This window comes from Kitasatospora sp. NPDC056800, assembly GCF_042789775.1.
GTDB lineage: Bacteria > Actinomycetota > Actinomycetes > Streptomycetales > Streptomycetaceae > Kitasatospora.
This window is the reverse complement of the sequence record NZ_JBHUAL010000020.1, coordinates 1-43,014: the sequence shown is the minus strand read 5'-3', so window position 1 is coordinate 43,014 and position 43,014 is coordinate 1. Positions and strand designations below refer to the sequence as shown.

39 protein-coding genes and 1 other RNA gene are annotated in these 43,014 nt (G+C 74.7%); 18 read left to right on the top strand and 22 right to left on the bottom strand.

Annotated features, from left to right (window positions below; all coding sequences use genetic code 11):
• Window positions 1-159: 159 nt before the first annotated feature.
• The 5 genes from ACFRQN_RS07120 to ACFRQN_RS07100 all read right to left on the bottom strand — a co-directional run bounded on the left by ACFRQN_RS07120 (window position 160) and on the right by ACFRQN_RS07100 (window position 5,900).
• Complete coding sequence (locus ACFRQN_RS07120) at window positions 160-1,071, bottom strand: hypothetical protein (RefSeq protein WP_074000831.1); 912 nt, start codon at window positions 1,069-1,071, stop codon at window positions 160-162.
• A gap of 195 nt (window positions 1,072-1,266) precedes the next feature.
• Window positions 1,267-2,307, bottom strand: coding sequence for an N-acetylmuramoyl-L-alanine amidase (locus tag ACFRQN_RS07115; protein ID WP_380738837.1), 1,041 nt, complete (start codon window positions 2,305-2,307; stop codon window positions 1,267-1,269).
• A gap of 7 nt (window positions 2,308-2,314) precedes the next feature.
• Window positions 2,315-3,580, bottom strand: a complete 1,266-nt coding sequence (locus ACFRQN_RS07110) for a hypothetical protein (protein ID WP_380738835.1) — start codon at window positions 3,578-3,580, stop codon at window positions 2,315-2,317.
• 134 nt (window positions 3,581-3,714) lie between these two features.
• Window positions 3,715-4,368 (bottom strand): class I SAM-dependent methyltransferase, encoded by a 654-nt coding sequence (locus ACFRQN_RS07105; protein WP_380738833.1) that lies wholly within the window; start codon window positions 4,366-4,368, stop codon window positions 3,715-3,717.
• Window positions 4,369-4,499: 131 nt separating this feature from the next.
• Window positions 4,500-5,900 (bottom strand): M48 family metallopeptidase, encoded by a 1,401-nt coding sequence (locus ACFRQN_RS07100; RefSeq protein WP_380738831.1) that lies wholly within the window; start codon window positions 5,898-5,900, stop codon window positions 4,500-4,502.
• Window positions 5,901-6,061: 161 nt separating this feature from the next.
• On the opposite strand from ACFRQN_RS07100, the gene ACFRQN_RS07095 reads away from it, so the two are divergent.
• Complete coding sequence (locus ACFRQN_RS07095; RefSeq protein ID WP_380738829.1) at window positions 6,062-7,144, top strand: alcohol dehydrogenase catalytic domain-containing protein; 1,083 nt, start codon at window positions 6,062-6,064, stop codon at window positions 7,142-7,144.
• Window positions 7,145-7,293: 149 nt separating this feature from the next.
• Here the strand turns inward: ACFRQN_RS07095 and ACFRQN_RS07090 are convergent, their stop codons facing one another.
• The 3 genes from ACFRQN_RS07090 to ACFRQN_RS07080 form a co-directional block, all read right to left on the bottom strand.
• Window positions 7,294-7,467, bottom strand: a complete 174-nt coding sequence (locus tag ACFRQN_RS07090; RefSeq protein WP_158077660.1) for a hypothetical protein — start codon at window positions 7,465-7,467, stop codon at window positions 7,294-7,296.
• A gap of 616 nt (window positions 7,468-8,083) precedes the next feature.
• Window positions 8,084-10,069: an alpha/beta hydrolase family protein gene (locus ACFRQN_RS07085; protein ID WP_380738827.1), complete on the bottom strand. Its 1,986-nt coding sequence runs from the start codon at window positions 10,067-10,069 to the stop codon at window positions 8,084-8,086.
• Window positions 10,070-10,071: 2 nt separating this feature from the next.
• The gene (locus tag ACFRQN_RS07080; protein WP_380738825.1) at window positions 10,072-10,449 is read right to left on the bottom strand and encodes a hypothetical protein; all 378 of its coding nucleotides are present in this window, start codon (window positions 10,447-10,449) and stop codon (window positions 10,072-10,074) included.
• 646 nt (window positions 10,450-11,095) lie between these two features.
• On the opposite strand from ACFRQN_RS07080, the gene ACFRQN_RS07075 reads away from it, so the two are divergent.
• Genes ACFRQN_RS07075 through ACFRQN_RS07065 form a run of 3 tightly spaced genes read left to right on the top strand, consistent with a single transcriptional unit; the run spans window position 11,096 to window position 13,843 of the window.
• Complete coding sequence (locus ACFRQN_RS07075) at window positions 11,096-11,932, top strand: Nif3-like dinuclear metal center hexameric protein (protein WP_049659175.1); 837 nt, start codon at window positions 11,096-11,098, stop codon at window positions 11,930-11,932.
• Window positions 11,933-11,955: 23 nt separating this feature from the next.
• Entirely contained in the window at window positions 11,956-12,699 is a 744-nt protein-coding gene (locus tag ACFRQN_RS07070) for a zinc ribbon domain-containing protein (protein WP_049659174.1), read from the top strand.
• A 4-nt stretch (window positions 12,700-12,703) separates the two neighbouring features.
• On the top strand, window positions 12,704-13,843 hold the full coding sequence (locus tag ACFRQN_RS07065; protein ID WP_380738823.1) for a bifunctional RNase H/acid phosphatase: 1,140 nt from the start codon (window positions 12,704-12,706) through the stop codon (window positions 13,841-13,843).
• 21 nt (window positions 13,844-13,864) lie between these two features.
• Here the strand turns inward: ACFRQN_RS07065 and yaaA are convergent, their stop codons facing one another.
• Together yaaA and ACFRQN_RS07055 are read right to left on the bottom strand one after the other, a co-directional pair.
• Window positions 13,865-14,650 carry a peroxide stress protein YaaA gene (yaaA, locus tag ACFRQN_RS07060; protein ID WP_049659172.1) on the bottom strand — a complete coding sequence of 262 codons (786 nt, stop codon included), beginning with the start codon at window positions 14,648-14,650 and terminating at the stop codon, window positions 13,865-13,867.
• Between the two features lie 10 nt (window positions 14,651-14,660).
• Entirely contained in the window at window positions 14,661-15,110 is a 450-nt protein-coding gene (locus tag ACFRQN_RS07055; protein WP_079271747.1) for a DUF3995 domain-containing protein, read from the bottom strand.
• A gap of 111 nt (window positions 15,111-15,221) precedes the next feature.
• Between ACFRQN_RS07055 and ACFRQN_RS07050 the strand changes: the two genes are divergently transcribed.
• The 3 genes from ACFRQN_RS07050 (at window position 15,222) to rnpB (ending at window position 18,695) form a co-directional block, all read left to right on the top strand.
• The gene (locus ACFRQN_RS07050) at window positions 15,222-16,673 is read left to right on the top strand and encodes an RNB domain-containing ribonuclease (protein ID WP_117487492.1); all 1,452 of its coding nucleotides are present in this window, start codon (window positions 15,222-15,224) and stop codon (window positions 16,671-16,673) included.
• A gap of 96 nt (window positions 16,674-16,769) precedes the next feature.
• Complete coding sequence (locus ACFRQN_RS07045; RefSeq protein WP_082346113.1) at window positions 16,770-18,284, top strand: MFS transporter; 1,515 nt, start codon at window positions 16,770-16,772, stop codon at window positions 18,282-18,284.
• Window positions 18,285-18,297: 13 nt separating this feature from the next.
• An RNA gene (gene rnpB, locus ACFRQN_RS07040) (RNase P RNA component class A) lies at window positions 18,298-18,695 on the top strand.
• Between the two features lie 21 nt (window positions 18,696-18,716).
• Here rnpB and ACFRQN_RS07035 read toward each other — a convergent pair.
• Both ACFRQN_RS07035 and ACFRQN_RS07030 read right to left on the bottom strand, forming a co-directional pair.
• Window positions 18,717-18,974, bottom strand: coding sequence for a hypothetical protein (locus tag ACFRQN_RS07035; protein ID WP_049658025.1), 258 nt, complete (start codon window positions 18,972-18,974; stop codon window positions 18,717-18,719).
• A 103-nt stretch (window positions 18,975-19,077) separates the two neighbouring features.
• The gene (locus ACFRQN_RS07030; RefSeq protein ID WP_074000845.1) at window positions 19,078-19,476 is read right to left on the bottom strand and encodes an ACT domain-containing protein; all 399 of its coding nucleotides are present in this window, start codon (window positions 19,474-19,476) and stop codon (window positions 19,078-19,080) included.
• A 154-nt stretch (window positions 19,477-19,630) separates the two neighbouring features.
• On the opposite strand from ACFRQN_RS07030, the gene ACFRQN_RS07025 reads away from it, so the two are divergent.
• A complete protein-coding gene (locus ACFRQN_RS07025) occupies window positions 19,631-20,356 on the top strand; it encodes a PadR family transcriptional regulator (RefSeq protein WP_117487491.1) in 726 nt (241 codons plus the stop codon).
• Between the two features lie 75 nt (window positions 20,357-20,431).
• Here ACFRQN_RS07025 and ACFRQN_RS07020 read toward each other — a convergent pair whose 3' ends face one another.
• Entirely contained in the window at window positions 20,432-20,629 is a 198-nt protein-coding gene (locus ACFRQN_RS07020) for a hypothetical protein (protein ID WP_074000847.1), read from the bottom strand.
• A 62-nt stretch (window positions 20,630-20,691) separates the two neighbouring features.
• Window positions 20,692-20,910, bottom strand: a complete 219-nt coding sequence (locus tag ACFRQN_RS07015) for a hypothetical protein (protein WP_053112518.1) — start codon at window positions 20,908-20,910, stop codon at window positions 20,692-20,694.
• A 413-nt stretch (window positions 20,911-21,323) separates the two neighbouring features.
• On the opposite strand from ACFRQN_RS07015, the gene ACFRQN_RS07010 reads away from it, so the two are divergent.
• Window positions 21,324-22,019, top strand: a complete 696-nt coding sequence (locus tag ACFRQN_RS07010) for a bifunctional DNA primase/polymerase (RefSeq protein ID WP_049659894.1) — start codon at window positions 21,324-21,326, stop codon at window positions 22,017-22,019.
• A 42-nt stretch (window positions 22,020-22,061) separates the two neighbouring features.
• On the opposite strand, the gene map is transcribed toward ACFRQN_RS07010, so the two are convergent.
• Window positions 22,062-22,907, bottom strand: a complete 846-nt coding sequence (map, locus tag ACFRQN_RS07005; protein ID WP_049659897.1) for a type I methionyl aminopeptidase — start codon at window positions 22,905-22,907, stop codon at window positions 22,062-22,064.
• A gap of 154 nt (window positions 22,908-23,061) precedes the next feature.
• Between map and ACFRQN_RS07000 the strand changes: the two genes are divergently transcribed.
• Window positions 23,062-23,289: a hypothetical protein gene (locus tag ACFRQN_RS07000; protein ID WP_380738818.1), complete on the top strand. Its 228-nt coding sequence runs from the start codon at window positions 23,062-23,064 to the stop codon at window positions 23,287-23,289.
• A 29-nt stretch (window positions 23,290-23,318) separates the two neighbouring features.
• Here ACFRQN_RS07000 and ACFRQN_RS06995 read toward each other — a convergent pair whose 3' ends face one another.
• The gene (locus ACFRQN_RS06995; RefSeq protein WP_380738816.1) at window positions 23,319-24,656 is read right to left on the bottom strand and encodes an MFS transporter; all 1,338 of its coding nucleotides are present in this window, start codon (window positions 24,654-24,656) and stop codon (window positions 23,319-23,321) included.
• A gap of 86 nt (window positions 24,657-24,742) precedes the next feature.
• Window positions 24,743-25,435: a hypothetical protein gene (locus ACFRQN_RS06990; RefSeq protein WP_380738814.1), complete on the bottom strand. Its 693-nt coding sequence runs from the start codon at window positions 25,433-25,435 to the stop codon at window positions 24,743-24,745.
• A 47-nt stretch (window positions 25,436-25,482) separates the two neighbouring features.
• Between ACFRQN_RS06990 and npdG the strand changes: the two genes are divergently transcribed.
• Window positions 25,483-26,175 carry an NADPH-dependent F420 reductase gene (gene npdG / locus ACFRQN_RS06985; protein WP_049660247.1) on the top strand — a complete coding sequence of 231 codons (693 nt, stop codon included), beginning with the start codon at window positions 25,483-25,485 and terminating at the stop codon, window positions 26,173-26,175.
• 118 nt (window positions 26,176-26,293) lie between these two features.
• Window positions 26,294-26,482: a hypothetical protein gene (locus ACFRQN_RS06980; protein WP_380738812.1), complete on the top strand. Its 189-nt coding sequence runs from the start codon at window positions 26,294-26,296 to the stop codon at window positions 26,480-26,482.
• Between the two features lie 19 nt (window positions 26,483-26,501).
• Here the strand turns inward: ACFRQN_RS06980 and ACFRQN_RS06975 are convergent, their stop codons facing one another.
• Window positions 26,502-27,317 (bottom strand): site-2 protease family protein, encoded by an 816-nt coding sequence (locus ACFRQN_RS06975; RefSeq protein WP_049660242.1) that lies wholly within the window; start codon window positions 27,315-27,317, stop codon window positions 26,502-26,504.
• 184 nt (window positions 27,318-27,501) lie between these two features.
• Here ACFRQN_RS06975 and ACFRQN_RS06970 point away from each other — a divergent pair, with 184 nt between their 5' ends.
• A complete protein-coding gene (locus tag ACFRQN_RS06970) occupies window positions 27,502-30,846 on the top strand; it encodes an ATP-binding protein (protein WP_380738810.1) in 3,345 nt (1,114 codons plus the stop codon).
• Between the two features lie 200 nt (window positions 30,847-31,046).
• Here the strand turns inward: ACFRQN_RS06970 and ACFRQN_RS06965 are convergent, their stop codons facing one another.
• From ACFRQN_RS06965 to panB, 3 genes are all read right to left on the bottom strand, one after another.
• Complete coding sequence (locus ACFRQN_RS06965; RefSeq protein WP_380738808.1) at window positions 31,047-31,880, bottom strand: ABC transporter permease; 834 nt, start codon at window positions 31,878-31,880, stop codon at window positions 31,047-31,049.
• Complete coding sequence (locus ACFRQN_RS06960) at window positions 31,877-32,899, bottom strand: ATP-binding cassette domain-containing protein (protein ID WP_380738806.1); 1,023 nt, start codon at window positions 32,897-32,899, stop codon at window positions 31,877-31,879. The genes ACFRQN_RS06965 and ACFRQN_RS06960 overlap by 4 nt, the downstream gene beginning before the upstream one ends.
• A 153-nt stretch (window positions 32,900-33,052) precedes the next feature.
• Window positions 33,053-33,922, bottom strand: a complete 870-nt coding sequence (gene panB, locus ACFRQN_RS06955) for a 3-methyl-2-oxobutanoate hydroxymethyltransferase (RefSeq protein ID WP_049652786.1) — start codon at window positions 33,920-33,922, stop codon at window positions 33,053-33,055.
• 322 nt (window positions 33,923-34,244) lie between these two features.
• On the opposite strand from panB, the gene ACFRQN_RS06950 reads away from it, so the two are divergent.
• The 3 genes from ACFRQN_RS06950 to ACFRQN_RS06940 all read left to right on the top strand — a co-directional run bounded on the left by ACFRQN_RS06950 (window position 34,245) and on the right by ACFRQN_RS06940 (window position 37,991).
• A complete protein-coding gene (locus ACFRQN_RS06950) occupies window positions 34,245-35,852 on the top strand; it encodes an MFS transporter (RefSeq protein ID WP_074000855.1) in 1,608 nt (535 codons plus the stop codon).
• Window positions 35,853-36,012: 160 nt separating this feature from the next.
• On the top strand, window positions 36,013-36,642 hold the full coding sequence (locus ACFRQN_RS06945; protein ID WP_074000856.1) for a TetR/AcrR family transcriptional regulator: 630 nt from the start codon (window positions 36,013-36,015) through the stop codon (window positions 36,640-36,642).
• A 293-nt stretch (window positions 36,643-36,935) separates the two neighbouring features.
• Window positions 36,936-37,991, top strand: coding sequence for an endonuclease/exonuclease/phosphatase family protein (locus ACFRQN_RS06940; protein WP_075983689.1), 1,056 nt, complete (start codon window positions 36,936-36,938; stop codon window positions 37,989-37,991).
• A 33-nt stretch (window positions 37,992-38,024) separates the two neighbouring features.
• Here the strand turns inward: ACFRQN_RS06940 and ACFRQN_RS06935 are convergent, their stop codons facing one another.
• A complete protein-coding gene (locus ACFRQN_RS06935) occupies window positions 38,025-39,779 on the bottom strand; it encodes an NAD+ synthase (protein ID WP_380738804.1) in 1,755 nt (584 codons plus the stop codon).
• A 174-nt stretch (window positions 39,780-39,953) separates the two neighbouring features.
• Between ACFRQN_RS06935 and glnA the strand changes: the two genes are divergently transcribed.
• Both glnA and ACFRQN_RS06925 read left to right on the top strand, forming a co-directional pair.
• A complete protein-coding gene (gene glnA / locus ACFRQN_RS06930; RefSeq protein ID WP_049652796.1) occupies window positions 39,954-41,315 on the top strand; it encodes a type I glutamate--ammonia ligase in 1,362 nt (453 codons plus the stop codon).
• A 182-nt stretch (window positions 41,316-41,497) separates the two neighbouring features.
• On the top strand, window positions 41,498-42,958 hold the full coding sequence (locus ACFRQN_RS06925) for a hypothetical protein (RefSeq protein WP_380738802.1): 1,461 nt from the start codon (window positions 41,498-41,500) through the stop codon (window positions 42,956-42,958).
• The last annotated feature ends 56 nt before the right edge of the window (window positions 42,959-43,014 follow it).

Here is a 43,014-nt window from a genome sequence, read left to right as displayed (position 1 = left end):
GCGCGCCGGGTTGTCGCCCCCCCCGCCGCCCCGGCCCACGGGCGGGGGGGGGCGGCCCCCCGCGGGCGCCCACCGGGCGCGACCCGGCGGCGGGGGCGGCCCGGCCCACCCGGCCCCCCCCCTTCGCGGTGTGCGTCCGCGGGCGTCAGCCGTGCTGTCTCAGCCGCGCTGGATGCCCGTGGTGTCGGCCAGCACGCCCTGGCTGCCGTCCGGCAGCTGCGCGACCAGCGCGGCGCCGCGCTGCTCGACGGCCAGGTACCAGGTGCCCGGCACGACCTCGCCGACCGGGGCACCGGCCGGGTTGTCCTTCGGGGCCAGCTGGCGCGGGGCCGGGACGGCGAACCAGAACGGCTGGAAGTCCGCCGCCGGGGCGGGCGCCTGCTGCGCGGCCGGGACCGGCTGCGGGGCCGGGGCGCCGGCGTCGTGCGGCTGGGCGGCCTGGACCGGCTGGCCGGGCTGCGGCTGGCCGGCACCCGGGTAGCCGTAGCCGCCCTGGCCGCCGAACGCCGGGTCGTGGCCCTGGGCCGGGTAGCCGTACTGGCCGGGCTGGCCGGGGGCACCCGGCTGACCGGGCTGGCCCGGGTAGCCGTACTGGCCGGGGACGGCCGCCGGGCGGTCGGCGGCCAGCGGGGCCTTCAGTGCGGGCACCAGGGGGCCCGCGGCGGCCGCGCCAGCCAGCGCGAGCAGCGCGATGAAGCCGAGCCAGGCGCCGAAGCCGTGGCTGACGACGGAGCTGGAGGTGCCGCCGCCGAGCGCCCAGACCGAGGTCCACAGCGCCGCGACGGAGAGGGCGATGCCCCACTGGTCCAGCCGCAGGCCGAGCACCTGGCGGTTGGCCGCGGCCGCACCCTGGAAGCGCTGCACCAGGATCAGCACCGCGGCGGCGATGCCGAGGAGGTAGATCGACGGCAGGATGGGGAACAGGTCCGTGCTCCACGCGTTCTGCGACGGCGGGCAGTACCGGCTGTTGCCGCAGTCCACGGTCCAGTAAGGCAGGAAGGAGGCGATGAAGAGCAGGACGGCCGCGCCTGCGACGGCGGCGTCTCCCCTGGTGAGAGCGCGCAGATTCACTAACGTTCCCCTCGTTGACGTGTCGTGGACGGTGGTTCGCGCGGTCGGGCCGACCGGCCGAAACTCCCGAACGGACCAGAAGCCTAGGCCCAACCGTCCTGCCGGTGCACGGCGGGACCGGGAATGGGGTGAAGTCGTTGCAAACCGTGCGGTCCGGGCGGAGCGTCGTCCTCCGCCGGTCGCGGCCCAACTCCCTTACCGCTCTTCGGTCTTCTCTTGGGTCGTCAGGAAAGCGGTCAGCGCGTCGGCGATCCCCCGGGCCGCCTGCTGGCGCCACTGAGGGTCCGTCATCCGCTTCGCGTCCGTCGAGTTGCGCATGTTACCGCACTCGATGAACACCTTGGGGACCGTCGAGAGGTTGAGGCCGCCCAGGTCGGAGCGGGTGTCCAGGCCGTCCTTGGCGATGTAGTCCGCGTACGGCTCGCCGGTCGCGGCGTGGAACCGGTCGCGCAGCAGGAGGCCGAGCCGGCGCGAGGGGGCGACGATCGCCGCGTTGTCCGCCTTCCCCGCCACCACCCGGGCGGGCATGATCACGTGGAACCCGCTGCCGCTCGCCGGGCCGCCGTCCCCGTGCACCGAGACCGCGACGTCGGCGTGGGCGTCGGCGCCCGCGCGGGCCCGCTCGTCGACGCACGGGCCCCAGGGCCGGTCGCCGTCCTGCACCAGGACCACCGTGGCGCCCCGGGCGGCCAGCAGGGCGCGGGCCCGGCGGGAGACGTCCAGGGTGTACTCGGCCTCGGTGTAGCCGGCGTTGGTCTCGGTGCCGGTGGTGTCGCACTCCTTGCGGGCGTTGCCGATGTCCACCTGGCGGTTGATCTCGGCGGTGTGGGTGGAGTTCCCGGGGTTGTGGCCGGGGTCGAGCAGGACGGTGCGGCCGGTCAGGACCGCGGCGTCGGCGGGCGCGGGCGGGGCGTCGGCGGCCGGGGCGGTGGACGGCGGCGGTGCGACCGGCGGGGTGAGGGGCGCGGCGGTGCCGTCGGCCGGGGCGCCGGGGTCGGCGGTGCCCGGCTGGTCCGTGGCCGTCGGGGCGGGCGGCGCCGAAGCCGGGTCGGCAGTCGGGGACGATGCGGCGGGGGCCGACGCGGCCGGGGCCGCCGTGGCGCCCGCCGGGCCGGAGTGGTCGAGGGCCCGCCAGCCGAACCAGCCCGCCGTGCAGAGCGGAACGGCCACGGCCGCGGCGGTGGTGGCGCGCAGCAGGGCGGAGCGGCGGGGCGGTCGGGGGGCGGTGCCGGTCACTGGTCGGTCAGATCCTGTCCTGGGTGCGCGGAGTCAGGCCGTAGCTCTTCGCGATCGCGTTCCACTTCGTCATGAAGTCCGTCTTCGCCTGCGTCGCCTGCGGGTTGAGCTCGTCCGCGTGCTTCTTGTCGGCGGTGGCCGGGGCCCGGCCGGTGCAGCCCTGGGCGGCGACGGCGCGCGCCCAGCTCGCGTACGCCTTGTCTATGTCGGCGGACAACTGCCAGGCGGACTTCAGGGAGTTCACCGCGTCCGCGCCGCCCGGCACGTCCGTGACGCTCAGTTGGGAGAGCTTGGCCAGCAGGGCGGTCCGCTGGCTCGCGCCGTTGTCGAAGTCCTGCGCGGCGCTCTCGATGTCGGCCTTCGGCGGGCAGCTGGTCACCTTGGCGACGGCGCTGCCGATCGGGGCCTTGGCGCTCTCGCCCTCGCTGAGCAGGCCGTCCAGCGCCTGGGCCTGCGCCTTGGCGCCCGGACCGGGAGCGGTCGAGCTCGGCGACGGCGTACCGGCGGGCGAGCCGGACGCGCTCGCGGCGGCGCTCGGCGCACCGTCCGCACCCGTGGGCGCGGGCGGCGGGTTCTCCGCGCCGGTCGCCGGGGCCGAGGCCGGGGCGGGCGCGGCCTGGCCGTCCTTGTCGCCGCCGCCCCGCAGGGCGAACAGCAGGCCGCCGCCGACCGCCAGCACCAGGAGCAGCGCGAAGCCGATCAGCAGCGGGGCCCTGCGGTTGGTCGGCCGGTCCTCGTCGTCCCCGTGGGCGGTCCCGGTCGGGTAGTCGGGCTGGGCGCCGTAGGGGAGCGGGCTGCCGTACGGGGGCTGCGCGCCGTACGGGGACTGCGGCGGGGCGGCGGGCGGCTGCAGGAGGTAGTCGTAGCCGGGCGTCTGCCGCGTCTCCTGCTGCGGGGCGTGGGACGGCGGACCCGCGTGGGAGGGGAACGGCGAGGACGCCGGCGGGGCGGCCGGGGGCGGCGGGGCGGCGCCGGGGAACAGCCGGGCGGTCGGCGGGTCGTAGCCGGGCGAGGCGGCCAGGTACGGGCGGGCGCCCAGCGGCGGGCCCTGGTCGCCGACGGCGCCGGGCGAGGGCGGCGGGGCCATCGGACCGGGCTGGGCGGCGGACTGCGGGGCCGTGGACTGCGGGGCCGCGGGAGGCTGGGGGGTGGCGGGCGCCTCGGGGACGGGCTGCGCGTCGGCCGGGCGCTGCGGGCCGCGCACCCAGCCGCCGGCGCCGCCGCGCGCGGTCGGGTCCCAGACCGCCGGAGCGCTGTTCTGCTGGTCCGTCATGTCGCTGCTGGCCCCCACCGTCCGCCGATGCTCTGCCTGGTGCTGCGCGGCCACCGTACCGTTCGAACCCCTGCCCGGCAGCCCCGGCACGACGTTAGAGCATCGGCGCGGGGCCCGGGAACGAACGGCGTCTCCTACCGGGCGGCGCGGCGCAGGACGCGCAGGGAGCCGGTCACCGAGACCTCCTCGAAGCCCTCGGCCAGCGCCCGCAGGTACACCCGGTACGGGGCCTGGCCGCCGTCCGCCGGGTCGGGGAACACGTCGTGCACCACCAGCAGGCCCTCCGGCGCCAGGTGCGGTACCCAGCCCTCGTAGTCGCCGGTCGCGTGCTCGTCGGTGTGCCCGCCGTCGATGAACACCAGGCCCAGCGGGCGCCCCCACAGCGCGGCGATCCGCGGCGAGCGGCCGACCAGCGCCACCACGTGTTCCTCCAGCCCGGCGGCGTGCAGGGCGCGGCGGAACCGCGGCAGGGTGTCCATCAGCCCGACCTCGGGGTCGACCAGGGTCGGGTCGTGGTACTCCCAGCCGGGCTGCTGCTCCTCCGAGCCGCGGTGGTGGTCGACGGTCAGCGCGACCGTCCCCGCCTCCCGGGCCGCCGCCGCGAGCAGGATCGCCGAGCGGCCGCAGTAGGTGCCGATCTCCAGCACCGGCAGCCCGGTGGTCCGGGCCGCCTCCACCACCGCCGCGTACAGCGCGAGCCCCTCGTCCACCGGCATGAACCCGGTGGCCTCCTCGAACGCCGCCAGCACCTCGGGTGCCGGCTCGGCGCTCAGCAGCAGGTCGGACATGCGGTGCTCCTCGGGGGGTCGGGACGCGGGCGGACGTGCACGGACCCTACTCGACGGTAGCGGTAGCGGCGCCGCCGGGGCGGCCGGCGCCGACCGGTGCCGACTGGTGCCGTGCGTCGCTCGGGCGGCGGTCAGCCCGCGAGCAGGTCGGCGGCGATCCGGGCGCGGTGCGGGGCCAGCTCGGCGGCGATCGCCCCGACCTCGGCGGGGGTGGCGGTGACGGCGGCCGGCCGGGCCTCAGCACGCTCGACCAGGGCGATCCGCAGGTGGGTCGGAGGGTGGGTGGAGTCCACGGCGGCGTGGTCACGGGCGCTGAGCCGCAGCAGGCGCTCGTGCTCGGTGGCGGGGACGGAGCCGAGGTGCTCGCGCAGCCGCTCCCAGAGCAGTTCCGGGGCGGGCGGCTTCGGCCGCTCGGACTGTTCGGGCCGCTCCGGGCCCCGGCCCCGGCCGCGGCGGACCGTCCGGGGGCGCCGGCGCTCCTCGGCGCGGATCCGGCCCACGGCGGTGCACACCGGGCCGAACAGCAGGAGCGTCGCGAGCATCCCGCCGGCCGCCTCGCTGCCGCCGACCCGGACGGCGAGGGCGTCCGCGCGGTACTCGGCCTGCTGCCCGGCGCGGGAGGTGAGCCGGTCGAACAGGTAGAGGCCCTGGAGCAGCAGCCAGGCGACGGCCCGCAGGACGACCGCGCCGACCAGCGCGCCGATCCGGATCAGCAGCGAGAGCTCGTCGCCGTGCGCGCGGCCCGGCCGGTCGGGCCGGACCATGCCGTACCAGGCCGCGAGCGCCGAGACCGCGCTGTGCAGCCAGAGCGAGCGGCGGTGGTCGCCGTTGACGTGGTGGCCGAACTCGTGGCCGAGCAGGGCGATCCGCTGCCGGTCGTCCAGCACCTCCCAGAACGGCAGGCCCAGTTCGAGGACGGGACGGCGGCGCAGCCCGACCAGCCCGTAGGAGGCGTTGAACTCGTCGGTGACCCGGATGACGGCCACCGGCGCGGCACCCAGCTCGGCGGCCACCCGGTCCGCCAGCCCGTACAGGGCCGGGGCCGAGGCGCGGTCGAGGACGTTCTGGTCGCGCGGCACCCGGCCGAGCCGGGGCCGCAGCGCGACCGCGACCACCAGCGCCACCACGCCCGCGCAGCGCTGCACCGTGCTCCCGGTGACGAGCAGCCAGACCGCCAGGCAGAGCAGGCCGACGGTGACCAGGTGGACCAGGCCGGCGGCGGCGGAGGCCAGCAGCCAGTCGCGGCGGGCGGTCGGGGAGTCGCCGCCGGCGGCCTGCTCCTCGAACAGCCGGTCGGTGCGGTCGGCCGCCGCCCGCTCGCGCCGGGTGGGCGCGGGAGCGCCGTCCTGACCGGGGGACAGGTTCCAGTCGCAGGCCGGGCACCAGGCGGTGAAGCGCGGGTCGGCGGTCAGCGCGGCGGCGCAGCGGGGGCAGGGCGCGCCGTGGGCGGGCTGCTCGGGGGAGGCCGGTGAGGGCGCAGGCGGGGACGTCGGTGAGGACGTCGGTGAGGACGTCGGAAGGGGTGTCGACACGGTGGTGATCATGGCGTGTCGCAGTGGTGGAAGGACAGTGAATTCGTACAGTTCCGCCGGCCGGTTGTTGTGGAACGCGTTCTAGTCGCGTCGCGCCGCCCGTGCCAGAATCGGCCCGACCGCCGATCCGAGGAACACCAGGCACCCCGGGAGCAGCACCCATGCGCGCAGCCGTCCTGCACAAGACCGGCCAGGAGACCCTCGACGTCCGCGAGGACGTGACGGCCGTGGGCTTCGGGCCGGGCACCGTACGGGTCCGGATGCGCGCCGCCAGCCTCTGCCACTCGGACCTCTCCGCGATGAGCGGCGTCCTGCCGCAGCCCGCGCCGTTCGTCCCCGGGCACGAGGGCGCCGGGGACGTGCTGGAGGTCGGCGAGGGCGTCACCGGCCTCGCCGCCGGCGACCGCGTGGTGCTCTGCTGGATGGCCCCCTGCGGCCGCTGCGACCACTGCCGCCGGGACCGCGGCCACCTCTGCATCGCCAGCCTGCGCGGCCTCGGCGCCCCGGGCTTCCGGATCGCCGAGGGCGGGCTGAGCGCCTCCGGCTTCTACGGCACCGGGGCCTTCGCCGAGGAGGTCGTGGTCGCGGCGAACGCCGTCATCAAGGTGCCCGACGACCTCCCGTACGAGGCCGCCGCGCTGATCGGCTGCGGCGTGACCACGGGCATCGGCGCCGCGGTGAACACCGCCCGGGTCGAGCCCGGCGCCTCCGTCGCGGTGATCGGCGCGGGCGGGGTCGGCGTGGCCACCGTGCAGGGCGCCCGGGTCTGCGGCGCCGGCCGGATCACCGTCGTCGACCCGGTGGCCTCGCGCCGCGAGCGCGCCCTGGCGTTCGGCGCCACCGAGGCGATCGCGCCCGAGGAGCTGAAGGCGGCGGCCAAGAAGCTGCCCGGCGGCGGCTTCGACTACGTCTTCGAGGCGGTCGGCCGCGCGGCCACCGTCCGGGCCGGCTACGAGGCCGCCCGGCGCGGCGGCGCGGTGGTCGTCATCGGCGCGGGCGCGCAGGACGACCTCGCGCAGTTCACCATGGGCGAGCTGTTCTTCAACGAGAAGCGCCTGCTGCCCTCGCTCTACGGCGGGGCGACGGTGGCGCGCACCATCGGGCTGGTCGTGGACCTCTGGCGGGCCGGGCGGATCGACCTCGACGGCATGGTCACCCACCGGGTGGGGCTCGCGGACGTCAACGAGGCGATCGCGCAGATGCGGAGCGGCGAGGCGCTGAGGACGGTCGTGGCGCTGGGCTGAGGGCGGGCCGCGGCCGGGGCGCTGCTCGGGGCTTCGCACGGAGACTTCGGGCGGAGGCTTCGCACGGAGTCGGGAAAGCCGAGGGCCCGCCGGGGGAGTCCGTGCCCTCCCGGCGGGCCCTCGTACGCGGTGCCCTGGTGGTGGTGCGGTCAGCCCAGCGCCCCGGCCGCGCGGTGGCGGCCGTGCGGGTCGGACTCCGGGCTGTCGTCGGCGGCGGAGCCACCGCGGTGGCGGCCGTGCGACGCGGTGTCCTTGGCCGTCTTCTCGTCGGCGTCGGTCCCGGTAACCGCGGGTCCGGTGGTGTCGGTGAGGGTGTCGGACATGAGAATCGTCTTTTCCGTGCGGAGGGTGCAGGTCATCGGCGCCCGGCCGGCGCCGGTGGCGCACGGTCTGGTCCCCGATCGGGCGCCCGGTACGCGCCCGTAGCCGGTGATAGCGGCCCGTGCCCCGGTCACCGTAACGGCCGGGACGGACGAGATCCTATCGAGATCATGACGCGAGTCCCGCGCTGGTCCCGGGCCCGGAAGCGGGCCTGCGGCCGACCGGCTCGCGGCGGCGCGGGGACGGCGCCCGGAGACCGCCGCGCCGGGCCGGCGGCCCGCGCCCGCCGTCCGGCGGCGGCAGCCGGGTCCGCCCGCGGTGCGGAACTGATGCGGCGCGCAACGATCATCGGCGATCATCAGTGTCCCCGCGTGTGCGGCGGAGGCCCGTTCGACCCGCTCCTCGGCGTCGGCGTCCGGACGGCGGGCCGCCCGGTCCGGCAGCACGGCCGGGGCGGGGGCGGGCAGGTCCGTGCCAAGGCCGACAAGTGGCGCCCACCTGCGGAGAGTTCACTCGGATCGCCTAGCGCGGCGTGGAGGCCGCCCGGGGCTGGCGTCTGGGCCTGGCGCCTGGGCTCGGGGCCCGAGCTTGGTGTCCGGGACGGCACCGGGCGGCGGGTCAGCCCGGGCGGCCGGTCCGCAGAAACGTGGCCAGCAGCTCGTGCAGGACGGCGGCGCCCTCATCGGCGAGCACCTCGTGCCCGGAGCCGGCCGCCTCGACGTACCGGAAGTCCTCGCCCTCGACCCGGCCGATCCGCAGCAACTCGTGCCGCAGCGAGCGGGACTGGCTCACCGGTACGACCTCGTCCCGGTTGCCGTGCACGACCAGCAGCGGCGCGCTCAGCCGGTGCGCCAGTTGCAGCACGTCGCGCGGTCCGCGGGCGTCGGCGACCTGCTCGCCGCCGCCCAGCCGGGTGGTCAACGCCCCTACGGGGGGCGCCGCTTCGGCCAGCAGCCGGGCGCCGGACAGGAACGGCGCGACCACCGCGCAGCGGGCGACCTGCTCGGCCGGCGCGTGCGAGGCCGCCAGCAGCGCCAGGAAGGCGCCGTAGCTGACCCCGAAGAGGGCCGGCGGCTCCAGGCCGAGGGCGGCGCGCTGGCCCGCGATGCCGTCCAGCAGGTACAGGACGTCGTCCAGATCGGGACCGCCCCAGGCGCCCCGGATGGCCAGCGCGTGCGCCACGCCGTAGCCGGTGGAGCCGCGCTGGTTCGGCGCGACCACCGCCAGGCCCTCGGCGGCCATCCGCTGCAGTGTCGGGTCGAACTCCAGCCGCCAGGCGTCCGCCGGGCCGCCGTGCAGCGCCAGCACCAGGTGCGGGCTGCTCAGCCAGGCGTCCCCGCCGTACACCACGGCCTCCAACGGGCCTGCCGGCCCCGCGAGTTCGAGGCTCTGCGCGGGATGCCAGCGGCCGCCGTCCCCGGGTGGGGTGCTGCCGTCGAGCCGCCAGCCGGGCGGCTCGGTCCGCACCGGGCGCACCCCGCCGGGCTGCCAGGGCAGGATGGTGTCCCGCCACGGCCCTGGCAACCCCGATGCCAGCGGCGCGAGTTGGAGCGGGAGCGGCGTCGGGCCGGAGACGGGCGGGAGCGGTCCGTGCGTCAGCAGCGTGTCGACGTCGAGGGTGGCCAGCGCCGTCGGGTGGTCGGGCGAGGAGTACGGCACGCGCAGCCCCGCCTCGCCCCAGTGGCCGACCGCGCCGAGCCGCCCGGGCGGGACCGGCAGCGGGTCCAGCCGCCCGGCCGAGGGCCGCCACAGCGCGAGCGCCGAGCCCGCGCCGTGGTCGATCTGCACCGCGACCCGGGGGCCGCCCGCCGCGACCCGCAGGGCGACCGGCCGCAGGAACATGCCCGCGACGTGCAGGCACTCGGGGAAGCGCAGCGGCTCCCCGGCGCCGAGGACGCCCCAGCCGAGCCGGTCGGTGCCGGGCGCGTCGCTGCGCACCATCGCGAACCGGCTGTCCGGGTCGAACAGCACCAGGCGGTCGTTGCTCTGCGGGCCGATCTCCAGCAGGGGGGAGGTGCGGCCGGCGCGCAGGTCGAGCACCACGCTGCGGACCAGGCCCGCGTTCACCCGGTCCAGCGCGAGCAGCGTGCCGGTACGGTCCAGCCAGGTGCCGCCGCCGTGCAACCCCGGGATCTCGGCGACCTGTTCGGGCTCGCTGCCGTCCGTGCGCACCAGCCAGGCGGTGGTCGCCGGGCGGGTGTCGCTGCCGAGCGCGACCGCCACCGGCGTCCGCGGGTCGGCGCCGGCCTGGGCGGGGAGCGGCAGGACCCGCAGGCCGGTCATCCGCAGCGAGCCCAACTGCTGTTCCAGGGCGCCGTTCCCGCCGTACGAGAGGCGGACCAGGTCGTGCCGCTCGCCGTCGTGCCGGCAGGTCAGCACCGAGCCGTCCGGCAGTGCGACCAGCTGTGAGCGCAGGCTCTCCGCGCGGTTGCCGGGCAGCGGCAGCGCGGTCGGCGCGGCCGGTCCGCCGTCCTGCGGCAGCCGCCAACTCTCCACGTACCAGCCGCTGTCGGCGGAGGAGGCGAGGCAGGCGGCGTGGCTGCCGTCGGCGGCGAAGGTGAAGCTCAGCCGGCGCAGCGTCTGGGTCATGGTTCGGGTGGCCACGTTCATGCTCCGCTCACCCCGGTGGTGCTGGACGGGCCCGCCGGGTCGGAGGGGCCTGTGGTGCCGGACGGGCCCGCGTTGCCGGACGGGTCCACGGCGCCGGGGCGGGCCGGGCCGCCGGCCTGCCCCGGCCGGGCGGCGACCCGGCCGCGGCACGACGGAGGCCCGGCGATTCGTTCCTGCACCAGGACGGCGGAGTCCTCCTGGCCGATCGGACCGACGGCGGGCGGCACCGGCCCTCGCCCGGCGGGCCGGGCCGTGTGCCGGAAGTCGCCGACGGTGACCTCCCGGTCACCGCCGCCTCCCCGGCCTCCGGCACCGGCCAGTGCCGCCCGCTCCGCCTCCGGCCACGAACCGGCCGCACCCGGTCCGCGGTCCACCGATCCCCTGTCCCCGGCCGTACGCAGCGATGTGCCCGCCCCCATTCGCCACCACATCCCTTCGTCGCGGCCGCCGCCCCCGGTGCCCACTGCTCGCGGCACCCGGGCGGCGGCCCGGCCTGATCGGTTCTTCCGGAAGGGGCGGCGGTACCGCCCCGGTACGGGAGTGCTCACCCGGATCCCGTCCGGCCCGGCACGGCACCGCCCGACTCCTGGTCGTGGCCGCCGCCGGGGCAACTCCTGTTCGCAGAAGTGAAGTTACTTTCGAGCCAACCGAAGCCTCAACGCAGAGCCGGTCACTTCACTCGTAAGGGTGCAAAGGCCTGGTTTCGAACCCGTACGGGAACCCTGCTGTGAGTAACGGACGACCGGCGCGCGGCCGCGTACGGAGCGCGCGGGGCCCGCCGGGCGCCTCTCGTCGCAGATTGACGTGCACCCGTACGCCCCCAGCTCCCCTGTCCGAACGGCCACGAGGCACCGGCCGACGCGGCCGCGACGCGTCGAGGACGGACCGAGGACGGACCGACGACGGACCGGCGGCGGCCCGGCGCCGCAGGCGCGACGCGACCCGGCCGAGACCGTTCCCCCGGCGCCCGGCCGTACGGCCGAGGCCCGACCGCCCCCGCGCGCACGGTAGTCTCGACAGGTGCCGAAACTGTCCGACGTCATCACCGCGCTCGAAGAGGTCTACCCCCCGCAGTGGGCGGAGTCCTGGGACGCCGTCGGCCTGGTCTGCGGAGACCCTCAGACCGAGGTCAACCGCGTGCTCTTCGCCGTCGACCCCGTCCAGGCGGTCGTCGACGAGGCCGTGGAGTGGGGCGCCGACCTCGTGGTCACCCACCACCCCCTCTACCTGCGCGGCACCACCAGCGTCGCCGCGACCACCTTCAAGGGCCGGGTGGTGCACACGCTGATCACCAACGGCATCGCCCTGCACGTCGCCCACACCAACGCCGACCACGCCGACCCCGGCGTCTCGGACGCGCTCGCCGAGGCGGTGGGCCTGCGGGTGACCGGCCCGCTGGTGCCGGACCCGACCGACCCGCTGGGCCGCCGCGGCACCGGCCGGATCGGCCTGCTGGAGCCCCCGCTGACCCTCTCCGCCTTCGCCGCGCAGGTGGCGGCGGGCCTGCCCGCCACCGCCGCCGGCGTCCGCGTCTCCGGCGACCCGGACCGGCTGGTCAGCCGGGTCGCGGTGTGCGGCGGCTCGGGCGACAGCTTCCTGGCCGACGTCCGGTCGGCCGGCGTGGACGCCTACCTGACCGCCGACCTGCGTCACCACCCGGCCTCCGAGGCCGCGGAGGCGTCGCCCGTCGCGCTGCTCGACGCCGCCCACTGGGCCACCGAGTGGCCCTGGCTCACCCTGGCCGAGCGGGCCCTGCTGGCCGCCGCCGACAAGCGCGGCTGGGCCGTGGAGACCAAGGTCTCCCACCGGGTCACCGACCCGTGGACCGCGCACGCCCCCATGTCCTTCACCGCCTGACCCGATTCACAGGAGCTCTCCGCTTGAACGCCGCGCCCGCCGACCAGAACCGCCTGCTCGACCTCCAGGCCATCGACTCGAAGCTCGACCAGCTGGCCCACCGGCGCCGGAGCCTGCCCGAGCACGCCGAGATCGAGAAGGTCACCGCCGACCACACCGCGCTCAAGGACCTCGTCGTCGCCGCCGAGGCCCAGAAGGGCGACACCGCCCGCGAGCTGACCAAGGCCGAGCAGGACGTCGAGCAGGTCCGCTCCCGTGCCGCCCGCAACCAGCAGCGCCTGGACTCCGGCGCGATCACCTCGCCGAAGGACCTGGAGAACCTCCAGCACGAGATCGGCTCGCTCGCCAAGCGCCAGGGCGACCTGGAGGACGTCGTGCTGGAGATCATGGAGCGCCAGGAGAGCGCCAAGAGCCGGGTCGAGGAGCTGTCCGCCCGCCTGGAGCACTCCACCGTCGTCCTCACCGAGGCCGAGGGCCGCCGCGACGCCGCCTTCGCCGAGATCGACGGGGAGGCCGAGAAGGTCAAGCGCGACCGCGAGACCGTCGCCGCCGTCATCCCGGCCGACCTGCTGAAGGTCTACACCAAGCTGCGCGAGACCCAGGGCGGCGTCGGCGCGGCCCGCCTCTACCAGCGCCGCTGCGAGGGCTGCCGCACCGAGTTCTCGATCACCGAGCTGAACGCCATCAAGGCCGAGCCGGCCGACAAGGTCGTCCGCTGCGAGAACTGCTCGCGGATCCTGGTCCGCACCTCCGACTCGGGCGTCTGATCCGGTGGCGGCGCGCTTCATCGTCGAGGCCGACGGCGGGTCCCGGGGCAACCCGGGGCCGGCCGGCTACGGCGCGGTGGTCCGTGACGGGGACACCGGGCAGATCATCGCCGAAGCCGCCGAGTTCATCGGCCACGCCACCAACAACGTGGCCGAGTACAAGGGCCTGATCGCCGGGCTCAGGGCGGCCCGCGACCTGGACCCGGACGCCTCGGTGGACGTCCGGATGGACTCCAAGCTGGTCGTCGAGCAGATGTCCGGGCGCTGGAAGATCAAGCACCCCGACATGCAGCCGCTCGCCGCCGAGGCGCGCACCGTCCTCCCGCGCGCCCGGGTCACGTACACCTGGATCCCGCGCGAGCGGAACAAGGACGCCGACCGGCTGGCCAACGAGGCGATGGACGCGGGCCGCGACGGCCGCCAGTGGGAGCCGAAGCCCAAGGCCGCGGTCGCGGCCGTCGACGAGCCGCCGCTGGAGACCGCCGCCCCCAAGGCCGGCTGGGCCGCCCCCGCCGACCTCGGCACCCCCACCACCTTCGTCCTGCTGCGCCACGGCGAGACCCCGCTCACCCCGGAGAAGCGTTTCTCCGGCAGCGGCGGCAGCGACCCGGAGCTCTCCGACAAGGGCCGCTGGCAGGCCGAGCGGGCCGCCGAGGCACTGGCCGCGCGCGGCAGCGTCCAGGCGGTCGTCGCCTCCCCGATGCTCCGCACCCGGCAGACCGCCGAGACCGTCGCCGCCCGGCTCGGCCTGGAGGTCCGGTACGAGGACGGGCTGCGCGAGGTCGACTTCGGCGCCTGGGAGGGCCTGACCTTCGCCGAGGTGCGGGAGCTCTACCCCGACGACCTGACCGCCTGGCTCGGCTCCGCCAAGGCCAAGCCGACCGGCAGCGGCGAGAGCTTCACCACGCTCACCCACCGGGCCGGCGTCGCCCGGGACAAGATCCTCGCCCGGTACGCGGGGAAGACCGTGCTGGTGGTCTCGCACGTCAGCCCGATCAAGACCCTGGTCCGGCTGGCGCTCGGCGCCCCGCCGGACTCGATGTACCGGATGGAGCTGTCCGCCGCCTCGATCTGCGCCGTCCAGTACTACGCGGACGGCAACGCCTCGGTGCGGCTGCTCAACGACACCTCGCACCTGCGCTAGGGCCCGTCGTCACCGGGGTGCTCAGTGCACCTCGGTGACCACCACGTCCAGCTGCCACGGCTTGCGCGCTGTGCCCTCCGCCGCCAGCTCGACGTGGTGGCCCAGCTCCAGCAGCGCGTCCATCAGCTCGCCGGGGGTCTTCGGCTCCGCCCCGGCCGCCAGCAGGTCCCGGACGATCCGCCCCTTGGTCGCCTTGTTGAAGTGGCTGACCACGCTGCGCTTGCCGTTCCGCTCCTGGAGCACCCGGACGGTCGCGGTCCGGGCGGCCACCTCGCCGGCCGGCTTCCAGGCCGCCGCGTACGCGGAACTGCGCAGGTCCAGCACCAGCCCGTCCGCGACCTCGGGGAGCACGGGGGCCATCGCGCTCCGCCAGTACGCCCCGAGCGCCCCCAGCTGCGGGAGCTTGACGCCCATCGAGCAGCGGTAGGACGGAATCCGGTCGGAGATCCGCACGGCGCCCCAGAGACCGGAGAAGACCAGCAGCGAACGCTCGGCCCGGTCGTACGCGGCCGCGTCCAGGGTGGCCAGGCCGAGGTTGTCGAACAGCACCCCGGTGTACACCTCGCCCGCCGGACGGGCACCCGCCGTCGGCAGCCCGGCGTTCTTGGCGACCTCGCCGCGCAGACCGGGGGAGAGGCCGAGCACCTCGGAGGCGGCGTCCTCGTCACCCCGGCACAGGCCCACCAGCGCGTCCAGCACCGCGCCGCGCGCCGCCGTCAGCCCCGGCAGCGACAGCCGCTCCAGCGCCACCGGCCCGCCGTCCCCGGACCCGGCCTTGCCCTCCGAGGGCGGCAACAGCACCAGCACAGCGGACTCCTCAACAATCTGTGGCGGACGAACCCCGCAACCCTACTGCGGCCGCCCCGGCCCCCAGCGCCACACAGAGCGGCGAGTAGTACCGCACGTTCAGCCGCCGGAACCGCTCCGAACGCTCACTCACCCGGCCGAACACCACCGGCCCGGCCACCCCGCGCGCCAGCAGCACCCCCGCCACCACCCGCACCCCGGCCCGCCGCAGCCGCCGCGGCCCCACCTGCGGCAGCACCCCGGCCTCCGCCCCCACCAGGTACGCCCCCGCCCCCAGCGCCCCCGCCACCGCCAGGCACGCGCCCACCGGCGGCACCCCCTCGCCCTGCCCCACCACGACGTCCGCGAACTCCTCCGCCGACCCCAGCGGCCACGGCGTCACCGCCCACACCGCGTGCAGCGCCCCCGTCGCCCCCAGCACCGCAGCCACCACACCCCCGGCCACCTTCACCGCACCCATCGCCCAAACCCCCTTCGTGCACGGCCACTTGCCCCCACCGTACGAGTGCTTACGCCGCCGCCGGGCAGAGCCTGGCCCGGAACCGCCCGGCCCCGCTCTACCCTGGCGTGCATGCCTCGCCGAAAACTGCGCGTCAAGGCCGCCGACTCCGCCCGGATCAACACCGAGCTGACCGAGCTCCGCACCCGCCTGGAGGTCCACACCGAGTGGCCGCGGGCCGTGCTCGCCGAGGCGGAGGAGGCGGCCGAGCGCCCCCGGCTGCCGGAGTACGACGCCACCGACCTGCCGCTGTTCACGGTCGACCCGCCCGGCTCCCGCGACCTCGACCAGGCCGTGCACCTCGCCCACCGGCCCGGCGGCGGCTACCGGGTGCACTACGCGATCGCCGACGTCGCCGCGTTCGTCCACCCCGGCGGCGCGATCGACACCGAGGCCCGCCGCCGGGTCGAGACCCTCTACTTCCCCGACCACCGCGTCCCGCTGCACCCCACCCGGATCTCCGAGGACGCCGCCAGCCTGCTGCCCGGCGAGCCCCGCCCGGCCCTGCTCTGGCAGCTGGACCTGGACGCCGACGGCGCCGTCGTCCTCGCCGACCTGCGCCGCGCCCTGGTCCGCTCGCACCGCCGGCTGGACTACGCCGCGGTCGAGCGCGCGGTGGACCTCGGCGGCGCCGACGAGCAGCTCGCCCTGTTCGCGACCGTCGGACGGCTGCGCGAGGAGCAGGAGCGCGCCCGCGGCGGGATCAGCCTGCCGGTGCCCGAACAGGAGGTCGAGGAGACCCTGCACGGCTACGTCCTCGGCTACCGCGCCCCCGGCCCCGCCGACGGCTGGAACGCCCAGATCTCCCTGCTCACCGGCATGGCCGCGGCCGACCTGATGCTCGACGCCGGCGTCGGCCTGCTGCGCACCCTGCCCGCCGCGCCCGCCACCGGGTACGAGCGGCTGCGCCGGATCGCCGCCGCCCTCGACGTGGACTGGCCGCAGGCCGTCCCGTACCCCGAACTGATCCGTTCCCTCGACCCGGACGTCCCGCTCAACGCCGCCTTCCTCAACGCCTGTACGGGCCTGCTGCGCGGCGCCGGCTACCACGCCTTCGACGAGTCCCGCGGCCTGCCCGCCCCCGCCGAGCCGGAGCACGCCGCGCTCGCCGCCCCGTACGCGCACTGCACCGCGCCGCTGCGCCGCCTCGGCGACCGCTTCGCCCAGGAGGTGTGCGCGGCGGTGGCGGCGGGCGAGGACGTGCCGGAGTGGGTGCGCGAGGCGCTGCCGGCCGTCCCGGCGCTGATGGCGGGCGGGGACCGCCGCGCCGCGGAGGTCGAACGGGCCTGCGTGGACCTGGTGGAGGCGGAGCTGCTCGCGGGCCGGGAGGGCGAGGACTTCGCCGCCGTGGTCATCGACGTGGACGAGCGGCGGCCCGGCTCCGGCACCGTCCAGCTGCGCGACCCGGCCGTCCGGGCCCGCTGCGACACGGCCGCGGACGGGCTGCCGCTCGGCCGGGTGATCGACGTCCGGCTGACGACGGCCGACCCGGCCACCCGGACCGTCCGCTTCACGGCGGTCTAGCGGGCCGCGTCCCCGTGCCACCTGGATTACGCCACCCGCCACCCGGACGCGCGGCTCACCCGCCCAGGCCCGCCCCGCGGTGGGAGGATCGGTCCCGTGCCCGCCCCCCAGCCCCGCGCCGCCGCAGCCGCGCCCGCCCCCGGGCCCGCGCTCGGGCGCCGCCGCCGTCTGCTCGTCCTGGCGATCTGCTGCCTGAGCCTGTTCATCGTCGGCCTCGACAACACCGTGGTGAACATCGCCCTGCCGGTGATCCAGCGGGACCTGGACGCCCCGGCGTCCGGGCTGCAGTGGATCATCGACGCCTACACCCTGGTGCTGGCCTCGCTGCTGATGCTGTTCGGCTCGGTGGCCGACCGCTTCGGCCGCCGCCGGGTGTTCCAGACCGGCCTGGTCTGCTTCGCGCTCGGCTCGCTGCTGTGCAGCCAGGCGCCGAGCCTGGGCTGGCTGGTGGCGTTCCGGGCGCTCCAGGCGGTGGGCGGCTCGATGCTCAACCCGGTGGCGATGTCGATCATCACCAACACCTTCACCGACCCGAAGGAGCGGGCCCGGGCGATCGGCGTCTGGGGCGGCGTGGTCGGCATCTCGATGGCGCTCGGCCCGCTGCTCGGCGGCTTCCTGGTGGACGGCGCGGGCTGGCCGTCGATCTTCCTGATCAACGTCCCGGTGGCGCTCGCCGCCATCGCGCTGACCGCCCGCTACGTCCCGGAGTCCCGCGCCCCCCGGCCGCGCCGGCTGGACCCGGTGGGGCAGCTGCTGATGATCGTGCTGCTCGGCTGCGGCACCGCCGCGATCATCGAGGGCCCGGCCAACGGCTGGACCTCCCCGCTGATCCTCACCCTGGCCGCGACCGCGCTGGCCGCGCTGGTCGCCTTCCCGCTCTGGGAGCGGCGGGTGGCCGAGCCGCTGGTGGACCCCCGGTTCTTCGCCAGCGTGCCGTTCACCGGCGCCGCCGTCACCGCGGTCTGCGCGTTCGCCGCGCTCGGCGGCTTCCTCTTCCTCAGCACCCTCTACCTCCAGGACGTCCGGCACTACAGCCCGGTCGAGGCCGGCCTGTGGACGCTGCCGATGGCCGGGATGATGCTGGTCTGCGCGCCGCTGTCCGGACGGATCGTCGCCGGCCGGGGCCCGCGCCTGCCGCTGGTCGCGGCCGGGATCGGCCTCGCCGCGAGCGGGCTGCTGCTCACCCGGCTCGCCGCCGACTCCCCGCCGGCCCTGCTGCTGGTCGCGTACGCGCTGTTCGGCTTCGGCTTCGGCATGGTGAACGCGCCGATCACCAACGCCGCCGTCGCGGGGATGCCGCGGGCCCAGGCGGGCGTGGCGGCGGCGGTCGCCTCGACCAGCCGTCAGGTCGGCCAGTCGCTGGGCGTGGCGGTGATCGGTACGGTCGTCACCGCGGCCGTGGTCGGACCGGTCGCGACCGGTTTCGCCCCGGCCAGCCACGCCGGCTGGTGGATCCTGGTCGGCCTCGGCGGCGCCGTCCTCGCCCTCGGCCTGGCCACCACCACCGCCCGGGCGAGCGCGACGGCGGCCCGGGTGGCCGCCCGCCTCGGCGCCGAGGCGCCGGCCGTCCGGTCCGGTGTACGGGAGGCGCCGCCCGAGCGGCTACGATGACCACTACGGCGGAAGAGCCGGCCGGGCGGTCGCGACGGGTCCCAGACCCGCCGAGGAACGTCCGGGCTCCACAGAGCAGGGTGGTGGGTAACGCCCACCCGGGGTGACCCGCGGGACAGTGCCACAGAAAACAGACCGCCCACCGCTTTTCGTGGTGGGTAAGGGTGAAACGGTGGTGTAAGAGACCACCAGCGACCGGGGTGACCCGGCCGGCTAGGTAAACCCCACCTGGAGCAAGGTCAAGATCGGCGCCCTCGGGCGCCGTGCGCGGACGATTGAAGGCTGCTCGCCCGAGTCCGCGGGTGGACCGCACGAGGCTGTCGGCAACGGCAGCCCTAGATGGATGGCCGCCTCCCCGGGCCGCGCAAGCAACCCGGGAGACAGAACCCGGCGTACAGGCCGACTCTTCCGCCCCCTTTTCCCGCCCGCCGGTCAGGCGGGGCGGGCGCCGACCGCGTCGCGGATCTGGTCGCCGAGGCCGCCGTTGACGCGGGCGCAGTTGGCGCAGCAGAAGAACATGCCGGCGACTTCGACGCCGTGGCCGACGATGCGGACGTCGCACTGTTCGCAGCGTGGGGCGAGCTTCTCCATCGCGCACTCGAAGCTGTCGAAGGTGTAGGTGTCGCCGGTGACCGTCCTGATCTCGAAGGCCAGCCAGTAGTCGTTGCCGCAGGTGACGCAGATGGCCATGGCGGCCGTCTCCTTCCGGTGGGGCCGACCCCGGCGGGGCGGCTCGTCTCCCAGTGTCGAAGGCCCGGTCGGCGGCGGCCACCCGGAGGGGGCGGGCGGGGGCTCAGGCGGAGCCGGCGGCGAGGTCCTCCAGGGCGCGGACGGCGCGGTCGGCGTCGGCGGCGGCGACGAACAGGTGGTCGTGGTGGAAGCCGGCCACCACGTTGCAGCTGATGCCCTCCTCGGCGAGCCGGCCGGACACGGCGGCGGTCAGTCCGACGGCCTCCAGCGCCGAGTGGATCCGCAGGGTGATCCAGGCCGCCACGTACTCGTAGCGCAGCCCGAGCGCGTCCGCCTCCTCCTGGGCGATCACCATCGTGACCCCCTCGGGTTCGGCGACGGTCACCACCGGCCGCATGCCGGCGGGCACCCGGGCGGGGAGCGTGCAGTAGACGTACCGCCCGGGGTTGAGCTGCGGGCTCATGCCGCGCAGCAGCGTCGCGAGGTCTCGTTCTGCGGCCATGCCCGCCACCGTAGCGGCTGGGCGGGGGCTGCGCGGTGCTCCGTGGGCGTGTCGGAATCCGTTGACGAGCGACAGTCACCGATATATCGTCGAACTATCGAGACAGTGACTCGACTGCCTCGTTGAACCTCAGAGATTCGAGGAGGTGGGCGCGATGCGCTCAGAACGTCAAGGAAGGCGATTCCGCTGGGAGGGCCCGCGCGGCGGTGACGGTGGCGGCCCCGGTGGCCTCGGCGGCGGCGGTCGGCGCCGCGGGCCGGGCCCGGGGCCGGAGTTCCGGGGGATGCCCGGGGAGGGCTTCGAGGGCCGGGAGGCGTTCGGCGGGTTCGGCCCGCCGTTCGGTGGCGGCGGTCCCGGCCGGCCGATGGGCGGCCCGTACGGGCACGGCTTCGGCGGGCACGGCGGCCGGCGCGGTGGCCCGCACGGGCGGCGCGGCGGGCGGGCCCGGCGCGGTGACGTCCGGGCCTCGCTGCTGGCGCTGCTCAAGGAGCGGCCGATGCACGGCTACGAGATGATCGCCGAGATCGCCGAGCGGACCGGCGGGGCCTGGCGGCCCAGCCCGGGGTCGATCTACCCCAACCTCCAGCTGCTGGAGGAGGAGGGCCTGATCACCGCGGAGGAGGTCGGCGGCAAGCGGCTGGTCTCGCTCACCGAGGCAGGCCGGGCCGAGGCCGACGCCGGGCCGGCCGAGCCGTGGGCGGAGGCCGGCCGGGAGGTCGACTGGGAGGCCGTCCAGGAGGTCGGCCAGGCGCTCGCCGCCGTCGACCAGGCGATCCGCCAGGTCATGGCCACGGGCACCGAGGCGCAGCGCGCCAAGGGCCTGACGGTGCTGACCGAGGCCCGCAAGAAGCTGTACCTCATCCTCGCCGAGGATGACTGACCGACCGGGGGGAGCGGGACGGGCGGTGCTGCTGCCCGGGTGGCCCGAGCGGTCCGGGCGGCCGGGGGGAGGGCCTCACGGCCGGACCGTGAACAGGGCCACGCACACCAGCAGCAGCACCGCCCAGCCGAACCAGAGCCAGGGGTTCGGCTCGATGACCACGCTGTAGAGGCACACCGCCAGGAGCAGCACCCCGGTGACGCCGGCGACCTCCCGGTTGTGGTGCCGGACCGCCCGGGAGCGGTCCCGCGGGTGCCGTACCGTCCTCGCCATGCCGACCTCCGGGGGAGACTGCGGCCGACCTCCGGGGGGACCGCGGAGGGAGGGGGCGGCCGTCAGCCGGAGGCCGCCTCGTCGTACTCGTAGCGCCAGAACCAGCTCAGGCCCCGAACCTGCTTGCTCCGGACGTACACCAGTGTGCGCGCGGGAGTCCCGCCGTGCGCGGGGACCGGGACCTTGTACTTCTTGGGCACGCCGAGCATCGGCCCCAGCGGGATGGGGAGGATCTTCCCGTCCAGGGGGCCGCCGACGAATGCGGTGTCCGCGCTCTTCATCCCTCCAGGGTCTCACCTCCGCGGACGAGCCCGGGGCGCACCCGTGGGCCGCACCCGCGGCCGTCGCCGGGAGTGTGACCGGAGAGGCACCGCCCCCGGTCATCCGGAGGCCCTCCGCACCCTTATCCTTCCTGTTACGCCCTCGGGGTCCACCCGGGTCAGCGGGCCCGTACGGGCCGGGCGAGGCGCGAATCCGCGCGCCCTCCGGCCGATTTGGCGCGGACAGCGTGCTGCCGCGACTGCGTACCGTGACCCGGGCGTCGGCCGTCCGGTGACCCCGGGCCGCGGCCGGCAGGGCGCCGACGTCAGGGCCGAGCACCCCGGGAAGCAGACGGGGGCGCCGTGCGTTGCGTCGGAGTGGTACGTCGAACGCTGTGTCGCACCAGGCACGGCAGTTGCGCGGAAGGGGCCCGATGGAAGCCGGCAGCAGGTGGACGACCTGGTGGCAGAAGCGTGATCGTCAGCGGGCGGGGGGCCCGGACGGGCCGGCCGCCGACCTCGATCAGCTGCTCGGCGCGGTCCGCGCCGGATTCCCGCTCGCGCCCGCCGCCCACCCGGCCGGCTACCGGTGCTCCTGTGACCGGGTGGCCTGTCCGGCCCCGGCGCAGCACCCGGTCTCCTTCGCCTGGCAGACCCAGGCCACCACCGACCCGGAGCAGCTCTCCCGCTGGCTCTCCCGCGATCCGGAGGCGAACTTCATCACCGCCACCGGCCGGGTGCACGACGTGCTGGACGTCCCGGCGGAGGCCGGACGGCTGGCGCTGGAGCGGCTGACGGCGCTGGGCGTCGAGGGCCCCGTCGCCGCCGTCGGCGAGGACCGCTACCTCTTCTTCACCGCCACCCGCGGCACCCCGCAGGACGAGGACGAGTGGTGGCCGAGCGCGCTCGACTCCACCCCGGACACCATGTCCGAGCACCCCGGCCTGCGCTGGCACTGCCGCGGCTCGTACACCCTGCTGCCGCCGGCCGCGCTGCCGGACGGCTCCCACGTGCGGTGGCTGCGCGGGCCCGAGCAGCCGCTGCCGGACCCGCTGCGCGTCCTGGACGTGCTCACCGACGCCTGTACCGAGGTGGGCGCCGTCGCCGAGGAGCAGTGGCTGATCGGCTAGGGCGCCCACCGGGCGACGCTGGTCACGGCGGGGAGACGCCGGTCACGGCAGGGTGAGGACCTCCGCGCCGGTCGGCGTGACCACCAGGGTGTGCTCGAACTGGGCGGTGCGCTTGCGGTCCTTGGTGACGACCGTCCAGCCGTCCGGCCAGATCTCGTAGTCGTAGGTGCCCAGGGTCAGCATCGGCTCGATGGTGAAGGTCATGCCCGGCTTGATCACCTCGGTGGCCCGCTCGCTGTCGTAGTGCGGGATGATCAGGCCGGAGTGGAACGACGTGTTGATGCCGTGTCCGGTGAAGTCCCGCACCACGCCGTAGCCGAAGCGCTTGGCGTAGGACTCGATGACCCGCCCGATGACGTTGATCTGACGACCCGGCTTGACCGCCTTGATCGCCCGGTCGAGGGATTCCCGGGTGCGCTCGACCAGCAGCCGGGACTCCTCGTCCACGTCGCCGACCAGGTAGGTGGCGTTGAGGTCGCCGTGCACCCCGTGGATGTAGGCGGTGGCGTCGATGTTGACGATGTCGCCGTCCTGGAGCACGGTCGAGTCCGGGATGCCGTGGCAGATCACCTCGTTGATCGAGGTGCAGACGGACTTGGGGAAGCCCCGGTAGCCGAGGTCGGACGGGTAGGCGCCGTGGTCGCACATGTAGGCGTGGGCGACGGCGTCCAGCGCGTCGGTGGTGACGCCGGGGGCGATCAGCTTGGCCGCCTCCGCCATCGCCCGGGCGGCGATCCCGCTCGCGATCCGCATCTTCTCGATCGTCTCGGCGGTCTGCACCTCGGGCCCGGTGTACGGCGTCGGCGCGGGCTTGCCGACGTACTCGGGGCGCGCGATGTGCGCCGGGACCTTGCGGGTGGGGGACTGGATGCCGGGTACGAGAGCCATGCCGCGAGTCTAGTCGTCGGGCTCCGCGGCCCCGGGTGGTGTGCGGCCGACCCCGGGTGGTGTGCGGCCGACCCCGGGTGGTGTGCGGCCGGGCCCGGGGCGGGGAATGATCGGTACCGACCCATCCTTCTGGCCTTCTGAACGGGAGAGCGCCATGCCCCTCGGATTCAACCGCAAGCCGACCGGCAAACCCGGCGAGTGGTTCTACTGCATCAAGCACAACAAGGTCGAAGAGGGCCCGGAGTGCCCGGCGAAGGACCGCCTGGGCCCGTACGACAGCCCGGAGGAGGCCGCTCAGGCCCTGCGGATCGCGGACGAGCGCAACCGCGAGTGGCGGAACGACCCGCGCTGGAGCGACCGGCCCAAGGACGAGGCCGAGTAACCACGGCGGGACCCCGATCCCGACCCCGGTCAGGCGGTCGGCGCGGCCTCCCGTGCGGCGCGTTCGTGTTCGGCCCGCACGGCCGCGGCGTGCGGGTCGGTGCGGTCGTCGTAGGCGAGCAGCTTCGGGAGGGCGGCGGCGACCGCGAGCACGGCGACGACGCAGGCGGCACCACCCGCCCAGACGGCGGCGCGCACGCCGACCAGCCCGGCCATGGTGCCGGCCCGGACCTGGCCGAGCTGCGGGCCGACGGAGTAGCTGAGCAGTTCCACGCCGGCCATCCGGCCGCGCAGCTCGTCGGGGATGGACTGGTTCCACATGGTCGAGCGGGCGAGCCCGCTGATCTCGTCGGCGCCGCCGGCCAGCGCCAGGCCGAGCAGCACCAGCCCGATGTGCGCGGTGAGCCCGGCGAGCGCCATCGCCGCGCCCCAGCCGACGGCGGCGACCACCAGCAGCCGCCCGTGCCGGTGGACGCGGGAGGTCCAGCCGCTGGTCGCGCCGACCAGCAGGGCGCCGAGGGCGGAGGCCGCGTACATCGGGCCGAGCGCCCAGTCCGCCCCCAACTCCGAGGCCAGGAACGGGAAGACGGCCACCGGGTAGGCGAACAGCATGGCGCAGACGTCGATCGCGTAGGTGCCGAGCAGGTCCTTGCGGCTCCACGCGTAGCGGACCCCGGTGAGCACCGCCCGGACGGACGGCCGTTCGGCGCCGGTGGGCGGCGGCACCGCCTTGATCCGGATGAGCAGCAGCAGCGAGAGGGCGAAGGAGAGGACGTCCAGCGCGTACGCGGTCTGCACCCCGGCGAAGGCCACCACGACACCGGCCAGCGCCGGGCCGGCCACCGAAGCGGCGTTGTGGTACAGCGATCTGAGGGCGAACGCGGCGGTCAGGTGCTGGTGCGGGACGAGCCGGGGGAGGAGCGAGTCCAGTGCCGGGCGCTGGATGCCGTCGGCGGCCGCGACCAGCGCGGCGACCAGGTAGATCGGCCAGAGCAGCGGGTGCGGCAGCAGGGCGTTGACCAGCAGCAGCCCGGCCAGCAGGCCGAGCGCGACCTCCGCCCGCAGCACCAGCTTCCGGCGGTCCAGGGCGTCGGCGAGGGCGCCGCCCCACAGGCCGAAGACGATCAGCGGCACCAGTTCGACGGCGCCGATCAGGCCGACCGCGAAGGAGGAACCGGTGAGTTCCTTGATCTGCATCGGCACGGCGACGAGGGTCAGGAAGCCGCCGAAACTGGTGACGCAGCCGGAGGTCCACAGGTAGCGGAAGTCGCGCGAGGCGCGCCAGGGGGACAGGTCGGGCGTCAGCGAGTGCAGCAGCCTCCGGGCGCGCCCGGGCACGGGGGGATGCGGGGGTTCGTCGACGTTCACGAACCGTCATCCTCGGGTGGCGGCCACCGCTTCCGCAAAGGGTTTTCGACCGGGGCGTGAACTTTTCGGCCGGGTGGTGAACAGGGTCACCAGCGGGTGATCGCGGGCCCCGAGGCCAGCCGCCCGGCGAGGTCGGCGAGCCGGTCCCGGACGGAGCGGCGGCCGGTCCGCTGCCCGGCGGCGAGGCTGACCAGGTGCTGGGCGAGGTCGAACGGCCCCTCGGCGGCGGTGCCGACGGTCAGCCGCTCGTGCGCGAGCCGGCGGAGTTCGTCGAGGCCGTGGGGTTCGCCACGGCCGCCGGCCGCACCGGGCCCGCCGGACGCACCGGGCCCGCCGGGTGCGGCGCGCCCGTCCGGCCCGTCGGCGTCAGCGGAGCCCCCGTCCAGCGCGAGCACGGTCGCGCCGCGCCGCCGGGCGTCGTGCACCCGCTCCAGCAGCGCGGCGCCGGCCGCCCGGGGGACCACCACCAGCACGGTGTCACCGCGCCCGGCCTCGGTGAGCCGCCGCAGGTCGTGGGTCAGGTGGGCCGGGGCGTCGGCCGGCGGGCTGTGCCGCAGCAGGGTGGGCGCCAGCCGGGGGACGTCCGACCAGGCGGCCTCGTCGTCCAGGTGGGCGGCCAGGTGCCAGGGTTCGTACGCCTCGGTGCCGACCAGCAGCAGCCCGCTCGCGCTGCGGCGTTCCACGGAGCGGCGCAGCGCGCCGGCGAAGCCGCCGACCTCCTCCAGCCAGCCCGTTCCCGTCAGCCGTTCCCGGAGTGCCGAAACTCTCACCGCGTCCATGCGGGCCAGGATGTCCCGCCGGGCCGGGGATTTGGCAGGATCGGCCCATGACTTCCCTCGATTCAGCGACAAACCCGGCCCACGAGGTCCCGGACGTCTCCCAGCTGGTGGTCGGTGTCCTCGGTGGCACCGGCGACCAGGGGCGAGGACTCGCCCTGCGGCTGGCCAAGGCCGGCCAGCAGGTGATCATCGGCTCCCGCGACGCCGCCCGGGCCGAGGCCTCGGCGGCCGCGCTGGGCCTCGGCGTGCGCGGCGCCGACAACGCCACCGTCGCCCGGGAGAGCGACGTGGTGATCATCGCGGTCCCGTGGGACGGCCACGCCGCCACCCTGACCGCGCTGCGGGAGGAGCTCGCGGGCAAGATCGTCGTCGACTGCGTCAACCCGCTGGGCTTCGACAAGCAGGGCGCGTACGCGCTGAAGCCGGAGGAGGGCAGCGCCGCCGAGCAGGCCGCCGCGCTGCTGCCGGACTCCCGGGTCACCGCCGCGTTCCACCACCTCTCGGCGGTGCTGCTGCAGGACGAGTCGGTGGAGAGCATCGACACCGACGTCATGGTGCTCGGCGACGACCGGGAGGCCACCGACGTCGTCCGGGGCCTGGCCGCCCGCATCCCCGGGATGCGCGGCATCTTCGCGGGCCGGCTGCGCAACGCCCACCAGGTCGAGGCGCTGGTCGCCAACCTGATCTCGGTCAACCGCCGGTACAAGGCCCACGCGGGCCTGCGGATCACCGACGTCTGAGCGGATCCGGGCAGAGGCGTGTCGACCTCACCCCTGGACCCGGTCCGGAGGTGAGGTCGGCGACAATGGGTGGCGGCCGTGACCCGGCCGCCCGCACCCGTTCTAGGAGCCCTCCGCCATGCCTCGCACGTCCCGCTTCGCCCTGGCCGCCGTCATCCTCGCGCTCGTGGCCCTGGTGGTCTCGCTGGTCCAGGGCTTCTGGCTGGGCCTGATCTGGCTGCCGCTGGCCGGCGTGGCCAGCAACGTGCTGTGGATGGACCGCCGCCGGGCCAGGATCGCCGCCGCGACCGCGGCCGCCGCCGAGTAGCGCCGGCCGCCGAGCAGGGCTAGTTCTTCCAGAAGCTGAACAGGTACCGGCCGAGCGTCGCGTAGTCCTGGTCCACGCCGAACAGGTTCATCAGGCCGTGGACGATCCCGAAGAAGAACTCGTTCACCTGGGGCTGCCACAGCAGCGCGAACACCGCGAGCATCCCGTACGGCGCGAACGGCTCGATCGCGCGCCGGGTCTGGTACGACAGCCAGGGCTCGACGATGCCGTAGCCGTCCAGCCCGGGCACCGGCAGCAGGTTCAGCACCGCCGCGCTCAGCTGGAGGAAGCCGAGGAAGCCCAGCGCGCCGGAGAACGGCGAGATGATCAGCTCGTGGCCCTCCCAGAACGCGTGCACGGTCGGGTCGTCCAGCCAGCCCGCGCCGATCGGGACCAGCAGCGCCGCCGCGATGAGCAGGTTGACCAGCGGGCCGGCCGCCGAGATCAGGCTGTGCTTGAGCCGGCCCTGGATGCGGTGCCGCTCGATCCAGACCGAGCCGCCGGGCAGGCCGATGCCGCCGAGGATCACGAAGACGATCGGCAGCACGAAGCTGAGCAGCACGTTGGCGTACTTCAGCGGGTTGAGCGTGAGGTAGCCCTTGGCGCCGACGGAGATGTCGCCGCCGTGCAGCGCGGTGCGCGCGTGGGCGTACTCGTGCAGGCAGAGCGAGACCATCCAGCCGGCGACCACGAACAGGAACACCCCGAACGAGGCGTTGCCGTAGCCCTGGTACACCGCCCAGCCGGAGGTGCCGAGGACGGCGAGGAGCACCCAGAACACCGGGCTGATCCGGCGGTCCTCGCTGCGGGAGCGCGGCGTGGCGGCGAAGGTCATGGTGTGGGTGCTCCGTGGGCAGAGGGAACGGGAAGGACCGGCAGGGACCGATCATGCCGGGCGGGCCGGTGGCCGGACAAGCCGCCTCCGGTGAACGTCCGAGGGCCCGGGGTCGGTTCCGCCGGGGCGCCGGGCCCTGCACAATTGTGCGGCCCTTCCCCCGCCGATCGACCAGAATGGTCCGGTGCACTACGGCATCCTCGGAACCACGACGGCCCACCACGACGACGGCACCCCGGTACCGATCGGCGGCGCCCGGCTACGGGCCCTGCTCGCGGCCCTGGCCCTCCGGCAGGGCCGGCCGGTGCCGGCCGACCTGCTGGTGGACGAGGTGTGGGAGGCCGAGCCGCCCCAGGACTCCTCCGCCGCGCTCCAGACCCTGGTCGGCCGGCTGCGCCGCACCATCGGCCGGGACGAGGTCGGCTCCGGCCCGGCCGGGTACTGGCTGACCGGTCCGGCCACCGACCTCGCCGACTTCCAGCGGCTGACCGGCGAGGGCCGCCGCGCCCTGGACACCGGGGACCACGCGCTCGCCGCCGAGCGGCTGGGCGCCGCCCTGGCGCTGTGGCGCGGCCCCGCGCTGGCCGACCTGCCGGACCGCACCGGCCCGGCCGTCCGGCTGGAGGCCCAGCGCGAGGAGGCCCGCCGCCACCGGATCACCGCCGACCTCGGCCTCGGCCGCGCCGCCGACCTGGTCGCCGAGCTGGCCGAGCTGTGCGAACGGCAGCCGCTGGACGAGTCGTTGCAGCTGCTGCTGATCCGGGCGCTGCACGAGAGCGGACGGACGGCCGAGGCGCTGCGCCACTACGAGCGGACCAGGCGGGCCCTGGCCGAGGAGCTCGGCGCCGACCCGGGCCGCGGACTCCAGTCCCTGTACGCCGAGTTGCTCGCCCCGGAGGCGCCGGAGCCGGTCCACGCCGCGCCCGCGCCCGCCGCGGCCGCTCCCCAACTCCCGCGCACCGTCGGCAACCTGCGCGGCCGGCTGACCAGCTTCGTCGGCCGCGAGGACGATCTCGCCGCGCTGCGCGGGATGCTGACGGACCGTCGGCTGGTGACGCTGACCGGCCCCGGCGGCTCCGGCAAGACCAGCCTCTCGACCGAGGCCGGGCGCGCCGAACAGGCCGCCGGGGGCTGGCCGGGCGGCGTCTGGGTGGCCGAACTCGCCCCGCTGGAGAGCCCGGACGCGGTGCCCGCCGCCGTGGTCTCCGCGCTCGGCCTGCGCGAGATCGTGCTGCACAGCACCAGCATGGTCGCCGAGGTGATCGAGAAGCGGGCCGAGGACCCGGTGCGCCGGCTGGTCGAGCACTGCGGCCACCGCCGGATGCTGCTCGTCCTGGACAACTGCGAGCACCTGATCCAGGCCGCCGCCGACCTCGCCGACGTCCTGCTCGCCGAGTGCCCCGGGCTGACGGTGCTCGCCACCAGCCGCGAGCCGCTGGGCGTGCCCGGGGAGACGGTGCTGCCGGTCGAGCCGCTGCCCGACCCGGTCGCGCTGCGGCTGTTCGTCGAGCGCGCCGCCGCCGCCCGTCCCGGCTTCGACCCGCAGGGCGACCCGGAGGCCTGCGCCGAGATCTGCCGCCGGCTGGACGGGCTGCCGCTGGCCATCGAACTGGCCGCGGCCCGGCTGCGGGTGATGACGGCGCGCCAGATAGCCGACCGGCTGGACGGCCGGTTCGCGCTGCTCACCGCGGGCAGCCGCACCCTGCTGCCGCGCCAGCAGACGCTGCGCGCGGTGGTCGACTGGAGCTGGGACCTGCTGGGCAAGCGGGAGCGGGCGGTGCTGCGCCGGCTCTCGGTGTTCGCGGGCGGCTGGCAGCTGGAGGACGCCGAGGCGGTCTGCGCCGACGGCGTCGAGGTGGCCCCCGGCGAGGTCGCCGACCTGCTGCTGTCGCTGGTCGACAAGTCCCTGCTGGTGGCCGACCTGGACGGGGCCAGCCTGCCGCGCTACCGGATGCTGGAGACCATCCACGAGTACGCGACCGAGCGCCTCGCCGGGTCCGCCGCCGAGCGCGCCGCCACCGAGGCCCGCCACCTGGCGCACTTCCGCACCCTGCTCGCCGCCGCCGACGCGGAGATCCACGGCCCCCGGCAGCTGCACTGGCTGACGGTGCTGGAGCGCGAGCAGGACAACATCCGGACGGCGCTGCGCCGCGCGATCGACCTGCGGGACGAGGAGCAGGCGCTGCTCCTCGCCATCGGCATGAGCTGGTACTGGTCGCTGCGCGGCTACAGCATGGAGGCGCGCACCTGGTACACCGCGATCGCCGCGCTCGGCCCGGACCCGTTCGGCCCGGACGCCCCGCGGGCGGTGCCGCTGGAGCACGGCGTGCTGGCGTACGACCTGCCGCTGCCGACGGCGGTGGTCGAGGAGGCCCGCCGGCTGCTCGCGATGTTCCGGCTGATCGGGCTGTTCGAGGGCAACCTGGACGTCCTCGGGGACCCGGAGGCGATCGAGGTCGCCCAGCGGCTGATGGACGCCTACACCCCGGACCTGCCGCAGTCCTACCGCTTCCCGGCGCTGATGCGGGTGTTCGGCGCCTTCCTGGCCGGCCGCCTGGACATGATGAAGGACCTGATGGACGACGCCGTCCAGGGCTGCGAGCAGTACGGCGGGCCGAGCGACCTGGCGTTCATCCTGCAGGTCCGGGCCAGGATGATGAACGACTGGCCGAGCGGCGCCGAGCAGAGCATCGAGGACGGCGCCCGCTCGCTGGAGCTGTACGAGCAGTCGGGCGACCTCTGGGGGATCTCCCAGGCGCTGTCCGCGCACGGCGAGTCGCTGGCCAACCGGGGCGAGGCCGCGGCCGCCGCCGAGGCGTACGCGCGGGCGATCGAGCTGATCGAGGAGCTGGGGGCGCCGCAGGAGGTGCCGATCCTGCGGGTGAACCTGGGCACCGCCCTGCTGGAGCAGGACATGGAGCACGGCGAGCGGGTCGTCCGCGAGGCGCTGGCCTCCATCGACACCCCGGGCCTCAACCAGGCCACCACCGGGGCGCTGATGTTCGGCCACCTGACGCTCTGCGGCATCCACGCCCACCGCGGCGAGTTCGCGCAGGCGCTGGCCGAGCTGGACGAGCTGGACATAGTCCGGGTCGGCGGCTTCGCGCCGAGCCTGGTGACCGGGATGCTGATGAGCGCCCGCGGCTGGATCACCGCCCGGGCCGGGGACCCGGAGGCGGGGCTCGACCTGCTGCGCGCCGGCTGGCGGCAGCTGCGGGCGGTGACGGCCGCGAGCGGCTTCGCCGAGCACATGACGGTCATGGTGGTGCCCGCGGTGACGGCGGTGCTGGGCAGCTTCGCCCAGCGCGACGGGGACCTCGGGCGGGCCCGGGCGGCGGCCGTGCTGGCCGGCGCCCACGGCGGGCTGAACGGCCCGAAGGGCGGCTACCTGGACCGGGTCGAGCGGGCGCGTTCGGAGGCGGCCCTGCGGGAGTCGCTGGGGGACGCGGGGTACGAGGAGGCCCGGGCCGGCGGGGTCGGGATGACCCAGGAGCAGGTCTTCGAGCTGCTGGAGGGGCTGCTCGGCTAGCCACGGCGCGGTCGGGCCCGGGCGGTCGGATCCCGTACAGCCGGTGCCCGGGCGGTCGGTGCCCGTACGGCCGGTGCCCGTCCCCTGGTCACCGGCCGCACGGGCCCGTACGGCGGCCGGCGCCTGTCCGGGGCGGCCGGCCGTCCTGCCCGGCGGCCTTCCCCGGCGAGGGCCGGGGGAGCCGACGGTGGTCATGGGGGTCAGGTCCGCTTGCGGAACCGGGCGACCGCCAGCGGGGCGAAGACGGCGGTCACGGCGGCCGACCAGATCAGCACGATCATCACCGGGTGGGCCACCGGACCCGTGCCGTTGAGCAGGGAGCGGGAGGCGTCGGCCAGCGCCGAGAGCGGGTTGACCTTGGTGAAGGACTGCAGCCAGCCCGGCATGGTGTCGGTCCGGGCGAAGATCGAGCTGCCGAACTGCATCGGCATCAGGACCAGCATGGCCACGCCCTGGACGGCCTGGGCGCTGCGCAGGGCCATGCCCAGCAGCATCGAGATCCAGACGATCGACATGCCGAACAGCAGGGCCAGGCCGATCGTGGCCAGCACCTCCAGCGGTCCGGTCTTCACCTCGAAGCCGATGCACATCGCGAAGCCGATCAGGATCGCGAAGGAGAGCAGCCCGCGGAGGGTCTCGGCGACGATCTTGGACAGCAGGACGGAGGCCCGGCCGATCGGCAGCGTGCGGAAGCGGTCCATCACGCCGCTCTGGAAGTCGCTGTTGAGGCCGGTGCCGACGGCCATCGCGAGGGTGAGGCCGGTCTGCCCGAGCAGGCCGGGGATCAGGTACTGCTTGTAGGTGTCCTGGTCGCCGGCCATCGCGCCGCCGAAGACGTAGACGAACAGCACGGTGAAGATGACGGGCATCAGCACGGCGTCGAACATCGACTCCGGATCGGCCTTGATCCGCATCAGGTTGCGCCGGGTCAGCGCGCCGACGTGGCGCAGGGTGCCGGTCAGGCCGATCCGGGAGTCCTCCGCCGGGGGCCGGGTGTCCCGGGCCCGGGAGGGGGCGAGCGTGGCGGTGGTCATGCGACGGGCTCCTTGGCGAGGCTGGGGGCGGGCACGGCGGCGGACGCGGGCTTGCCGGTGATGGCGAGGAAGACCTCGTCCAGGCTGGGCACCTTGGTGTCGATGCCGGCGATGGCGAAGCCGCGGCTGCCGAGCACGCCGATCACCGCGGTCAGCTGCTCCTCGCCGGTGATCGGCACCGCGAGCAGCCCGGTGTCGGTGGAGACGGTGGCGTTGAGGACGCCGCTCTCGTGCAGGCAGCGGGCCATCTCGGGCAGCTCGGCCGGGTGGGCCGGGCGGACCTGGAGGGTCTGGCCGCCGACCTTGGCCTTGAGCTCGGAGACGGCGCCGTTGGCGATCACCCGGCCGCGGTCGATGACGGTCAGCTCGTTCGCGAGCTGCTCCGCCTCCTCCATGTACTGGGTGGTCAGCAGCACGGTGCTGCCCTCGGCGACCATCCGCTGCACCTCGTCCCAGACCTCGTTGCGGGTGCGCGGGTCCAGGCCGGTGGTGGGCTCGTCCAGGTAGAGCACCCGGGGGCGGCCCATCATGCTGGCGGCCAGGTCGAGGCGGCGGCGCATGCCGCCGGAGTAGGTCTTGGCGGTCCGCTTGGCGGCCTCGGTGAGCGAGAAGCGCTCCAGCAGCTCGGCGGCCCGGGCCCTGGCCTCCCGGCGCGGGAGGTCCAGCAGCCGGCCGATGAGGTAGAGGTTCTCGTACCCGGAGAGCAGCTCGTCCACGGAGGCGTACTGGCCGGTGAGGCCGATCGTGCGGCGCAGCTGCTTGGGCTGGCGCAGCACGTCGTAGCCGCCGACGTACGCGGTGCCGGCGTCCGGCTTGATCAGGGTGGAGAGGACGCGCACCAGGGTGGTCTTGCCCGCGCCGTTGGGGCCGAGCAGGGCGAGCACGGTGCCCTCCCGGACGGTCAGGTCGACCCCGTCGAGGGCCTTCGTCTCGCCGTAGTGCTTGACGATGCCCCGCACCTCCACGGCGTTCCCGGAAGTGGTTCCCCGGTCGTTCGGGGCTGTCGCGATTCGTGTCATGCCCCCAGGCTGTCCGCCCCGGCTGTCAGCTCCCTGTCGGCCGGGGCGGTGCGCTGTCGGTTCGCTGTCACGCCGCTGTCAGCGGCCGCCGCGGGGCCGGGAACGGCGGCGGCCCCGCTCCCGGCGGGGGAGCGGGGCCGTCGGCGGCGGTCCTTACGTGAAGCTGTGCTCGGCCGCGGGGAAGGCGCCGGTGCGGACGTCCTGGGCGTAGGCGCGGGCGGCGTCGCCGAGGACGGTGCGCAGGTCGGCGTACTGCTTGACGAACTTGGGCACCCGGCCGGCCGTCATGCCGGCCATGTCGGTCCAGACCAGCACCTGGGCGTCGGTGTCCGGGCCGCCGCCGATGCCGACGGTCGGGATCGCCAGCTGCTCGGTGACCTGGGCGGCCAGCTCGGCCGGGACGGCCTCCAGCACGACCGCGAAGGCGCCGGACTGCTGGACGGCCTTGGCGTCGCGGAGCAGCTGGTGGGCCGCCTCGTCGCCGCGGCCCTGGACCGGGTAGCCGCCGAGGGCGTGCACGGACTGCGGGGTGAGGCCGATGTGGGCCATCACCGGGACGCCGGCCTCGACCAGCAGCTCGATCGAGCGGGCGCTGCGCTCCCCGCCCTCCAGCTTGACCGCGCCGACCCCGGCCTCCTTCATCAGCCGGGCCGCGTTGTGCATGGCCTGGGCGGGGGACTCCTGGTAGGAGCCGAACGGCAGGTCGGCGACGATCATGGACCGCTTGGTGCCGCGGACGACGGCGGCGGAGAGCATCACCATCTGATCCATGGTCACCGGGACGGTGGTCTCGTAGCCGAGGTGGCAGTTGCCCGCCGAGTCGCCGACCAGCAGCACCGGGATGCCGGCCTCGTCGAACACGCCCGCGGTGAGGGCGTCGTAGGCGGTCAGCATCGACCACTTCTCGCCGCGCTGCTTGGCGGCGGCGAGGTCGCGGACGGTGACCCGGCGGTTGGTGACCCCGCCGTAGAGGGTGGTGGTCGACGCCTGGTTCTGGGCAGGCGAAGGCGTAGAAGCGTTCATCGAACGGACTCCTGAAGGGTTGTCGTCTCGTGGCGCCGTACGGCGTCCCCGGATCACCTCCATGCTTGCACGCCCCGGCTCCGGCGCAAAGAGGGGTGCGTTCGTCCCGGTGCGATCCACGCCACACCGGGCGCGATCCGCGCCGCACCGGGTGCGCGGGCGCCCCGCGCCGGGGTGCGCGGGAGGCCCCCGAATTTGCCTGCTCTTTACGAAACGGGTTCGTCTCGTATCGTATCGGCCGCTAGTCTGGTGCAGGGGGTTACGAGACGCATTCGGCTCGGAATTGCCCGCCAGTGCCACACCACCACGGACGGGAACACCCATGACCACCGCAGCCGCGCCACCCCGCGTGCCGGAAGCCATCCACCGTCGGCGCTGGGCGATCCTCGGCACCCTGCTGCTCGCCCTGCTCGTCGTCGTGCTCGACAACTCGATCCTCAACGTCGCGATGAAGACCATCGCGACCCCCGCGCCGGTCGGCCTCGGGGCCACCCAGAGCGACCTGGAATGGTCGATCAACTCCTACACCCTGGTCTTCGCCGGGCTGCTGTTCACCTCCGGCCTGCTCGGCGACCGGTTCGGCCGCAAGCGCGCGCTGCTGGCCGGCATGGTGGTCTTCGGGATCGCCTCGCTGCTGTCCGCGCTGGCCGCCTCGCCCGGTGAACTCATCGGCTACCGCGCCCTGATGGGCGTCGGCGGCGCGCTCGCGATGCCCGCCACACTGGCGATCATCATGAACGTCTTCGAGCGCTCCGAGCAGCCCAAGGCGATCGGGATCTGGGCCGGCGCGGTCGGCCTGGCCATCGCCATCGGCCCGATCACCGGCGGCCTGCTGATCGAGCACTTCTGGTGGGGCTCGGTCTTCCTGGTCAACGTCCCGATCGTGGTCGTCGCGGTGATAGCGATGGTGATCCTGGTCCCCGAGTCCAAGGACCCCAACCCGGGCCGGATGGACCCGATCGGCGTGCTGTTGTCGATCATCGGCCTGGTCGCGCTGATCTACGGCATCATCAAGGGCGGCGAGCTGGCCGACTTCACCGCGGCCGGGGCCTGGGTGCCGACCCTGGTCGGCGTCGTCGCGCTGGTCGCCTTCGTCTGGTACGAGCGCCGCACCGCGTTCCCCGCGCTGGACGTCACCTGGTTCCGCAACCGGGTGTTCAGCGCCTCCGTGGTGGTCGTCGGCGTGATCTTCTTCGCGCTGATGGGCGTCTCCTTCTTCGGCGTCTTCTACATCCAGAGCGTGCGCGGCTACAGCGCCCTCCAGGCCGGTGTGCTGATGCTGCCGCTGGCCGCCGCCCAGCTGGTGTTCGCGCCGCGGGCCCGGCTGGTGGTCGACCGCCTCGGCGTCGCCGCCACCGCCGCCGGCGGCATGCTGCTGGTCGCGCTCGGCTTCGTCGGCTACGTCGTGCTGACCGCCACCACCCCGATCTGGGTGCTGGTCCTGCTCGGCCTGGTGATGGGCGCCGGCATGGCGCACGTCATGCCGCCGGTCACCGTCGCGATCATGGCCTCGCTGCCCCGCGAGAAGGCCGGCGCCGGCTCGGCCGTCAACAACACCTTCCGCCAGGTCGGCGGCTCGCTCGGGGTCGCCGTGCTCGGCGCGGTGCTCTCCACCGTCTACCGCGACGGGATGGCCGACACCCTGACCCACCTGCCCGAGGGACTGCGCGACAAGGCCGGCGAGTCGCTGGAGGCCACCCTGGCCATCGCCGGCCGCATCCCCGGCGGCGAGGCGCTGATCGCCCCGGCGAACGACTCCTTCATCCACGCCATGCACGTGGTCGCCTCGCTCTCGGTGGGCGTCTCGGTGATCGGCGCCGTCGTCGCCTGGTTCCTGCTGCCGGGCCGCTCGGCCGCCCCCGCGGGACCGGCCGGGCCGGCCCCCGAGCAGCGCGGCCAGGAGCGGGAGTCCGCGGCCGCGGACGCCTGACCGGCGGCCGGCCGTACCGCGACTGAGTGACAATGGCCCTGTCACCCGGGTACGCCCGGGTGGCGGGGCCTCGGTCCCGGCAGGCCCCCTGCCGAGGGCCCACCGGAGGACACCCCACGGCGCCAGGGCGACCGGGGAGGACGAGGGAGAGACAGCGGGGATGAAGACGGACACGCCGACCGCCGGCACCGGGCAGCACTGCGCGGAGGTACGCCGTGGCCGGCCCCGCAGCGAGGCCGCCGAGCAGGCCATCTTCGGGGCCGTCGAGGACCTGATGGCCGGCGGCACCGCGCTGTCCGAGCTCACCATCGAGGGCATCGCCGCCGCCGCCGGCGTCGGCAAGGCCACCATCTACCGGCGCTGGCCCAACAAGGAGGCCCTGCTGGTCGACGTGGTCAGCCGACTGGAGGAGCCGCTGCCGGAGCCCACCGGCGCCGGCGCCCGGGCCGACCTGATCGCCCTGGTGGACCACGTCCGCCGGCGCGGCCTGGCCAAGCGCACCCGCTGGGTGCTCAAGGCCGCCCTCGGCCAGATGCAGACCCTGCCCGAGCTGTACACCGCCTACCGGGACCGGGTGATCAAGCCCCGCCGGGAGGTCGGGCTCGGCCTGATCCGCCGGGCCGTCGCCGAGGGCGTGATCCGCGACGACCTCGACCTGGAACTGCTCAACGACCTGCTGATGGGGCCGATCCTCTACCGCAGCATCCTGTGGGACGACTCCGACCTGGAGGACCCCGACCTGGCCCGCAAGCTGGTCGACTCCATGCTCGAAGGCCTCGCACCCCGCTGACCCGGCCGGACGGCGCCCCGGACGCGGCCTCGCCCACCGAACCGGACGCGGCTTCGCCCACCGAACCGGACGCGGCCTCGCCCACCGAACCGGACGCGGCTTCGCCCACCGAACCGGACGTGGCCTCGCTCACCAAACCGGGCCACGCCGGAACCCGCTCAGCGGGCCCGACGTCTGTCCCGGCATAGGCTGAGCCGGGTATCCGATCAAACCGGCACCGGTCCGGTCGTGCCCGCACCTTCGACGGTCCGGGTACCGGAACGGCGGCGGCACGAGCGAACGGGAGCCACTTCATGGCGCAGGCGGACAGGACCGAACGGATCGCGGCCCCAGGGGGCGGCGCCGACGGCCCGGCCCCCGCGTCGCGTCGAGGCGGCTTCCTCGGGCTGCGCCACTGGGGCCGGGACGCCCGCGGCAGCACCACCTGGCGGCGCGGCCTGGTGGTCGCCGCGCTGGCCGTGCTCACCGCCGCGCTGATCGCCCTGCACGCCGAGGTCCCCAACAGCGCCGGCAACCTCGGCAGCCTGCTGGAGACCTTCCTGCCCTGGCTGGGCCTGGCCGTCCCGGTGCTGCTGGTGCCCGCGCTGCTGCGCCGCTCCGCCACCGCGCTGATCGCCCTGCTGCTGCCCGTCGTGCTCTGGGCCAACCTGTTCGGCGGCCTGCTGAGCGACAAGAGCGGCGGCAAGGGCGACTGGACGGTGGTCAGCCACAACGTCGCCGCCGCCAACACCGACGTGCCGGGCACCGTCCGCACCCTGGTGGACTCCGGCGCCCAGATCGTCGCCCTGCAGGAGCTGGCCGGCAAGCAGCTGCGCTCGTACGAGACCGGGCTCGCCGCCGCCTACCCGCACCACACCGTGGAGGGCACCGTCGGGCTCTGGTCGAAGTACCCGATCGGCGACGTCACCCCGGTGGACCTGAAGATCGGCTGGACCAGGGCCTTCCGGGCCGAGGTCACCACCCCGCAGGGCCCGGTCGCGGTGTACGTCGCGCACCTGCCCTCGGTGCGGCTGAAGGCCGAGGGCGGCTTCACCGTCAATCAGCGGGACGTCAGCGCGCAGGCGCTCGGCGACGCGATCCAGGCCGAGCCGCTGAAGAAGGTCCTGCTGCTCGGCGACCTCAACGGCACCATGAACGACCGCAGCTTGGCGCCGGTCACCTCGCAGATGCGCTCGGCCCAGGGCGCCGCCGGGGACGGCTTCGGCTTCAGCTGGCCGGCCGCCTTCCCGATGGCCCGGATCGACCAGATCATGAGCAAGGGCGGGCTGAAGCCGGTGGACTCCCGCACCCTGCCCCGGGACGGCAGCGACCACCTCCCGGTGGCCGCCACGTACCGCTACTCCTCCTGAGGGCCGGCGGCGTGGGGACCGGCCGCATGAGGATCAGCCGCGCCGCCAGCGGTTGGTGATCGGCAGGCGGCGGTCCCGGCCGAAGTTCTTGGCCGAGATCTTCGGGCCCGGCGGGTACTGGCGCCGCTTGTACTCGGCGGTGTCGACCAGCCGGACCACCCGGTCCACCAGGGCCGGGTCGAAGCCGGCCGCCACGATCGCGTCCCGGCCCTCGTCGCCCTCGATGTAGCGGGTCAGCAGGCTGTCCAGCAGGTCGTAGTCGGGCAGCGAGTCGGTGTCCACCTGGTCCGGCCGCAGCTCGGCGGACGGCGGCTTGGTGATGGTGTGCTCCGGGATCGGCGGCACCTCGCCGCGCCGCCCGGCCTCCTCGTTGCGCCAGCGCGCCAGCCGGAAGACCAGCGACTTGTAGACGTCCTTGACGGGCCCGTAGGCGCCCACCGAGTCGCCGTACAGGGTCGAGTAGCCGACCGCCAGCTCGCTCTTGTTGCCGGGCGCGAGCACCAGGTGCCCCTCCTGGTTGGAGATCGCCATCAGCAGGGTGCCGCGCAGCCGGGACTGGAGGTTCTCCTCGGCCAGGCCGGTCAGCTCGACGGCGCCCAGGTAGGCGTCGAACATCGGGGCGATGGAGACGGTCCGGAAGCGCAGCCCGGTCCGGCGGGCCAGCTCGGCCGCGTCGTCCCGGGAGTGCTGGGAGGAGTAGCGGCTGGGCATCGAGACGCAGTGCACGTTCGGCGCGCCGACGGCGTCCACCGCGATCGCGGCCACCAGTGCCGAGTCGATGCCGCCGGACAGGCCGATCAGCACGGAGTCGAAGCCGTTCTTGGCCACGTACGCCCGGGTGCCGGAGACCAGCGCGGCCCAGATCTCGGCCTCGTCGGACAGCCGCGGCGCCACCCCGGCGGTGAGCGGTCCGGCGGGCGCGGCCTGCGGCTCGCCGCCCAGCTCGGTACGGACCAGGTGCAGCCCGTCGCTGAGCAGCAGGCCGTCGGTGTCGTCGCCGGCGGCGGCCGGCAGGTCGAGGTCCAGCACCAGCAGGTGCTCCTCGAACTGCGGGGCGCGGGCCAGGACTTCACCGTCCGCGCCGACCACGATCGAGTCGCCGTCGAAGACCAGCTCGTCCTGGCCGCCGACCATGTTGACGTACGCCAGGGCGCAGCCCGCCTCGGCGGCCCGGCGCCGCACCAGCTCCAGCCGCTGGTCGTCCTTGTTCCGCTCGTACGGGGAGCCGTTGACCACCAGGAGCAGCCCGGCGCCGGCCTCGCGGGCGGCGGTGACCCGGCCGCCGTCCTGCCAGATGTCCTCGCAGATCGCCAGCGCGACGTCCACCCCGTGCAGCCGCAGCACCGGCAGCTGGTCGCCCGGGACGAACCAGCGGAACTCGTCGAACACGCCGTAGTTGGGCAGGTGGTGCTTGGCGAAGCGGGTCACCACCTCGCCCCGGTGCAGCACGGCGGCGCAGTTCTGCGGGGAGCCGGCCGGGCGGTTGAAGCGCGGCGAGGCGTGCTCGGAGCGCCCGAGGTAGCCGACCACCACCGGGACCCCGCCCAGCCCCTCCGCCGCCAGCCGGGCGGCTAGGGCGACCAGCGCGGCGCGGGAGGCCTCGACGAAGGAGTGGCGCAGGGCGAGGTCCTCCACCGGGTACCCGGTGAGGGCCATCTCGGGGAAGGCGACCAGCTGCGCGCCGGCCTCCGCGGCCTGCTTGGTCCGGCGCACCACCTCGTCGCCGTTGCGGGCGAGGTCGCCGACCCAGGGGTCGGTCTGGCACAGGGCGAGACGGAGATTGGGCATGCCCCGAGTGTAATCGTCTAACTGACGCGATGTCCTGGGCGGGAGCCGGCGGCGGGGGTCGGCACTGCCGGGCCGGGCGGGGATCGGCCATGATGGGGGCAACCGCTTTACGAGGTCTTTCCACGGCCTCCGGGGCGTAACACGAGCGTAAAGAGCAGAGGTGAGACTGTCCCCATGGGCAAGCAGCAGCAGTTCGTGCTTCGGACGCTCGAAGAGCGTGACATCCGGTTCGTCCGGCTGTGGTTCACCGACGTGCTCGGCTTCCTGAAGTCGGTCGCGGTGGCGCCGGCCGAGCTGGAGCAGGCCTTCGAGGAGGGCATCGGGTTCGACGGCTCGGCGATCGAGGGGTTCGCCCGGGTGTACGAGTCCGACATGATCGCCAAGCCGGATCCGACCACCTTCCAGATCCTGCCGTGGCGCTCGGAGACCCCGGGCACCGCCCGGATGTTCTGCGACATCCTGATGCCGGACGGCTCGCCCTCCTTCGCCGACCCCCGGTTCGTGCTCAAGCGCACCCTGGAGAAGGCCTCCGAGCAGGGCTTCACCTTCTACACACACCCGGAGATCGAGTTCTTCCTGCTGAAGAACCTGCCCGGCGACGGCACCCCGCCGATCCCCGCCGACCAGTCCGGCTACTTCGACCACACCCCGCGCGGGGTGGGCCACGACTTCCGCCGCCAGGCGATCACCATGCTGGAGTCGATGGGCATCTCGGTCGAGTTCTCGCACCACGAGGGCGCCCCCGGCCAGCAGGAGATCGACCTGCGCTACGCCGACGCGCTCTCCACCGCCGACAACATCATGACCTTCCGGCTGGTCATGAAGGAGGTCGCGCTGGAGCAGGGCGTGCACGCGAGCTTCATGCCCAAGCCGTTCTCCGAGCACCCCGGCAGCGGCATGCACACCCACGTCTCGCTGTTCGAGGGCGACCGCAACGCCTTCCACGAGTCCGGCGCCGAGTACCAGCTCTCCAAGGTCGGCCGGTCCTTCATCGCCGGTCTGCTGAAGCACGCCGCCGAGACGGCCGCCGTCACCAACCAGTGGGTGAACTCCTACAAGCGGATCTGGGGCGGCTCCCAGCGCACCGCCGGGGCCGGCGGCGAGGCGCCCTCGTACATCTGCTGGGGCCACAACAACCGCTCGGCGCTGATCCGGGTGCCGATGTACAAGCCGGGCAAGCAGGGCTCCACCCGGATCGAGGTCCGCTCCCTGGACACCGGCTGCAACCCGTACCTCGCCTACGCCGTCACCCTCGCGGCCGGCCTGAAGGGCATCGAGGAGGGCTACGAGCTCCCGCCCGGCGCCGACGACGACGTGTGGGCGCTGACCGACTCCGAGCGCCGCGCCCTCGGCATCCAGCCGATGCCGCAGAACCTCGGCGAGGCCATCGACCTGATGCAGCGCAGCGAGCTCGTCGCCGAGACCCTCGGCGAGCACGTCTTCGACTTCTTCCTCAGGAACAAGCACAAGGAGTGGGAGGAGTACCGCTCCGAGGTCACCCCGTTCGAGCTGCGGAAGAACCTCCAGGTGCTGTGAGCGGCTGACGGCCGCTCAAACCGTTTCCGGCCCGCTGTCGCCCGAAGGGACGACGGCGGGCCGTCCTATGGAGTGGATCTGCGACGGATCGCCGGTCGCGGTGGCGGAATGTGAAGCTTGTATGACCGGGTGTCATGGTCCGATGGGGCCTGAATGTCCGTTTCATCCTGAAAGAGGATCACATGACCTCCTCCGTCAGTCGCGCCGCCGCCACCCGACTGCTCGTCCGCCGGACCTGCGTCGTGGGTGCCGCCGTGGCCGCCGTCGCGGGCCAGCTGCTGGCCGTCCCGACCGTCGCCGACGCCCGCGGTTCGGGTACGGGCACCGGTGCGAACGCGGGTGCGCAGTACCCGCAGAACTCGCAGAACTCGCAGGCCCCGCAGAGCTCGCAGAACTCGCAGGCCCCGCAGAGCTCACAGAGCTCGCAGAGCCCGCAGAACTCACAGAGCCCGCAGAGCTCGCAGCTCCCGCAGCTCCCGCTGCACCCGAAGAACCCGCTGGAGCTGCTGCAGTCGTTGCAGTCGAAGAACCCGCTCCAGTCGTTCCAGGCGCTGCAGTCGCCGCAGCCGCACCGCCCGCAGCAGCGGGCCACCACGATCGCCGAGAACCAGCTGCCGTTCACCACCCGGTTCGAGGGCGACTTCCACGGCTCCATCACCCGGATCAGCAACTCGCTGATGACCTGCGACGAGACGAAGGCGCCGCTCGACCCGGAGCAGCCGTCCTGCGAGGACGCCCGCAAGGGCCTCGGCTCCCGGCCGATCAACAACAAGTACGAGATGAAGTACATCAACATCGACCCGGGCTCGGTCGGCCCGCTCGGCGACGGGATCTACTCCGCCAGCTCCGCCGACCTGGGCCTGATCGACGGCTCCCGGGTCAAGTACGCCCGGCTGTACTGGGGCGGCACCCGCGGCATCGACGACGTCGTGCTGCCGGAGAACCAGATCGACGAGGTGTACCTGAAGGTCCCGGGCGAGGGCCAGTACCGCAACATCGCCAACGACCAGCCCTCGATCGGCTACATCACCACCGACGTGGAGAGCAGCTACCAGGCCTCCGCCGACATCACCGACCTGGTCCGGCAGGCCGGCAACGGCACCTACACCGTCGCCAACATGGACTCGGTGGTGAAGCCGCACAGCTGGGGCGGCTGGACGATCGTGGTCGCGTACGAGAACGACTGCAAGCCGTACCGGCACATCCACCTGTGGGACGGCTTCCGGGTCGAGCTGCCGGACAGCCCGCCGCGCGAGTTCGACCTCACCGGGCTGCAGACCCCCGCCGCCGGCCCGGTCGCGGGCAAGCTCGGCTTCGTCGTCTACGACGGCGACCTCAAGTGGACCGGCGACACCCTCGCCATCAAGTCCACCAACGGCCCGCAGGCGCTCTTCTCGGACCTCAACCACGCCTCCAACGACGCGTTCAACTCCACCATCGAGGAGCTGACCCCGGCCGACCAGTTCATCCGCACCCCGTACAACCGCAACAACTTCGGCTACGACTCCAACCGTTGGGACATCTCGCCGTTCCTGCGCAACGGCGACACCGACATCAAGGTGCTGTTCGACACCGACAAGGACGGCTACGACCTGGGCGTCTTCTACGCCTACGTCAACCTGGACGGCTCCACCGAGGGCTGATCCGCCGAGGGCTGATCCACCGTCCGGCCACGGCGCCGCTGCCGCACCACCCGCAC

Bases quoted from the DNA above. Each gene is read 5' to 3' on its own strand.
- ACFRQN_RS07110 (WP_380738835.1), bottom strand. From the start codon at position 3,580: ATGACGGACCAGCAGAACAGCGCTCCGGCGGTCTGGGACCCGACCGCG.
- ACFRQN_RS07105 (WP_380738833.1), bottom strand. From the start codon at position 4,368: ATGTCCGACCTGCTGCTGAGCGCCGAGCCGGCACCCGAGGTGCTGGCG.
- ACFRQN_RS07095 (WP_380738829.1), top strand. From the start codon at position 6,062: ATGCGCGCAGCCGTCCTGCACAAGACCGGCCAGGAGACCCTCGACGTC.
- ACFRQN_RS07090 (WP_158077660.1), bottom strand. From the start codon at position 7,467: ATGTCCGACACCCTCACCGACACCACCGGACCCGCGGTTACCGGGACC.
- ACFRQN_RS07055 (WP_079271747.1), bottom strand. From the start codon at position 15,110: ATGGGTGCGGTGAAGGTGGCCGGGGGTGTGGTGGCTGCGGTGCTGGGG.
- ACFRQN_RS07050 (WP_117487492.1), top strand. From the start codon at position 15,222: ATGCCTCGCCGAAAACTGCGCGTCAAGGCCGCCGACTCCGCCCGGATC.
- ACFRQN_RS07035 (WP_049658025.1), bottom strand. From the start codon at position 18,974: ATGGCCATCTGCGTCACCTGCGGCAACGACTACTGGCTGGCCTTCGAG.
- ACFRQN_RS07030 (WP_074000845.1), bottom strand. From the start codon at position 19,476: ATGGCCGCAGAACGAGACCTCGCGACGCTGCTGCGCGGCATGAGCCCG.
- ACFRQN_RS07025 (WP_117487491.1), top strand. From the start codon at position 19,631: ATGCGCTCAGAACGTCAAGGAAGGCGATTCCGCTGGGAGGGCCCGCGC.
- ACFRQN_RS07020 (WP_074000847.1), bottom strand. From the start codon at position 20,629: ATGGCGAGGACGGTACGGCACCCGCGGGACCGCTCCCGGGCGGTCCGG.
- ACFRQN_RS07015 (WP_053112518.1), bottom strand. From the start codon at position 20,910: ATGAAGAGCGCGGACACCGCATTCGTCGGCGGCCCCCTGGACGGGAAG.
- ACFRQN_RS07010 (WP_049659894.1), top strand. From the start codon at position 21,324: ATGGAAGCCGGCAGCAGGTGGACGACCTGGTGGCAGAAGCGTGATCGT.
- map (WP_049659897.1), bottom strand. From the start codon at position 22,907: ATGGCTCTCGTACCCGGCATCCAGTCCCCCACCCGCAAGGTCCCGGCG.
- ACFRQN_RS07000 (WP_380738818.1), top strand. From the start codon at position 23,062: ATGCCCCTCGGATTCAACCGCAAGCCGACCGGCAAACCCGGCGAGTGG.
- ACFRQN_RS06990 (WP_380738814.1), bottom strand. From the start codon at position 25,435: ATGGACGCGGTGAGAGTTTCGGCACTCCGGGAACGGCTGACGGGAACG.
- npdG (WP_049660247.1), top strand. From the start codon at position 25,483: ATGACTTCCCTCGATTCAGCGACAAACCCGGCCCACGAGGTCCCGGAC.
- ACFRQN_RS06980 (WP_380738812.1), top strand. From the start codon at position 26,294: ATGCCTCGCACGTCCCGCTTCGCCCTGGCCGCCGTCATCCTCGCGCTC.
- ACFRQN_RS06975 (WP_049660242.1), bottom strand. From the start codon at position 27,317: ATGACCTTCGCCGCCACGCCGCGCTCCCGCAGCGAGGACCGCCGGATC.
- ACFRQN_RS06965 (WP_380738808.1), bottom strand. From the start codon at position 31,880: ATGACCACCGCCACGCTCGCCCCCTCCCGGGCCCGGGACACCCGGCCC.
- ACFRQN_RS06960 (WP_380738806.1), bottom strand. From the start codon at position 32,899: ATGACACGAATCGCGACAGCCCCGAACGACCGGGGAACCACTTCCGGG.
- panB (WP_049652786.1), bottom strand. From the start codon at position 33,922: ATGAACGCTTCTACGCCTTCGCCTGCCCAGAACCAGGCGTCGACCACC.
- ACFRQN_RS06950 (WP_074000855.1), top strand. From the start codon at position 34,245: ATGACCACCGCAGCCGCGCCACCCCGCGTGCCGGAAGCCATCCACCGT.
- ACFRQN_RS06945 (WP_074000856.1), top strand. From the start codon at position 36,013: ATGAAGACGGACACGCCGACCGCCGGCACCGGGCAGCACTGCGCGGAG.
- ACFRQN_RS06940 (WP_075983689.1), top strand. From the start codon at position 36,936: ATGGCGCAGGCGGACAGGACCGAACGGATCGCGGCCCCAGGGGGCGGC.
- ACFRQN_RS06935 (WP_380738804.1), bottom strand. From the start codon at position 39,779: ATGCCCAATCTCCGTCTCGCCCTGTGCCAGACCGACCCCTGGGTCGGC.
- glnA (WP_049652796.1), top strand. From the start codon at position 39,954: ATGGGCAAGCAGCAGCAGTTCGTGCTTCGGACGCTCGAAGAGCGTGAC.
- ACFRQN_RS06925 (WP_380738802.1), top strand. From the start codon at position 41,498: ATGACCTCCTCCGTCAGTCGCGCCGCCGCCACCCGACTGCTCGTCCGC.